Annotated in this window: 51 protein-coding genes, 3 tRNA genes and 1 pseudogene (1 of these 55 running past the window's edge); 19 read left to right on the top strand and 36 right to left on the bottom strand. The window is 70.5% G+C overall.

Annotated features, from left to right (window positions below):
• From CIK81_RS10360 to CIK81_RS10335, 6 genes and pseudogenes are all read left to right on the top strand, one after another.
• On the top strand, positions 1 to 599 hold the 3' portion of the coding sequence (locus CIK81_RS10360) for a cytochrome ubiquinol oxidase subunit I (protein WP_096165555.1). The gene continues 958 nt to the left of window position 1, outside the view; the window shows 599 of its 1,557 coding nt (coding positions 959–1,557); its start codon lies beyond the left edge, outside the window; it ends in the stop codon at positions 597 to 599.
• 28 nt (positions 600 to 627) lie between these two features.
• Positions 628 to 1,701 (top strand): cytochrome d ubiquinol oxidase subunit II, encoded by a 1,074-nt coding sequence (cydB, locus tag CIK81_RS10355; RefSeq protein WP_096165721.1) that lies wholly within the window; start codon positions 628 to 630, stop codon positions 1,699 to 1,701.
• Positions 1,702 to 1,706: 5 nt separating this feature from the next.
• Entirely contained in the window at positions 1,707 to 3,416 is a 1,710-nt protein-coding gene (gene cydD / locus CIK81_RS10350; RefSeq protein ID WP_114355676.1) for a thiol reductant ABC exporter subunit CydD, read from the top strand.
• A pseudogene (locus CIK81_RS10345) lies at positions 3,413 to 4,177 on the top strand (ABC transporter transmembrane domain-containing protein); the annotation flags it as partial. The gene cydD and the pseudogene CIK81_RS10345, both read left to right, overlap by 4 nt.
• 367 nt (positions 4,178 to 4,544) lie before the next feature.
• Entirely contained in the window at positions 4,545 to 5,207 is a 663-nt protein-coding gene (locus CIK81_RS10340; protein WP_241964116.1) for an ATP-binding cassette domain-containing protein, read from the top strand.
• Positions 5,207 to 6,367, top strand: coding sequence for a sensor histidine kinase (locus CIK81_RS10335; protein WP_096165562.1), 1,161 nt, complete (start codon positions 5,207 to 5,209; stop codon positions 6,365 to 6,367). Before CIK81_RS10340 ends, CIK81_RS10335 begins: the two co-directional genes overlap by 1 nt.
• Before the next feature lie 142 nt (positions 6,368 to 6,509).
• On the opposite strand, the gene CIK81_RS10330 is transcribed toward CIK81_RS10335, so the two are convergent.
• From CIK81_RS10330 to CIK81_RS10290, 9 genes are all read right to left on the bottom strand, one after another.
• The gene (locus CIK81_RS10330) at positions 6,510 to 7,097 is read right to left on the bottom strand and encodes a response regulator transcription factor (protein WP_096165722.1); all 588 of its coding nucleotides are present in this window, start codon (positions 7,095 to 7,097) and stop codon (positions 6,510 to 6,512) included.
• A gap of 41 nt (positions 7,098 to 7,138) precedes the next feature.
• Positions 7,139 to 8,113, bottom strand: a complete 975-nt coding sequence (mutM, locus tag CIK81_RS10325) for a bifunctional DNA-formamidopyrimidine glycosylase/DNA-(apurinic or apyrimidinic site) lyase (protein ID WP_096165563.1) — start codon at positions 8,111 to 8,113, stop codon at positions 7,139 to 7,141.
• Positions 8,114 to 8,116: 3 nt separating this feature from the next.
• Entirely contained in the window at positions 8,117 to 8,869 is a 753-nt protein-coding gene (gene rnc / locus CIK81_RS10320; protein ID WP_096165565.1) for a ribonuclease III, read from the bottom strand.
• Positions 8,869 to 9,486 carry a DUF177 domain-containing protein gene (locus CIK81_RS10315; RefSeq protein ID WP_096165568.1) on the bottom strand — a complete coding sequence of 206 codons (618 nt, stop codon included), beginning with the start codon at positions 9,484 to 9,486 and terminating at the stop codon, positions 8,869 to 8,871. The genes rnc and CIK81_RS10315 overlap by 1 nt, the downstream gene beginning before the upstream one ends.
• Positions 9,487 to 9,520: 34 nt before the next feature.
• Complete coding sequence (coaD, locus tag CIK81_RS10310) at positions 9,521 to 10,012, bottom strand: pantetheine-phosphate adenylyltransferase (protein WP_096165570.1); 492 nt, start codon at positions 10,010 to 10,012, stop codon at positions 9,521 to 9,523.
• A gap of 19 nt (positions 10,013 to 10,031) precedes the next feature.
• Positions 10,032 to 10,412 (bottom strand): DUF3224 domain-containing protein, encoded by a 381-nt coding sequence (locus CIK81_RS10305; RefSeq protein ID WP_096165572.1) that lies wholly within the window; start codon positions 10,410 to 10,412, stop codon positions 10,032 to 10,034.
• Between the two features lie 140 nt (positions 10,413 to 10,552).
• Positions 10,553 to 11,125, bottom strand: a complete 573-nt coding sequence (locus tag CIK81_RS10300) for a GNAT family N-acetyltransferase (RefSeq protein WP_096165574.1) — start codon at positions 11,123 to 11,125, stop codon at positions 10,553 to 10,555.
• A complete protein-coding gene (rsmD, locus tag CIK81_RS10295; protein WP_096165576.1) occupies positions 11,125 to 11,739 on the bottom strand; it encodes a 16S rRNA (guanine(966)-N(2))-methyltransferase RsmD in 615 nt (204 codons plus the stop codon). The genes CIK81_RS10300 and rsmD overlap by 1 nt, the downstream gene beginning before the upstream one ends.
• A 1-nt stretch (position 11,740) precedes the next feature.
• Positions 11,741 to 13,954 (bottom strand): ATP-dependent DNA helicase RecG, encoded by a 2,214-nt coding sequence (locus CIK81_RS10290; RefSeq protein WP_096165578.1) that lies wholly within the window; start codon positions 13,952 to 13,954, stop codon positions 11,741 to 11,743.
• A gap of 384 nt (positions 13,955 to 14,338) precedes the next feature.
• Here CIK81_RS10290 and rpmB point away from each other — a divergent pair, with 384 nt between their 5' ends.
• Positions 14,339 to 14,536 carry a 50S ribosomal protein L28 gene (rpmB, locus tag CIK81_RS10280; protein WP_096165582.1) on the top strand — a complete coding sequence of 66 codons (198 nt, stop codon included), beginning with the start codon at positions 14,339 to 14,341 and terminating at the stop codon, positions 14,534 to 14,536.
• A 196-nt stretch (positions 14,537 to 14,732) separates the two neighbouring features.
• Positions 14,733 to 15,479, top strand: coding sequence for a peptidase E (locus tag CIK81_RS10275; RefSeq protein WP_096165584.1), 747 nt, complete (start codon positions 14,733 to 14,735; stop codon positions 15,477 to 15,479).
• A gap of 80 nt (positions 15,480 to 15,559) precedes the next feature.
• Here CIK81_RS10275 and CIK81_RS10270 read toward each other — a convergent pair whose 3' ends face one another.
• Positions 15,560 to 16,636, bottom strand: a complete 1,077-nt coding sequence (locus tag CIK81_RS10270) for an NAD(P)-dependent alcohol dehydrogenase (protein ID WP_096165587.1) — start codon at positions 16,634 to 16,636, stop codon at positions 15,560 to 15,562.
• Between the two features lie 47 nt (positions 16,637 to 16,683).
• A complete protein-coding gene (gene thiL / locus CIK81_RS10265; RefSeq protein WP_114355674.1) occupies positions 16,684 to 17,682 on the bottom strand; it encodes a thiamine-phosphate kinase in 999 nt (332 codons plus the stop codon).
• Between the two features lie 63 nt (positions 17,683 to 17,745).
• On the opposite strand from thiL, the gene CIK81_RS10260 reads away from it, so the two are divergent.
• Positions 17,746 to 18,240 carry a DUF3515 domain-containing protein gene (locus CIK81_RS10260; RefSeq protein WP_096165591.1) on the top strand — a complete coding sequence of 165 codons (495 nt, stop codon included), beginning with the start codon at positions 17,746 to 17,748 and terminating at the stop codon, positions 18,238 to 18,240.
• Between the two features lie 9 nt (positions 18,241 to 18,249).
• Here CIK81_RS10260 and CIK81_RS10255 read toward each other — a convergent pair whose 3' ends face one another.
• The 7 genes from CIK81_RS10255 to leuC all read right to left on the bottom strand — a co-directional run bounded on the left by CIK81_RS10255 (position 18,250) and on the right by leuC (position 25,348).
• Complete coding sequence (locus tag CIK81_RS10255; RefSeq protein ID WP_096165593.1) at positions 18,250 to 19,365, bottom strand: D-alanine--D-alanine ligase family protein; 1,116 nt, start codon at positions 19,363 to 19,365, stop codon at positions 18,250 to 18,252.
• A gap of 13 nt (positions 19,366 to 19,378) precedes the next feature.
• Positions 19,379 to 20,368, bottom strand: a complete 990-nt coding sequence (locus tag CIK81_RS10250) for an NAD(P)H-dependent glycerol-3-phosphate dehydrogenase (protein WP_096165595.1) — start codon at positions 20,366 to 20,368, stop codon at positions 19,379 to 19,381.
• Positions 20,365 to 21,168 carry a 1-acyl-sn-glycerol-3-phosphate acyltransferase gene (locus CIK81_RS10245; RefSeq protein WP_241964115.1) on the bottom strand — a complete coding sequence of 268 codons (804 nt, stop codon included), beginning with the start codon at positions 21,166 to 21,168 and terminating at the stop codon, positions 20,365 to 20,367. The genes CIK81_RS10250 and CIK81_RS10245 overlap by 4 nt, the downstream gene beginning before the upstream one ends.
• Positions 21,165 to 21,755 (bottom strand): hypothetical protein, encoded by a 591-nt coding sequence (locus tag CIK81_RS10240; protein WP_241964114.1) that lies wholly within the window; start codon positions 21,753 to 21,755, stop codon positions 21,165 to 21,167. Before CIK81_RS10240 ends, CIK81_RS10245 begins: the two co-directional genes overlap by 4 nt.
• A 46-nt stretch (positions 21,756 to 21,801) precedes the next feature.
• Complete coding sequence (gene murA, locus CIK81_RS10235; protein ID WP_096165597.1) at positions 21,802 to 23,118, bottom strand: UDP-N-acetylglucosamine 1-carboxyvinyltransferase; 1,317 nt, start codon at positions 23,116 to 23,118, stop codon at positions 21,802 to 21,804.
• Between the two features lie 161 nt (positions 23,119 to 23,279).
• Entirely contained in the window at positions 23,280 to 23,894 is a 615-nt protein-coding gene (gene leuD / locus CIK81_RS10230) for a 3-isopropylmalate dehydratase small subunit (protein ID WP_096165599.1), read from the bottom strand.
• 14 nt (positions 23,895 to 23,908) lie between these two features.
• Positions 23,909 to 25,348, bottom strand: coding sequence for a 3-isopropylmalate dehydratase large subunit (gene leuC / locus CIK81_RS10225; RefSeq protein ID WP_096165601.1), 1,440 nt, complete (start codon positions 25,346 to 25,348; stop codon positions 23,909 to 23,911).
• A gap of 165 nt (positions 25,349 to 25,513) precedes the next feature.
• Between leuC and CIK81_RS10220 the strand changes: the two genes are divergently transcribed.
• Positions 25,514 to 26,248: an IclR family transcriptional regulator gene (locus CIK81_RS10220; RefSeq protein WP_096165603.1), complete on the top strand. Its 735-nt coding sequence runs from the start codon at positions 25,514 to 25,516 to the stop codon at positions 26,246 to 26,248.
• Between the two features lie 39 nt (positions 26,249 to 26,287).
• Here the strand turns inward: CIK81_RS10220 and CIK81_RS10215 are convergent, their stop codons facing one another.
• The 7 genes from CIK81_RS10215 to CIK81_RS10185 all read right to left on the bottom strand — a co-directional run bounded on the left by CIK81_RS10215 (position 26,288) and on the right by CIK81_RS10185 (position 30,840).
• Positions 26,288 to 27,142 carry a universal stress protein gene (locus CIK81_RS10215; protein ID WP_096165605.1) on the bottom strand — a complete coding sequence of 285 codons (855 nt, stop codon included), beginning with the start codon at positions 27,140 to 27,142 and terminating at the stop codon, positions 26,288 to 26,290.
• 159 nt (positions 27,143 to 27,301) lie between these two features.
• A tRNA-Glu gene (locus CIK81_RS10210) sits at positions 27,302 to 27,374 on the bottom strand.
• A gap of 28 nt (positions 27,375 to 27,402) precedes the next feature.
• Positions 27,403 to 27,475 (bottom strand) — tRNA-Glu (locus CIK81_RS10205).
• Between the two features lie 33 nt (positions 27,476 to 27,508).
• Positions 27,509 to 27,580, bottom strand: a tRNA-Gln gene (locus CIK81_RS10200).
• Between the two features lie 183 nt (positions 27,581 to 27,763).
• Positions 27,764 to 29,293, bottom strand: a complete 1,530-nt coding sequence (gltX, locus tag CIK81_RS10195; protein ID WP_096165607.1) for a glutamate--tRNA ligase — start codon at positions 29,291 to 29,293, stop codon at positions 27,764 to 27,766.
• 49 nt (positions 29,294 to 29,342) lie between these two features.
• Positions 29,343 to 30,119 (bottom strand): fumarylacetoacetate hydrolase family protein, encoded by a 777-nt coding sequence (locus CIK81_RS10190; protein WP_096165610.1) that lies wholly within the window; start codon positions 30,117 to 30,119, stop codon positions 29,343 to 29,345.
• A gap of 178 nt (positions 30,120 to 30,297) precedes the next feature.
• Positions 30,298 to 30,840 carry a DUF2199 domain-containing protein gene (locus CIK81_RS10185; RefSeq protein ID WP_096165612.1) on the bottom strand — a complete coding sequence of 181 codons (543 nt, stop codon included), beginning with the start codon at positions 30,838 to 30,840 and terminating at the stop codon, positions 30,298 to 30,300.
• 188 nt (positions 30,841 to 31,028) lie between these two features.
• On the opposite strand from CIK81_RS10185, the gene CIK81_RS10180 reads away from it, so the two are divergent.
• Both CIK81_RS10180 and CIK81_RS10175 read left to right on the top strand, forming a co-directional pair.
• Entirely contained in the window at positions 31,029 to 32,114 is a 1,086-nt protein-coding gene (locus CIK81_RS10180) for a 3-methyladenine DNA glycosylase (RefSeq protein WP_241964113.1), read from the top strand.
• 170 nt (positions 32,115 to 32,284) lie between these two features.
• Positions 32,285 to 34,843: an RNA helicase gene (locus CIK81_RS10175; RefSeq protein ID WP_096165614.1), complete on the top strand. Its 2,559-nt coding sequence runs from the start codon at positions 32,285 to 32,287 to the stop codon at positions 34,841 to 34,843.
• 214 nt (positions 34,844 to 35,057) lie between these two features.
• On the opposite strand, the gene CIK81_RS10170 is transcribed toward CIK81_RS10175, so the two are convergent.
• The 8 genes from CIK81_RS10170 to serA all read right to left on the bottom strand — a co-directional run bounded on the left by CIK81_RS10170 (position 35,058) and on the right by serA (position 43,074).
• The gene (locus CIK81_RS10170) at positions 35,058 to 35,276 is read right to left on the bottom strand and encodes a hypothetical protein (protein ID WP_096165616.1); all 219 of its coding nucleotides are present in this window, start codon (positions 35,274 to 35,276) and stop codon (positions 35,058 to 35,060) included.
• Between the two features lie 211 nt (positions 35,277 to 35,487).
• Positions 35,488 to 36,501, bottom strand: a complete 1,014-nt coding sequence (locus CIK81_RS10165; RefSeq protein WP_241964112.1) for a serine protease — start codon at positions 36,499 to 36,501, stop codon at positions 35,488 to 35,490.
• Positions 36,502 to 36,614: 113 nt separating this feature from the next.
• Complete coding sequence (locus CIK81_RS10160; RefSeq protein ID WP_096165617.1) at positions 36,615 to 36,884, bottom strand: hypothetical protein; 270 nt, start codon at positions 36,882 to 36,884, stop codon at positions 36,615 to 36,617.
• Positions 36,885 to 37,012: 128 nt separating this feature from the next.
• Complete coding sequence (locus CIK81_RS10155) at positions 37,013 to 37,537, bottom strand: glycine cleavage system protein R (protein WP_096165619.1); 525 nt, start codon at positions 37,535 to 37,537, stop codon at positions 37,013 to 37,015.
• A 59-nt stretch (positions 37,538 to 37,596) separates the two neighbouring features.
• Complete coding sequence (gene cimA / locus CIK81_RS10150; protein WP_096197269.1) at positions 37,597 to 39,219, bottom strand: citramalate synthase; 1,623 nt, start codon at positions 39,217 to 39,219, stop codon at positions 37,597 to 37,599.
• Positions 39,220 to 39,226: 7 nt separating this feature from the next.
• Complete coding sequence (locus CIK81_RS10145; protein WP_096165622.1) at positions 39,227 to 40,318, bottom strand: branched-chain amino acid aminotransferase; 1,092 nt, start codon at positions 40,316 to 40,318, stop codon at positions 39,227 to 39,229.
• A gap of 40 nt (positions 40,319 to 40,358) precedes the next feature.
• Positions 40,359 to 41,438, bottom strand: a complete 1,080-nt coding sequence (locus CIK81_RS10140) for a 3-isopropylmalate dehydrogenase (RefSeq protein WP_096165624.1) — start codon at positions 41,436 to 41,438, stop codon at positions 40,359 to 40,361.
• Between the two features lie 28 nt (positions 41,439 to 41,466).
• Positions 41,467 to 43,074: a phosphoglycerate dehydrogenase gene (gene serA / locus CIK81_RS10135; protein WP_096165626.1), complete on the bottom strand. Its 1,608-nt coding sequence runs from the start codon at positions 43,072 to 43,074 to the stop codon at positions 41,467 to 41,469.
• Between the two features lie 526 nt (positions 43,075 to 43,600).
• On the opposite strand from serA, the gene CIK81_RS10130 reads away from it, so the two are divergent.
• Complete coding sequence (locus CIK81_RS10130) at positions 43,601 to 45,079, top strand: stealth family protein (protein ID WP_158541986.1); 1,479 nt, start codon at positions 43,601 to 43,603, stop codon at positions 45,077 to 45,079.
• Between the two features lie 123 nt (positions 45,080 to 45,202).
• Here CIK81_RS10130 and ilvC read toward each other — a convergent pair whose 3' ends face one another.
• From ilvC to CIK81_RS10115, 3 genes are all read right to left on the bottom strand, one after another.
• Complete coding sequence (ilvC, locus tag CIK81_RS10125; protein ID WP_096165634.1) at positions 45,203 to 46,234, bottom strand: ketol-acid reductoisomerase; 1,032 nt, start codon at positions 46,232 to 46,234, stop codon at positions 45,203 to 45,205.
• 134 nt (positions 46,235 to 46,368) lie between these two features.
• Entirely contained in the window at positions 46,369 to 46,884 is a 516-nt protein-coding gene (gene ilvN / locus CIK81_RS10120; RefSeq protein WP_096165727.1) for an acetolactate synthase small subunit, read from the bottom strand.
• A gap of 56 nt (positions 46,885 to 46,940) precedes the next feature.
• Positions 46,941 to 48,698 (bottom strand): acetolactate synthase large subunit, encoded by a 1,758-nt coding sequence (locus CIK81_RS10115; RefSeq protein ID WP_096165636.1) that lies wholly within the window; start codon positions 48,696 to 48,698, stop codon positions 46,941 to 46,943.
• 487 nt (positions 48,699 to 49,185) lie between these two features.
• On the opposite strand from CIK81_RS10115, the gene CIK81_RS10110 reads away from it, so the two are divergent.
• The 6 genes from CIK81_RS10110 to cobA all read left to right on the top strand — a co-directional run.
• A complete protein-coding gene (locus CIK81_RS10110) occupies positions 49,186 to 50,985 on the top strand; it encodes a nitrite/sulfite reductase (RefSeq protein ID WP_114355672.1) in 1,800 nt (599 codons plus the stop codon).
• Complete coding sequence (locus CIK81_RS10105; RefSeq protein ID WP_241964111.1) at positions 50,982 to 51,884, top strand: phosphoadenylyl-sulfate reductase; 903 nt, start codon at positions 50,982 to 50,984, stop codon at positions 51,882 to 51,884. The genes CIK81_RS10110 and CIK81_RS10105 overlap by 4 nt, the downstream gene beginning before the upstream one ends.
• Positions 51,881 to 52,819 (top strand): sulfate adenylyltransferase subunit CysD, encoded by a 939-nt coding sequence (gene cysD / locus CIK81_RS10100; protein ID WP_114329279.1) that lies wholly within the window; start codon positions 51,881 to 51,883, stop codon positions 52,817 to 52,819. The genes CIK81_RS10105 and cysD overlap by 4 nt, the downstream gene beginning before the upstream one ends.
• On the top strand, positions 52,819 to 54,210 hold the full coding sequence (locus CIK81_RS10095; RefSeq protein ID WP_114355671.1) for a sulfate adenylyltransferase subunit 1: 1,392 nt from the start codon (positions 52,819 to 52,821) through the stop codon (positions 54,208 to 54,210). Before cysD ends, CIK81_RS10095 begins: the two co-directional genes overlap by 1 nt.
• A complete protein-coding gene (locus CIK81_RS10090; RefSeq protein WP_241964110.1) occupies positions 54,191 to 55,138 on the top strand; it encodes a sulfite exporter TauE/SafE family protein in 948 nt (315 codons plus the stop codon). The genes CIK81_RS10095 and CIK81_RS10090 overlap by 20 nt, the downstream gene beginning before the upstream one ends.
• 45 nt (positions 55,139 to 55,183) lie before the next feature.
• Positions 55,184 to 56,348 (top strand): uroporphyrinogen-III C-methyltransferase (cobA, locus tag CIK81_RS10085; RefSeq protein WP_241964109.1); only part of this gene is annotated, 1,165 nt, incomplete at its 3' end.

The following is a 56,348-nucleotide window of genomic DNA, read 5'->3' as shown; positions in this document are numbered from 1 at the left end:
ACGTGACCTCGTTCCTGGCCACCCACACCTTCGATGCGGAGCTGCAGGGCGTCAACGATCTCAGCGCCCAGTACCAGGAGCAGTTCGGCGAGACGGTCACCGATGTCCACGGCCAGGAGATCGCCGTCGACTACCGGCCCAACCTCTTCGTCACCTACTGGTCCTTCCGGCTCATGATGGGCCTGGCTGCCTTCAGCGGCATCCTCGCCTTCTGGGCGCTCTGGGTGACGCGGGGCAAGGGCGAGAACGCGCGCACCACCGGCTCGAAGCTGTTCCAGTGGTTCGCGGTGCTGTCGATCCCGATGCCGTTCTTCGCGAACTCCGCCGGCTGGGTGTTCACGGAGATGGGCCGACAGCCCTGGGTGGTCCATCCCAATCCGGACGATCCCACGATCCGGCTGATGACCACCCAGGCCGTCTCCGGCAATCCCGGCTGGATGGTCGCGACCAGCCTGATCGCCTTCACCCTCGTCTACGGGGTGCTCGCCGTGATCTGGTTCCAGATGATGCGCAAGGCCGCTCTGAAGGGCGTTCCGCTGCCGAAGCGCGATCCGGACAGCGACGAGCTCGACACCCCCACCCTCTCCTTCGAGTACTGAGAAGGGAACCGCACAGATCATGGACACCATGCTCGATCCGACGGTCCTGCAGACCCTCTGGTTCGCCCTCATCGGCTTCTTCTTCCTCGCCTACTTCGTGCTCGAGGGCTTCGACTTCGGGGTGCAGATGAACGTGGGCGCGTTCTGGCGCCGCGGAGATGCCGCCCGCGGCACGGTCCTGAAGACCGTCGGCCCCGTCTGGGACGGCAACGAGGTCTTCCTGATCACCGGCGGCGCGCTGCTGTTCGCGGCGTTCCCGGAGTGGTACGCCTCCCTGTTCTCCGGCTTCTACCTCGCGCTGCTGCTGCTCCTGCTGGTGCTCATCGTGCGGGTGTGCGCCTTCAAGTGGCGCGGCAAGGTGGACAGCGCACGCTGGCGCACCTCGTGGGACATCGTCCACGTCCTCGGCGGCTTCGCCCCCGCGCTGCTGTGGGGCGTGGCCTTCTCGAACATCGTCGCCGGGGTGGCGATCGACGAGAACCGGTGGGTGACCACCTCGCTGGTGGGCCTCCTGAACCCCTTCGCCCTGCTGGGCGGCGTGGTGTTCGTGCTCCTGTTCTGGCTGCACGGCACCCTGTACCTCACGCTCAAGGTCACCGGCGAGCTGCGCGCCGCCGCGAACCGGCTCGCCGGGATCCTGGTGTGGCCGACGATCCTCGCCGGCGCCGCATACCTGCTGTGGTACCAGCTGGCGCACTCCCACGCCGGCTGGACCTGGGTCCCGCTGTTGATCGCCGCCGTGGCACTGGTGGCCGTGGTGCCGTTGAACCGTCTGCGCAGGGAGGGGCTCGCCTTCACGGCCACCGTCGCCGCGATCAGCGCCTCCGTGGTCACACTGTTCGGCGGGCTGTTCCCCTACGTGCTGCCGGCGAGCAACACCCCGGCCCACTCGCTGACCGTCGCCAACGCCTCCTCCACCGAGCACACCCTCACCGTGATGCTCGTGGCGCTGTGCATCCTGCTGCCCCTGATCCTGGCCTACACGTTCTGGGCGTACCGAGTGTTCCGCCACCGCGTCACCGACGAGGAGTCGGACCTTCCCGGCTCGGCACTGCTGGAGAAGGCGAAGGCCGGCTACCGCGAGGCCTTCGAGCAGGAGTGACCCCGATGCCCCGTGAGCGTCGCGCCCGCCGCGCCCGTCGTGCACCGCTGGACCCCCGCCTGGTGCGGGAGGTCCGTGCGGCCCGGCACCACGTGATGCGCACGGTCGCCCTGGGCCTCGTGCAATCGCTGTGCGTGATCGTCACCGCGCTGAGCGTCGCCCGGCTCGGCGCCCAGCTGCTCACCGAGCAGCGTCTGCCCCAGGATGCCCCGCTGCTGCTGACCGCGCTGCTGGCGGCCCTGGCCGTCCGTGCGGGTGCGGTCCTCCTCGAACAGCGCACGGCGCACCACGCGGCGACCGCGGCGATCGGCGATCTGCGCGGGCGGCTGGTCGCGCACGCCGCGGCCCTCGGCCCCCGTCGCAGCGCTGGGCGCGGAGCGGACCTGACGTCGCTCGCGACCACCGGGGTCGAGAAGCTGCGCCCCTATCTGGTGGGCTACGTGCCCCAGCTGATGCTGTCGCTCACGGTGACCCCGCTGTGCCTGCTCACCATCGGGATCCTCGATCCGCTCAGCGCGGTCATCGCCCTGATCACCCTCCCGCTGGTGCCGCTGTTCATGATCCTGGTGGGCACCATGACCGTCGGCCGCTCCGAGGCGCTGCTGGCGGACATGCGCACGCTGTGGTCGCAGCTGCTGGACCTGGTCGACGGCCTGCCCACCCTGCGGGCCCTCGGCCGCGAGAAGGGCCCCGAGAAGATGGTCCGGGAGCTCGGCGACCGCCACCGCATCTCCGCGATGGGATCGCTGAAGTTCGCCTTCCTCTCCTCGATGGTGCTCGAGCTGCTCGCGACCCTATGCGTCGCCCTGGTCGCCGTGAGCATCGGGATGCGCCTGGTCTACGGGGAGATGGACCTCGCCCCGGCCCTCGCGGTGCTCGTCCTCGCACCCGAGATCTACCTGCCGCTGCGCAACGTCGGCTCCCAGTACCATTCCTCGACCGACGGGCTCGCCGCGGTCACCGCCGCGTTCGAGGTGCTCGACGAGCAGCCGCTGCCCGACGGCTCCGTCTCCTGCCCGGACCTCAGCACCGCGACCCTCGCCCTGCGCGGCGTCTCGGTGCGCTCGCGGGAAGGCCACGCCCCGCACGCGGCGGAGCTCGTGCTGCGTCCAGGCCGGGTGCTGGCGCTCGTCGGCCCCTCGGGCGCCGGCAAGACCACCGCCGTCCAGGTGCTGCTGGGACTGCTCGAGGCCGACGACGGGCGCGCCGAGGTGCGCGGCCCCGACGGCGTCGTCACGGACGTGCGCGAGCTCTCCCGGCGCAGCTACTGGGACCAGGTCGCCCTGCTCCCCCAGCGCCCCGTGCTCCCGCCCGGTTCGCTCCGCACGGTCCTCTCGGCGGTGCGGCCCGAGGCGACCCTTGAGGAGCTCGAGCAGGTCGCCGCCTCCACCGGCCTGGACGCCGTGATCGCCGCGCGCGGTTGGGACGCGGAGCTCGGGCGTGCGGGCCGAGGCCTCTCCCTGGGCGAACGGCAGCGCCTGTCGCTCGCGCGCGCTCTGCTCTCCCCCGCCCAGCTCGTCGTGCTCGACGAGCCGACCGCCCACCTCGACGGCGCGACCGAGACCATCGTGCTGGACCTCCTCCGCACCCTGCGCGCTCAGGGCCGCACCGTGCTCGTGATCGCCCATCGCTCGCGGCTGGTCGAGGTGGCCGACGACGTGGCCCGGGTCGACTCCCGGTCCCTGGTCGAGGACCGACCGGAGGTGCCCGCATGATCGCTGCGCTCGAGATCCCCCGCGGACGGCTGCTGGCCGCCGTGCTCGCCGCCTGCGCGACGCTCGGCTCCGCGTTCGCCCTCGCGGCCGTCTCCGCCTATCTGGTCACCCGCGCCTGGACCATGCCGCCGGTGCTGGACCTGACCGTCGCCGTGGTGATGGTCAGGGCGCTCGGCGTCTCCCGCGGCGTGTTCCGCTGGCTGGACCGGATGCTCACCCATGACGTCGCCTTCCGCGGCGTGGTCTCGCTGCGCACGAACCTGTTCACCGCGCTCGCCGCACGCCCGGACGACGCCGTGACCCGGCTGCGCCGCGGAGACCTGCTCGCCCGGCTCGGCGATGATGCCCAGGAGCTCGGCGACCACGTCATCAAGGCCGTGGTGCCCGCGCTCGTCGCCGGGGTGATGACAGTCGTGGTGCTGGTGACCTTCGCGCCGCTCTCGCTGCTCGCCACCGCGAGCATGCTGCTGTCCCTCGCGGTTGCGAGCGTGCTCGCTCCGCTGGCCGGTTACCGCGCCGCCCGCCTCGCCGAGCAGGCCGTGGTCTCCAGCCGCTCGACCGTGACCGCCCAGGCGCTCGAGGTGCTCGATGATGCGACCTCGCTGCGGGTCGACGGGCGGCTCGAGGTGGCGCTCGCGCAGCTCGATGCCCGCCAGCACGAGCACGACTCCGCGATCGATCGCGCCGCGCTCCCCTCTGCCGTGGCCTCCGCAGCGGTGCCACTGGCCTTGATCCTGGCGATGGCCGGCTCGCTGCTGGCCGCCGGCGCCGCCTGGACCACGGGCGGCGCCTCGGCCGGCCAGGTGGGCGTGCTCCTGCTGCTGCCGCTGTCCTCCTTCGAAGCGGCCACGGCCCTGCCGGCCGCCGCCTCGCAGTACGCACGCTCTCGCGCGCCCCCGCCGCGCTCGCGAGCTGGCCGGCCCGGCGGGGGCGCCCTCGCGCGAGCCCGTCCCCCACCCACCGGGCCGCGTCCGCGGCACCGCCGTCCCCCACCACCGGAACAGCGCGCGGGTGAGCTCCTCGCCCCCCGACCGCGCCGCGCCCAGCAGAATGTCCCCCGACGACCGATCCTCGACCGCGCATCGGTCCTCAGCGGACAAAACTCGACGCCTGGCACCGGACGGGGAGGTGCGGCTCCGAGCCACCGGTCTGAGCGCGGGGTGGGAGCCCGGCGCCGCCCGGGTGCGGGACCTGGACCTGGATCTGCCGGCGGGTTCGCGGCTCGCCGTCGTGGGCGGATCCGGCAGCGGCAAGACCACCCTGCTGGCCACCCTCGCCGGACTGCTGGAGCCGCTCGCCGGGACCGTCGAGCTGGAGGACGGCTCGCCGCTGCATCCGAACGTCGTGCTGTTCGCCGAGGACGCCCACGTCTTCGCCACCACGCTGCGGGAGAACCTGCGGGTGGTGCGCAGGGATCTCGAGGACGACACCGCCCTCGCGGCGCTCGAGGCCGTCGACCTCATGGACTGGGTGCGGACCCTCCCGCACGGCCTGGACACCATGCTCGGCCCGGACGGCACCACCGTCTCCGGCGGCGAGCGCCGACGCCTGCTGCTGGCCCGAGCGGTGATCCGGAGGGGCCCGGTGCTGCTGCTGGATGAGCCCACCGAGCATCTGGACACCGCCCGCGGCGACGCCCTCCTGCGCGCTCTGCTCGACCCCGCCGATGAGACCCTCGTCCCCGCCACCAGCACGGTCGTCGTGGTCACCCATCGGCCCGAGGCACTCCCCGAGGGCACGCCGATCCTGCGGATCGGGGAGAATGACGGGACCCGCACCCAGGAGAGCTGATGACCTCGATCGCCCCACCGCCCCGGCCCGACCGCCCTCGGGTGCAGGATCTCGCCGGCGCCGTGCTCGCCGGCGGAGACACCGAGGATCTGCTGGACCTGCTGGTGCACTCCGCCCGCACCGACCTCGGCGCGCGCAGCGCCGCCCTGGTGCTTCCCCTGGCCCCTGGGACCTGGACCTTCGAACTCGTCGACGGCCCGGACGCCGCCGATCTGCTGGGCCGCACGCTCACACCGCGATCTCCTGCCGGCGCCGCGCTCGAGGAGACGGATTCCGAGGCGCTCGAACGCATCGGCACCCTCCTCGTCGGGGAGCAGGACATTCCCGCGCTGCTCGCTGTGGTCGACGGCGCGGAGCACGGCTCCGGCTTTCTCGCCGTGCTGCGGGATCGCCCGGACGGTGCAGGCCCGGACGGTGCAGCCGATCCTGCCTTCACCCGGGCGGACCGCGAACGCCTCGATGCGCTGGCAGCCCTCGTGCTGCTCACCCTGCGGGTCCCCGCCCCGGGCGTCTCGGACGAGCTGGACGACGAGCGCAGCCGCATCGCGCGCGATCTGCACGATCTCGCGATCCAGGAGCTGTTCGCCGTCGGCATGGAGCTGGAAGCGCTCACCGATGCGCTGGCCGCTCCCGGTCAGCCGCCGTCCAACACCCGCATCCGCTCCTCCGTCGCCTCCTCGGTGCAGGGGCTGGAGAACGCGGTCGCCCAGATCCGGCAGATCGTGCAGTCCCTGCGGCGTGAGCGGCTCGAGGCGACGCTCACCGAGCAGCTGCGCCACGAGGTGGGCCTCGCCGCCGCCGGGCTCGGCTTCGTGCCGACCCTGCGACTTCCCCCGCATCCTGCAGCGATGGAGGCCGAGCTGCCCTCGGAGATCGCCGACGACGTGGTCGCCGTGGTGCGCGAGTGCCTGGCCAATGCGGCACGCCATGCGCATGCCAGCGCGGTCGCCGTCTCGGTGAGCCTGTTCTCCGAGGGCGTCGACCGCGTGGTGCAGGTGAACGTCTCGGACAACGGGCGCGGCATCGATCCGACGGTGCAGCGCCGCAGCGGCCTGGCGAACATGTCCAGCCGGGCTCGACGCCACTCCGGGTGGGTCGATGCGCTCTCCCTGGAACCCGGGACGATGATCTCCTGGCGGGTGACCCTGCCGGCGGCGTAAGAGTCGACGGCGTGAGAGTCGACCGGGTGACTGCCGACGGAGTATGAGCCGGCTGGTTGAGAGCCGACGGAGTGAGAGCCGTCCGGGTGAGAGTCGACCGGGTGAGTGCCGTGAGTGCCGTGAGTGCCGGCCGTGCGGCGGGCTACTTCCAGCCGGCGCGTCGTCGGGCCGCGACCATCGCGGCGACCTGGGTGCGTCGCTGCATGCCGAGCGACTGCAGGATGACCGTCACCCGGTTCTTCACGGTCTTCTCCGCGATGCCGAGCTCCTCGGCGATCTCGCGGTTGGAGTGCCCGTCGCCGATGAGGTCGACGATGCGCTGGTCGGAGACCGACAGTTCGTTCTGCTCCGGGGCGCGGTCTGCGGGCCACACGTGCTTGCCCTCCTGCACCGCACGGATCGCGGCGACGATCTCCTGCGAGCGCACCGATTTCAGGATGAGTCCTGCGGCCCCGGCGGAGCGGGACTCCTGCAGCGCGGAGTCGTCGTCGAAGCTGGTGAGCACGAGCATCGTCTGCTCGGGGTCGATCTCACGGGCCGCCCGCATCACGTCGATACCGGTGCCGTCGGGCAGCTGCAGGTCCACCACCAGCACGTCGGGGCGGATCGCCGGCAGGCGACGGTTCGCCTCCGCCACGGACGAGGCCTCCCCCGCCACGCTCAGATCGTTCTGCGCGTCGATCACTGTGACGATCCCGCGGCGCACCACTTCGTGGTCGTCGACCAGCATCACCCGGATCGTCGATCCCGGGGAGGGCTCCTGTCTCGTGGTCACCGGGCATCCCTCCTGGGTCGTGGCGCAGGGCGCTGGCAGCGGGGGCAGTAGTGACTGCTCCGTCCCTGGTGGAGCGCGCGTCTGAGCAGATTACCGCACCGCGGGCACGGCTCCCCCTCACGGCCGTAGACGGCCAGCGAGCGGGCGAAGTAGCCGCTGCGGCCGTCCACGTTGACGTACAGCGCGTCGAAGCTGGTGCCGCCCACCGCGAGCGCCCGCTCCATGACCTCGCCCGCCGCGCGGAGGATCGACAGGGCACGACGCTGGGAGAGCTCGGTGCCGGGAGTGTCGTAGCGGGTGCGGGCGGCCCACAGGGCCTCGTCCGCATAGATGTTGCCGATCCCGCTGACGATGCTCTGCGAGAGCAGCAGGGACTTCACGCCGGCGCGCCGGGTGCGCAGGGTGCGGGCGATCGAGGGAAGATCCGCCGCCGGGTCCAGCAGGTCGCGCGCGATGCCGGAGGCAGCTTCCGGGAGCAGGGTGTCCGGGCTGCCCAGCCCGGCGAGGCGGCCGTCGGCCGAGGGTTCGAGCGGGCTCGTCCACAGGCCGCCGAAGAGGCGCTGGTCGATGAGATCGATCGCCGTGCCGTCGTCGAGATGGAGGGTGAGGCGACGGTGGCGCAGCGGATCCGAGGCCGGGCCCTCCGAGTCGAGGGGCGGGGACATCGGGCCGGGGGTGCGCACGCGCAGCTGGCCGCTCATGCCGAGGTGGCCCATGAGGGCCTCGCCGGTGTCCGCACCGGCCCCCTCCGCCGCGTCGGGCCCGTCGGCCAGGCGCCACCACAGGAACTTGCCGCGACGCACCACCGCGGTCATCCGGGTGCCGACCAGTGCGCCCCGCAAGCGGTCCACGCCGCCCACCTGGCGGCGGATGATCCGCGAATCCAGCACCTCGACGGCCTCGATGGTGCGGCCGACGGTGCGCGGCGCGAGGCCGCGACGGACCACCTCGACCTCGGGGAGCTCGGGCATGTCTCAGCCCCTCGGGATGAGCGTCTCGCCGCGCTCGGCGAGCACGGCGCGCACCGCGCTCTGGGCGGCGGCGAGCTCCGCCTCCTTCTTGGAGGGTCCCTCACCGGTGGCGGTGACGACGCTGTCGATGGTGACCGTCGCGGAGAAGACCTTCTCGTGCTCCAGGCCCGTCTCGGTGATCCGGTAGGTGGGGCTGGTGCCGGCGGCGGCCGCGATCTCCTGCAGGCGCGACTTGAAGTCGTAGCTGGTCTCGAGGAACTCGTCGGAGTCCAGCAGGGGCCGCATCAGGTCCAGCACGAAGCGCCGGGAGACGTCCTGGCCGAGCGCGAGGTGCACCGATCCGATGACGGCCTCGGTGGTGTCCGCGAGGATCGAGGGCTTCGCACGGCCGCCGGTGAGGTCCTCACCACGGCCGAGCTTCACGTAGGCGCCCAGGTCGAGCTGTGAGGCGATCACGGCGAGCGCACGCGTGCTCACGGTCGCCGCCCGTCGACGTGCCAGGTCCCCCTCGGGAAGCGTGGGATGCGTGGTGTAGAGCTGCTCGGTCACGGCCAGCTGCAGCACCGCGTCGCCGAGGAACTCGAGCCGCTCGTTGTGCGGGATCTCGTCGTGCTCGTACGAGTAGGAGCGGTGGGTCAGGGCGAGATCGAGCAGGCCGGAACCGCGCAGGTCCGCCGCCTGGGCGCCGTCCAGCGGGAGGGCGTCGAGCAGAGCCTGGGGGTCCGCCGCCTCGACGGCGCGCCGCTTGCGAGCCATCAGCGGCCCTCCCCCTCGGCCTCCGTCGCGTCCTCGGAGCCCTCGGCGTCGGTCTCCGTGTCGGCAGAGTCCTCGAACAGGCCCTGCAGCGCGGCGAAGCGATCATCGATCACATCGTGGTGGTGGTCGGGGTCGTCCTCCATGCGGAAGCCGCACTGGCTGCACAGGCCCGGGCAGTCCTCGCGGCACAGCGGCCGGTCCTCGGCCTCCATCGCGAGGGAGTCGCGCACGAGCCCTCCGAGGTGCACGGAGTCGCCCTCGAGCATCGTGGTGTCCTCGCGCTCGTCGGCCTTGACCTTCTCGGGGTACATGAACAGCTCGTCGACGCGCGTGGCGACGTCCTGCTCCACGGGATCCAGGCAGCGCGAGCACTCGCCCTCGAGGTGGGCGCTGATGGTGCCGTGCACGTAGATGCCCTCGACGACGGACTCGAACTCGAGGTCCAGGGCGATGTCCTCGCCCTCGGGGGCCTGCATCGCCGCGCCGCCGACCTCACGGGCCGGAGCGGCGAAGGTGTGCTCGACGCGCCGGTGCGAGCCGGTGTGGCCGACGAGGTCGACGGCGTCGAAGATCAGGCCCTTGTCGAGGGGCGAGGCGGGAACGGTGTCGGAAGACATGGTGAAAGGGTCCTGTTCGGATCGAGGGGGCTGTTCAGGATACGTGCGAGGCGGCGCGCAGGGCATCCAGCGAGGCGTCCGGGAGCATGTCGGAGACGTCACCCCCGAGGGCGTGGACCTCCCGCACCAGGGAGGAGGAGATGTGGGCGAACGCGGTGTCGGTGAGCAGGAAGACGGTGTCTGTGCTCGCGAGATGGTGGTTCATGCGGGCCATCGGCTCCTCGTAGGCGAGGTCGAGCTGGGAGCGCAGTCCGCGGATGACGGCGCTCGCGCCGATCTCGCGGCAGAAGTCGACCAGCAGTCCCTTCGGGAGGGTGCGCACCTCGGTGTCGCCGCTCAGGCCCTCGGCCTCCAGGCTCGCGGTGATCGCGGCCTTGCGGGTCTCCAGATCCAGCAGACCCTGCTTGGACGGGTTGTGGGAGACGGCGATCACCACGTGATGCCCGAGGGCGACGGCCCGACGGGTGAGGTCGAGGTGCCCCAGGGTGAACGGGTCGAACGAGCCGGGCAGGACGACGGTGCTCATGGCGCCACTGTAGTGCCGATCAGGCCAGGTCGAGAGTCACGTGATGGGTGCCGTCGTCGTCGATCCCGGCGATGGTGAGCGTGCCGGTCACGCCTGCCAGCTCCTCGGTGCCCGAGCCCGGGGCGATCACGTACTCCAGGGTGGGGTCACCGCCGGCCATCGTGCCGAGCTGCTGCAGGGTGAGCGTGCCGCGTCGGCCGTCGAGCACACCGTGGAACTGCTCCATGGCGATGTAGCCGGCGTCCCCGCTCGCCGGGTCACCCGCGGTGAGCATGACGCCGGTGCTCGTGCCCTCGAGCTGCCCGGTCCAGGTCTTGGACAGGTCGAAGCGGCCGCCGGCGGCGGGCAGCTGCTGACCCGGCCGCAGGTCGACGGTGAACGTGGCCTCGAGAATCGTCATGGCCCGAGTATCCCAGCATCGAACGGGGGCTGGCCAGGCAGTGCCCGGATCGCTCGGCAGCCGGCGGCTCGGCGAGCCTCAGCTCCGTCGGGCGCGGCACGCGCGGTACTCAGCCCCGTCGGGCGCGGCACGCGCGGTACTCAGCCCCGTCGGGCGCGGTACTCGCGGGCGAGGAGCGCGAACGTCATCCCGTCCAGCCAGCGTCCGCTGCGGTGCAGGGACTCCTCGATGAAGACGCCCTCGCAGCGCATGCCGATCTTCTCCATCACGCGGCGTGAGGCGAGGTTCTCGGCGAAGCATTCGGCCTCGACCCGGCGCACCCCGAGACCCTCGATCGCGAGGCGCAGCAGAGCGGCGGCGAACTCGGTGCCCAGACCCTGGCCCTGGGCCTCCGGGTCGAGCACCCAGCCCAGCTCGGCCTGCTGTCCGCGGGCCTGCGCGGCCATGTCGGCCTGGGACCAGGCATCCTGCACCGTGACGGCCCCGGTCGCGACGATCCGTCCCTCGCGCAGGCCGACGACCGTGGTCGCCAGCCGAGAGCTCCACCAGGCCTGATGGGCCTCGAGGGTGGGACTGAGCGTGGTGGTCCACTCCTGCACCTCGGGCCTGCGGTACCAGGGCCAGATCGCCGCAGCGTCCTCGGGCCGTCCGAGGCGCAGCTCGAGACGGTCGGTGCGGACGGGCCAGTCGAGCTCGTGCAGGCCGGGGGTCATCAGCGCTCCTCCCCGGTGTCGTCGACGGCGTCTTCCGCAGCGTCGTCCGTGGCGTCGTCCGTGGCGGGCCCGCCGAACTGGAGCACCGTCTCGCCGTAGGTCTTGGTGCCGTCGTCGGCCCAGCCCTCGGGCCAATCGAGCGCGCGCGAGCGGCTCGAGCGCTCGATCACCACGAGGGCCTCGTCGTCCAGGGCCGGGCGCAGGGTGAGCAGGAGCGCCTCGAGGGCGTCGGTGGTGACGTCATAGGGCGGGTCGAGGAACACCAGGGTGAACGGCTCCCCGCTGAGCTGGCCGGCCACGGTCTCGGCTTTGCCGGCGCGGATCTCGCAGTGCTCGGCGAGGCCCAGCTCGCTCGCGGTGCGTCGCAGCTGCTTGGCGGTGGGGCCATGCAGCTCGACCAGCTGCGCGCTGCGCGCTCCGCGCGAGAGGGACTCGAAGGCGAGGCCGCCGGTGCCGGCGTAGAGGTCCAGCACCCGAGCTCCGGCGAGGGCGTCCCAGCCCTCGAGGCGGGAGAACAGCGCCTCCCGCACCCTGTCGGACGTGGGCCGGGTGCCCTTGCCGGGAGGGCCGGGGATGGTGCGGCCGCCGAGGGCGCCCGCGATGATCCGGGGCATGTCAGCTCCTCTCCACGTCGGGATCGGCGTCCCGCAGGCGGTTCGCGATAGCGCCGGCGAGATCGGGGTGGTCGGTGAGATCGGGGTCCGCGGCGAGGACCGCGAAGGCGTCCTGTCGGGCCTGGTCGATGATCGGGGCGTCACGGATCACGTCGAGGTGCTTCAGCGTGCGCTGGAGGCCGGACTGCTCCTCCCCCACGAGGTCGCCCGCACCGCGCACCTGCAGGTCCAGGTCCGCGAGCGCGAAGCCGTCGGCCGCACCGGCGATCCCCTCGAGCCGTGCGAAGGCCGGATGCTCCGGCGTGGTGCGGGTGTCGAGGAAGGCGATGCCGGGGTGCTCGCCACGCCCCACCCGGCCGCGCAGCTGGTGGAGCTGGGAGACGCCGAAGCGCTCCGCGTCCAGCACGATCATCACCGAGGCGTTGGGGACGTCGACTCCGACCTCGATCACCGTGGTGGCGACCAGCAGGTCGATCTCGCCGGCGACCACACGATCCATGGTCTGCTGCTTCTGCTCCGACGTCAGGCGGCCGTGGAGCACGCCGATCCGGGCCCCGGCCAGCTCGGGTCGGGTCGCGAGGCGCTCCGCCGTCGCGGTGACACCGCGCGCTTCCTCGAGCCGGGTCTCGGAGATCTCACCGTTCTCGTCGAGGATGGTGGCGGGCGGCGGGGAGTCGTCGGTCTCGTCGATGCGGGCGCAGACCACGAACACCTGACGCTGCGCGGCGATCTCCTCGGCCGCGCGGGCCCACATGCGGTTCTCCCACTTGGGCAGCTGTTCGGGGACCACGAAGCTCTCCACGCCCGCGCGCATGCCCGGGCTCTCGCGGAGCGTGAGCACATCGAGGTCGCCCACGGTCGCGAGCGCCGCCGTGCGCGGGATGGGGGTCGCCGTCATCACCACGACGTGCGGTGTCATGCCGCCGGGCCCCTTGCTGCGCAGGCGTCTTCGATGGTCGACACCGAAGCGGTGCTGCTCGTCGATCACGACGAGCCCGAGGGAGGCGAACTCGACGGACTCCGTCAGCAGGGCGTGGGTGCCCACGACGATGCCCGCCTGGCCGGAGGTGACGTCGAGCAGGGTCTCGCGGCGCGCGGAGGTCTTCTGCGATCCGGTGAGCAGCCGCACTCTGGTGGCGTCGAGATGGCCGTCGAGCTGCCCGGCCCGGGCCAGGTCCCCCAGCAGCCCGAGGATCGTGCGGTGATGCTGCTCGGCGAGCACTTCGGTCGGTGCGAGCAGCGCCGCCTGGTGGCCGGAGTCCACGGCGCGCAGCATCGCGCGCAGAGCGATCACCGTCTTGCCGGAGCCGACGTCGCCCTGCAGCAGCATGCTGGTGGGATGGTCGCGGCCGACGCGCTCGATGATCTCCTCGCCGATCTCCTTCTGCCCCGCGGTGAGCTCGAAGGGCAGGCGCTCGTCGAAGGCTGTCTGGAGCGGACCCTCCGCCCGCAGCGCGGGCGCGGGCGAACGTTCGTCCAGGGTGCGACGCTGGGCGAAGATCGCCTGCAGCACGAACGCCTCCTCGTAAACCAGGTGCGCCACGCCGGAGAGGGTGTCCTGCTCGGTGCGCGGAGTGTGCACGGCGGCCACCGCCTCGGGCAGTGGGAGCAGGCCGCGCGCCTCCACGATCCGCGCGGGCACCGGGCGGGCGAGGTACTCGGCGAACTCCAGGCCCTTCTCGGTGGCCGCTCGCATGGTGCGCTGGGCGATGTTCTTGCGCAGCGGGTACACGGGCCGCGGGCGCTGGGCATGGGCCAGCCCCTCCTCGGAGTCCTCGAACTCCTCGTAGTCGGGGTGGGTGATCTGCGGGTTCCCGGTCATCTTGTTGCGGCCCACAGTGCCCCGCACCAGCACGCGGCGGCCGACGGCCAGACGCTTGGTGTGCCAGTCCACGAGATGCTGCTTGGCCAGGAAGAAGGTCAGGGTGATGTTCTCGATCCCGTCAGTGACCACCACCTCGAGGATGGAGCCGTGCCTGCTGCGCATGCTCCGCGAGGACACCCGTTCCACGGTGACGATCGCGCTGACCTCCTCGCCCTCATGGGTGTCGTGGAGGGAGCGCAGCGGGGCGGGGACGGTGTAGCGGCGCGGGGCGAAGCGCATCATCGTGTCGAGATCGCGCACGCCGAACGACGCCATCGCGAGCTTCTCCTTGCGCTCGAGGAGCTCCGACAGCGGCATCGAGCCGCGTGCGGACTCCAGCCTCCTGGCCATGCGGTGCCTCCTCGTCGTGCTCGTCGTGCTCGTCGTCCCGGTCGTGCTCGTGGTCCTGATCCGTCCCGGCTCGTGCGGGCTGGATCGCCGTTCCTCGCGAGCCGCCCCTGAGGAGACGCCCGCGCCGATCACGGCGCCACGTGCGATGATGCACGGGCACGCCACGGAGACAATGGTGCCACTCGGGACCGACGCTGTGTCGGAGTCCACAGCCCCTCCACACCGGGCTCCCTTCATGCGGAGCGCCGCGTGGGATATGCTTCCGTGGTTGCCCTGACCTCCGGGGGCCGGCGCCCCCGCGCTCACCCATGGTCACCGACTCCGACTTGACGTCGTGGGACCGGGCGGGCACCCGAACAGAATTCGACTTTTCAGGAGACGACAGTGGCTTCTTCCACGTGTGACATCTGCGCCAAGCACCCGAGCTTCGGCAAGAGCGTTTCCCACTCGCACCGCCGTACCTCGCGTCGTTGGAACCCGAACATCCAGTCCGTGCGCACTGTGATCAACGGGACCAGCAAGCGCGTGAACGTGTGCACCTCCTGCCTCAAGGCGGGCAAGGTCAGCACGCTCGGCGCCTGAGCGGGAACGACCGACAGACCAGGACCGTCAGGTCCTTCCGTATGAGCCCTCACCCTTCGGGGTGGGGCTCATACGCTTCTCCGGATGCGCATCGCCGGACGACGATGATCGGGTGCGCATGACCGGATCCGCGTGATCGGTTGCGCATGACCGGGCCGGGATATCCTCGCTTCCACGCTGCCCCCGAGGAGATCCCATGCCTGCATCCGCCCCCACCATCCTCGCCACCAGCGCGGGGTACCTCCCCCACCCGCGTCTGCGGTTCCGCTTCGGGCCGATGATGGCCTTCGCCGGGCAGCTCAGCCGTGAAGCGCCCGAGAGCGACCGCGACGGTGCGATCAGGATCTGCCACCTCGGCACGGCCTCCGGGGACGATCGCAGCTTCCAGCGGGACATGGAGGAAGCGGCTCGGGAGGCCGGGTACGCGCTGCATCACCTCAGCCTGTTCTCGATGCCGAACGTGGAGGATGTCGAGGCCTATCTGCGCAGCTTCGACATCATCTGGGTCAACGGCGGCTCGGTGGTGAACCTGCTGGCCGTGTGGCGCGCCCACGGGCTCCCCGAGATCCTGCACCGGCTCTGGCAGGAGGGCGTGGTGCTCGCCGGCGTCTCCGCCGGCTCGATCTGCTGGTTCGAGGGCGGGGTCACCGATTCCTTCGGCCCGCAGCTGGCCCCGGTCACGAACGGCCTCGGCTTCCTGCCTGGCGCCAACGGGGTGCACATGGACTCCGAGGCACGCCGACGGCCGTTGATCCGGGAGCTGGTGGCGGACGGCACGCTCGGCGCGACCGTGTGCACGGACGACGGCGCCGGGCTGCTCTACCGCGGCACCGAGCTGATCGAGGCGGTCTCCGAGCGGGACGGCGCCGGAGCGTCATGGATCGAACCCGACGGATCCGGCGGCGTCCTCGAGCGCGACCTGACGGTGCGGCGTCTGGGATGACGATGCCCGCGACGCCTCGAAGGGCGACGCGGGCATCTCACGTCACGTCACGTCACGTCAGATCAGCGTGAGCACGAGGCTCAGGCGACCTCGGCGTCCTCGAACGTGGCGGTGTCGACGACGGCGCGGAAGAACACCTCGCCGGCGACCACCCGGTCGTAGGTGGCGTCGGCCTCGTCGATCCCGATCGTCTCGATCTGGGCGGCGATGCTGTGCTCGGCGCAGAAGTCGAGCATCTCCTGGGTCTCGGCGATGCCGCCGATGTTGGAACCGGCGAGCACCTTGCCGCCGCCGATCAGGGAGCCGAAGCCGAGGGACTGGGCCTCGGGCGGAAGGCCGACCACAGCCATCACGCCGCGCGGCTTCAGCAGGCCCAGGTACTTGTCGACCGGGATGTCGGCGCTGATCGTGTTGAGGATCAGGTCGAACTCCCCGCGGTGATCGGCGTAGAAGCCGTCCTCCGTGGTGGCGAGCATCTGCCTCGCCCCCAGATCGATGGCGAGCTGCTCCTTCTTGCGTGAACGCGAGAGCACGGTGACGTCGGCGCCCATGGCGGCGGCGATCTGCACACCCATGTGGCCGAGGCCGCCCAGGCCCAGCACGGCGACCTTCTTGGGGGCGCCGTCCTTGGTCTCCGCGGCGCCCCAACGGGCGAGCGGCGAGTAGGTGGTGATGCCCGCGCACAGCAGCGGTGCGGCGAGGTCGAAGTCGAGGCCGTCCGGGATGCGGCACACGAAGCGCTCGTTGACGACGACCTTCTCGGAATAGCCGCCCTGGGTGATCGAGCCGTCGACGTCCGTGGCGTTGTAGGTGCCCACGTTGCCCTCGAGGCAGTTCTGCTCGTCGCCCTGGCGGCACTGCTCGCAGCGGCCGCACGAGTCGACCATGCAACCCACGCCCACGCGGTCGCCGATCTTCCAATCCGTCACGCTGTCGCCGACGGCGGAGACCACGCCGGCGATCTCGTGGCCCACGGTGAGCGGGAAGTGCGCCTCGCCCCACTCGTTGCGGATGGTGTGGATGTCGCTGTGGCAGATGCCGGCGGCCTTGATGTCGATGACGACGTCATCGGCGCGCGGGTCCCGGCGCTCGATGGTGGCGACCTGGAAGGGCTGATCGGGGCCGGTCTTCTGCAGTGCCTTGACGGTGAACGGCATGGATTCTCCTTCGGTTCGGGGGCTGCCCGTGAGGGGCTGACCTCAGATTAGGCCTTGCCCTCGAAGTGGTCGAAGCCCGTCCCAGGGATCTTGGCACCATCGAGCAGGACGCCGTGATCGGTCTCTCCTGCGGCGTCCCGCACCTGTCCGATGGCACGGAAGCCCTCGGGCACCGCCTCGGGCGGGAAGGTCGCGAGCATCGCATGTTCCTCTCCCCCGTGCAGCACCCATTGCCAGGGGTCCTCGCCGAGCAGCTCGGCGAGGGGCATGAGGGAGGAGGCGTCGGAGGAGAGGACTGCGCGGTCCAGGTCCAGGACCACTCCCGAGGCGCGAGCGATCCGGGTGCCGTCCCGCACCAGCCCGTCGGAGAGATCCATCATCGACGTCGCCCCGCGGCCGGCGCCCCAGCCGAGCGCGAGGTCCGGTTCCGGGGCATCGTGCCAGGCGACGAGGTCCGCATGGTCGCCCGCACCCTCGATGCGTCCCTCGTGCACGTGGATGCGGCCGGACAGCACGAGCGCGAGCCCGGCGGCCGAGCGGCCCAGCTGCGGCGAGCCGATCGTGAGCACGTCCCCGGCCCGGGCGCCGGAGCGCAGCACGGGCTCCTGGTCCTCCGGCAGCGCTCCCAGAGCGGTGACCGTGAGCGTGAGCTGCTCGGCACTGCCCAGGTCTCCCCCGACCACCCGGGCCCCGTCGGCCTCGGCGCGACGGGCGATGCCGATCGTGATCTCCTCGAAGACGGAGGCCTCGGTGCGGTGGGGCGCGGACAGCGCGACCACCAGAGCGACCGGTCGGGCACCCATCGCCGCGACGTCGGCGAGGTTCTGCACGGCGGCCTTGTGACCGATCCAGCGCGGCATCGTGGTGCGGAACAGGAAGTCGTGGCCCTGGACGAGGGTGTCGGTGGTGACCACCATCCTCGGCGAGGGCAGGCGCACCACCGCGGCGTCGTCCCCGGGACCCACCTCCACGCGGGGATCGGTGGACAGGTGCGGGAGCATGCGGGCCAGGAGCCCGGCCTCCCCGAGATGCGTGTCGCCGGTCATGCTCCCAGTGTGCCCGACCGCTGGTCCCGGCCCGGACGCAGGCACGGCAGGTAGCCTTCCCCCGTGCTCCGCTCCCGCCTTCCCGCTCTCGCCGCCACCGGGCTGATGACCGTGACCCTCGCCTCGTGCGGCACCGTCGAGGTCCCCGCCGGCCCCTCCGCGACGGATCCCGTCTGCGCGGACATCCTGCTCGCCGCCCCGGAGCAGGTGCTGGGCATGGACCGGGTGGAGACGTCGAGCCAGGGCACCGCGGCCTGGGGCCACGGCGAGGACGCGGTCGTGATGCGCTGCGGGGTGACCCCTCCGGGTCCGACCACCGATCTGTGCACCACGCTCGAGGACGCCAACGGGGTGCAGGTGGACTGGGTGGTCCGCGAGCTCGAGGACGATGTCTTCCTGTACACGACCTTCGGACGCGACCCCGCGATCGACGTCTCGGTGCCGCGGTCCGCCGCACCGGATCAGCCCTCGGGCGCAGCGCTGGACCTCGCCCAGGTGGTCAGCCGGAACATCGAGGCGACCGACTACTGCGTGGGCCCCGGCGACGAGGAGGAGTAGCCCGCGAGGTCAGCGGGCGCCGAGACGCCTGCCACGGGCCTGCTCGATGAGCCCGGCGAGCAGGTCGGCGTAGGAGAGCCCCATGTTCTCCCAGAGCACCGGGAACATCGAGTAGGGCGTGAAGCCGGGCATCGTGTTGACCTCGTTGACGAGCACGCGCTGATCCTCGGTGACGAACACGTCCACCCGCGCCAGCCCCTCCAGGCCGAGCACCGTGAACGCGCGCGAGGCCACCTCGCGCACCTCCTCGAGGACGGCGTCCGGCAGGCCGGCGGGGACGTCGATGCACACGGTCCCCTTGCCGAAGTACTTCGCCTCGTAGTCGTAGAAGTCGAGATCCTCACCGATGCGCACCTCGCCGGGCACGGTGGTGCGCACCTCGTACGTGTCCACGCCCTGCAGCACGCCGCACTCGACCTCGCGGCCGGCGACCATCTCCTCGATGAGCACCTTGGGATCCTCGGCGAAGGCCCCCTTCATCGCGTGCTCGAGCTGGGCCGGATCGTCGACGCGGCTCACCCCGAGGCTCGAGCCGGCGCGGGCAGGCTTCACGAACCAGGGCAGCGGGTGGTGTCGCTCCAGGTGGGCCATGACCTCGTCGGCGCCCTCGGCCCACCGGTCCTCGTGGACCACGATCCCGGGGGCGGAGGCGATGTCGGCCGCGCCCAGGAGCTGCTTGGCGGCGGCCTTGTCCATGCAGCCCGCCGAGGCGAGCACGCCGGAGCCCACGTAGGGGATGTCGAGCATCTCGAGCATGCCCTGCACGGTGCCGTCCTCGCCGTAGGCGCCGTGCAGCAGCGGGAAGACCACGTCGATCTCGGCGAGCGGGGAGACGACCCCGTCGACCACCTGGCGCAGCATGCTGCGGGTCCCGGGCCGGTGCCTCGTGGCCGGCAGGAGCACCTCGGGCCCTTCCGGGGCGACCTCAGGGGCACGCCCGTCCACGAGGGTCCAGTCCGACGGATCGTCGGAGACATGCACCCAGCCGCCCTCGCGGGTGATGCCGATAGCGACCACGTCGAAACGGTCTCGGTCGATCGCGGACAGGATGCCGCCCGCGGTGACGCACGAGATGCCGTGCTCGCCGCTGCGGCCGCCGAACAGGAGGGCGACGGTGGTTCTCATACCTGCAGGATATTCATTCCGGGCGCACGCCGCGCGCCAGCAGGGCCGTGGTGACCTCGTCGATGCGGGCATCGTGATCGACGACATCGACGACGGCCGACGCGATGGGCATGTCCACACCGAGCCGTGCCGCGAGATCGGAGACGGCGCGGGCGGTCGCGACCCCCTCGGCGGTCTGCCCCACCTCGGCGGCGGCGGCCCGCACGTCCAGGCCGCGGCCGAGGGCCAGGCCCAGGCGGTGGTTCCGGCTGAGCGGCGAGGAGCAGGTCGCGACCAGGTCGCCCAGACCGGCCAGGCCCGCGAAGGTCTCGCGGCGCCCGCCGAGGGCGACGCCCAGACGAGTGATCTCCGCGAGGCCGCGGGTGATCAGGCTCGCCGTGGTGTTGTGCCCGTGGCCGAGCCCGGTCGCGGCGCCCACGGCGATCGCGATCACGTTCTTCACGGCGCCGGCGATCTCGACCCCGACCACGTCGGTCGAGGTGTAGGCGCGCAGGTACGGGGCCTCGCACCAGGTCGCGAGCACCGAGGCCAGCTCCTCGGAGTCCGCGGCGACCACGCTCGCGCAGGGGCGGCGCTGGGCGATCTCGCCGGAGAGGTTCGGGCCGGAGAGGACGCCGATCCGCTCGAGCTCCGCCTGCCCGGCGTCGGCGATGACCTCGGTGATGCGACGGTCGGTGCCGTGCTCGATCCCCTTCGTGAGCGAGAGGACGGGCACCGGCGGGAGCACCGGCCACCCGGCGAGGGTGGAGCGCATCGACTGGGCGGGGATCGCGAGCACGATCCCGTCGGCGCCCTCGAGTGCGTCCTTCACGGACGAGGTGGCGTCGATGCCGGCGGGCAGCTCGTGGTCGCCGAGATAGGCGCTGTTGCGGTGCTCCTCACGGACCTCCCGGGCGACCTCCTCACGGCGGGCCCACAGGGTCACGTCGGCGCCGCCGTCGGCGAGCACCTGGGCGAAGGTGGTCCCCCAGCTTCCGGCGCCGAGCACTGTCAGTCGTGTCATCTCTGCCTCACGGGTCGATAGCCGGGCTGCGGCCTGCCCACTTCGGGGCGATGGGTGTCGGTGCGGCCGTCGTGCGGGACGGCCGGGGGCTGCTCGTCGCGGATCTCGCCGAGCAGGGTGGTGATGCGTGCCATGAGCTCCTCGGTGCTGCGGATCGCGGCCTGCTGGGTGCTCTCGCCCTCGAGGTGGGAGACCGTGAACGGCTCCCCCACGCGCACCTGGAGGCGGCGGCCCGGGCGGGGACGCGGGAGCGGTGAGCCGACGGGCCACAGCGCCCGCCCGCCCCAGCTCGCGATGGGCAGCAGGGGTGCACCGGTCTCCAGCGCGAGGCGTGCCGCGCCGTAGCGGGCGCGCATCGGCCACAGGTCCGGATCCCGCGTGTAGGTGCCCTCGGGGAACACCATGAGCAGCTCGCCGCGGCCGAGGGCGGCCCGTGCGGCGTCCAGGGCACCGCCTCCCCGGGAGGTGCCGCGCAGAACGGGAATCTGGCGGGCGTGGCGCAGCAGCAGGCCGAGCCCCGGCACGCGGAACATCGCCTCCTTGGCCAGGAAGCGCGGAGCGATGCCCGAGGCCTGGAGCAGATGGCCGTACGAGAGGGCGTCGAGCGGGCCCAGATGGTTCCCGCACGCGATGATCCCGCCGTTCTCGGGAAGATTCTCCCGGCCCTCCCAGGAGGGCCGGGTCAGCAGGCGCAGGAGCGGGCGCAGCGGGATCTGGGCGAGACCGATGACGAGCCCGGCCCGGCGTGCGGGCGGACGAGCGGTGCCCACATCCCAGCTGCGCCGCAGGGAGATGCTCACCGTGGTGAGGAGGAGGAACGGCCCAGCGCCTTGCGAGTGGCCTGCCCCGTCACGGCCCGCATCGCGGATCCGCCCTCCATCGTGCGTCGCCGCAGAGTGGTGGGGGCCCGACGGGCGAGCGTGTTCACAGCGGCCGCATGCATCAGTCTGCGCGGGGCGAAGGCGAGCCGGCCCCGCACCGAGCGGAACTTCACCGCGGTGGTGATCTGGAGCAGCTCGCCGCCCGGCAGCAGCGCCACTCCGATGCGGACGCTCATCTTGTCGTCGTCATCCACGATCAGCGCCTCGGCGCCCACCACCTCGTCGGCCACGAACTCCTTCTGCGGCGGCGGCACCATGTCGAACAGGCGGATCGCCTCATCGCGCAGGGCGCGCGCCCCGCGCGTGGACAGCGGAGTGTTCTCGTGGGAGAAGATCGCGTCGGCCCAGGCCCGAGGATCGGGCTCGTCGACTCCGGCGGTGGGGACGATGACGACGTCGCAGTAGTCCGGGATCGGGATGTCGCGCAGCGCGAGCGACCTCCCGGCCGTGGCGGCCGAGCCCGTGTGCGGTGCGGATCCCGTCGGGCGATCGATCTCTGCGCTCATGATCTGCTCCCTCAGCTCGCGATGGGTGGTCGGCCTGCCGGCACCGTCAGTTCTCCCAGAACTCGGCGCCGAGCGCCGTGAGCTTCTCCCGGAAGGATTCGTAGCCGCGGTCGATCAGATCGATCCCGCGGATGGTGGATTCTCCCTCGGCCCCCAGGGCGGCGACCAGGTAGGAGAAGCCGCCTCGCAGGTCCGGGACGGTGATGTCCGCGGCGTGGAGCGGCTTCGGGCCGGAGACCACGGCGGAGTGGTTGTAGTTGCTGCGGCCGAAACGGCAGCTCGAACCGCCCAGGCATTCGCGATAGACCTGGATGTGGGCACCCATCTCGTTCAGTGCCGAGGTGAAGCCGAGCCGGTTCTCGTAGACCGTCTCGTGGACGATCGAGATGCCGTCGGCCTGGGTCAGCGCGACTACGAGGGGCTGCTGCCAGTCGGTCATGAGGCCGGGATGCACGTCCGTCTCCACCGCGATCGCCCGCAGCGGGCTGCCGGGGTGGAAGAAGCGGATGCCCTCCTCGGTGATGTCCAGCCCGCCGCCCACCTTGCGGAAGATGTTCAAGAACGTGGCCATCGGCTTCTGCTCGGCGCCGCGCACGAACACGGAGCCCTTGGTGACCAGGGCGGCGCATGCCCAGGAGGCGGCCTCGATGCGGTCGGGCAGGGCCACGTGCTGGTAGCCGCCCAGGCTCTCCACGCCCTCGATCGTGATGGTGCGGTCGGTCTGCAGGGAGATCAGCGCGCCCATCTTCTGGAGCACGGCGATGAGATCCTCGATCTCGGGCTCCACCGCGGCGTTGGTCAGCTCGGTGATCCCCTGGGCGCGCACCGCCGTCAGCAGCACCTGCTCGGTGGCGCCGACGCTGGGGTACTCGAGGTGGATCTTGGTTCCGTGCAGGCCATGGGGCGCCGTGATGTAGATGCCCAGCTCGCGCTTGTCCACGACGGCGCCGAAGTTCCGCAGCACGTCGAGGTGGTAGTTGATCGGACGGTCGCCGATCCGGCAGCCGCCGAGGTCAGGGATGATCGCTTCGCCCAGACGATGCAGCAGCGGGCCGCAGAAGAGGATCGGGATCCGGGAGCTGCCGGCATGGGCGTCGATGTCGACCACATGGGCCCGCTCGACGTTCGAGGGATCCATATGGATCGTGCCGGCGGCGACGTCGCGCTCGACCTTCACCCCGTGGATCGAGAGCAGCTCGGAGACGATCTGCACGTCACGGATGTCCGGGACGGACTGCAGGACGCTCGGCCCCTCCCCCAGCAGCGCTGCCACCATGGCCTTCGAGACCAGGTTCTTCGCCCCGCGGACGGTGATCTCGCCGTCGAGGGGACGACCTCCGCGCACATGGAATGTCGAGCTCATAGTGTCCTAGCTTTGCTGAACAGGCGTCAGGGACGCCCGGTGTTCTGACCGGGTCACCATACCGGAGCGTGCTGAAGGGGCATCGCATCCCGGATCACAGGTCGCGATGCCCCTTCAGCGCGGGCGGATGCCGGAGGATCTCAGGCGGTTCCGGCGTGGGCTCAGGCGGTCTCGGCGTTGCGCGCCGGGAGGGTCTTGGGCATCCAGGCGGGACGCTTGGCCTCGAAGTCCGTGATGTCCTGCTCGTAGCGCAGGGTGAGGCCGATGTCGTCCAGCCCCTCCATGAGGCGCCAGCGGGTGTAGTCGTCGACCTCGAAGCGGAAGGTGGCCTCGCCGGCGTGGGCCTGACGGTTCTCGAGGTCGACGGTCACCTCGGTGCCCGGCTCCTGCTCGAGGATCTTCCACAGCTGCTCGAGATCGTCCTCGGACAGGATGCCGGCGACGAGGCCCTGCTTGCCGGCGTTGCCCCGGAAGATGTCTGCGAAGCGGCTGGAGAGCACGGCCTTGAAGCCGTAGTCGCGCAGCGCCCACACGGCGTGCTCACGGGAGGAGCCGGTGCCGAAGTCGGGACCGGCGACCAGCACGGAGCCGTTCTTGTAGGCGGGGCGGTTGAGCACGAAGTCCGGGTCGTTCGTGCGCCAGGCGTTGAACAGACCGTCGTCGAATCCGGTCTTCGTCACTCGCTTGAGGTAGACGGCCGGGATGATCTGGTCGGTGTCGACGTTGCTGCGGCGCAGCGGGACGCCGATGCCGGTATGGGTGGTGAAGGCTTCCATGACGGTGCTCCTGATCAGGCGACGGGCTGGAGGTCGGACGGCGCGGTCGGGACGCCCAGATCCGACGGGGAGGACAGCGTGCCGCGCACCGCGGTGGCGGCGGCGACGACCGGGGACACCAGGTGGGTGCGCCCGCCCTTGCCCTGGCGGCCCTCGAAGTTGCGGTTCGAGGTGGACGCCGCACGCTCCCCCGGCGCGAGCTGGTCGGGGTTCATGCCCAGGCACATCGAGCAGCCGGCCTGGCGCCACTCGGCACCGAAGTCGAGGAAGATCTGGTCCAGGCCCTCCTGCTCGGCCTGCACGCGCACGCGAGCGGAGCCGGGCACGACCAGCACCCGCACATCAGGATTCTTCTCGCGCCCCTCGAGCACGGAGGCGAAGGCGCGCAGGTCCTCGATGCGACCGTTCGTGCACGAGCCCATGAAGACGGTGTCGACCTTGATCTCCTTCAGCGGAGTGCCGGGCACGAGATCCATGTACTCCAGGGCGTTCTCGGCGGCGGTGCGCGCATTGTCGTCGGTGAAGTCCTCGGGCGCGGGGACGGAGGCCGACAGCGGCAGGCCCTGACCGGGATTGGTGCCCCAGGTGACGAAGGGCTCGAGGTCGTCGGCGTCGATGTGCACCTCGGCGTCGAAGGTCGCGTCATCCTCGGAGCGCAGGGTCCGCCAGTACTCCACGGCCTCGTCCCAGTCCGCGCCGCGGGGTGCGTGCGGGCGCCCCTGGACGTACTCGAAGGTGGTCTCGTCCGGCGCGATCATGCCGGCGCGGGCGCCCGCCTCGATCGACATGTTGCAGATCGTCATGCGGCCCTCCATGGAGAGCTTCCGGATCGCCTCGCCGCGATACTCGAGCACGTAGCCCGCGCCGCCACCGGTGCCGATCTTCGCGATCACCGCGAGGATGATGTCCTTCGCGGTGACTCCGGGCTTCAGCGTGCCGTCGACGGTGATGGCCATCGTCTTGAACGGGGTCAGCGGCAGCGTCTGGGTCGCGAGCACGTGCTCGACCTCGCTGGTGCCGATGCCGAAGGCGAGCGCTCCGAAAGCGCCGTGGGTCGAGGTGTGCGAGTCGCCGCACACGACGGTGATGCCCGGCATGGTCAGTCCCAGCTGCGGGCCCACGACGTGCACGATGCCCTGGTCGAGATCCCCGAGGCTGTGGATGCGGACGCCGAACTCCTCGGCGTTGCGACGCAGGGTGTCGATCTGGGTGCGCGAGGTGATGTCCGCGATCGGCTTGTCGATGTCGATCGTCGGGGTGTTGTGGTCCTCGGTCGCGAGCTGCTGATCGAGGCGGCGAGGCGCGCGCCCCTCCTGCCGGAGACCGTCGAAGGCCTGCGGGCTGGTCACCTCGTGCAGGAGCTGGAGGTCGATGTACAGCAGGTCAGGTTCGCCGTTCTCTCCGCGACGGACCACGTGATCCGCCCAGACCTTCTCCGCGAGGGTCCCCGCCATGTCGATCCTTCCCTGCGCCCACCATCGGGACGCGTACCGTCGGCGCCCCGGTTCGGGGCGACTGCAAGCTGTGAGGCGCTCGGGGTGCGAGCACAGCAGCCATCGTGCGCGGGTCCACGACCCGACGCACTTGCGTCTCACCAAATAAGACGGCAGTATCGGAGCATGGACAACACTTCGGAGGAGAACGGCAGCGGTGTCGGCGTGCTCGACAAGGCCGCGGTCGTCCTCGGCGCCCTGGAAGCAGGCCCTGCGACGCTCGCCCAGCTCGTGCAGTCGACCGGACTGGCCCGACCGACGGCCCATCGCCTCGCGGTGGCCCTCGAGTTCCATCATCTGGTCTCCCGCGACATGCAGGGACGGTTCATCCTGGGCCCGCGCCTGGGGGAGCTCGCGGCCGCGGCGGGCGAGGACCGCCTGCTCGCCGCCGCCGGCCCGGTGCTCGCCGCCCTCCGAGACCACACCAGCGAGTCCGCACAGCTCTACCGCCGCCAGGGCGATCACCGCATCTGCGTGGCCGCGGCCGAGCGCCCGATCGGCCTGCGGGACTCGGTGCCGCTGGGCTCCGCCCTGACCATGAAGGCCGGTTCCGCGGCGCAGATCCTCCTCGCCTGGGAGGAGCCGGACCGCCTGCATCGCGGACTGCTCGGCGCCCGCTTCACCGCCACCCAGCTCTCGGCCGTGCGTCGTCGCGGATGGGCGCAGTCCATCGGGGAGCGCGAACCCGGCGTGGGCTCGGTCTCGGCGCCCGTGCGCGGCCCGAACGGACGGGTCGTCGCGGCCCTCAGCATCTCCGGCCCCATCGAGCGCATCACGCGCCAGCCCGGGCGCCTGCATGCAGCGTCGGTGATGAGCTCCGCGAATCACCTCACCGAACTGCTGCGCCGCGCAGGATCCTGACGGACCTCCGCCCGTTCGGCCGCGCCCGCCCGGTCGCGGTCAGTCGCGTTCGATCCACACCGGTGTGTTCGCGAAGCGCAGCACCGTGACCAGCTGTCGCGGGGCAGAGACCGGCCTGTCCGGCCCGTGCATGCGCTCCCCTGCGACCACCATCATGCTCGCGCCCTCGCTGGCGCGCACGAGTTCTCTGGCGCTCGCCCCACCGGCCACCGTGACGTCCTGCACGTAGACGCCCGGATGGGACAACGAGATGCGTTCGCTCGTCGCCGCGAGGATCTCCTGCGCCTGTTCGGTCGCGGTCTCGGCCCGCACCACGAGGTGGATATCGCGCTCGTAGGCCTCGGCGAGGTCTGCGGCCCGGGCGAGGACGTCGTCATTGCTGCTGTGGTGCACGAGCCCGATCGGGCCGTCGCTGTCGATCTGCCCGCGCACGACCACGACGGGGCAGCGTGAGCGCGCGGCCAGCGCAAGGCTCTTGGAGCCGACGATCAGTGTCAGCAGCCGGCCCAGGCCGCGGCCCCCGACGACGATCACCTCGGACTCCTCGCTCGCCGCGACGAGCACGGGGACCGCGTTGCCGTCCACGATCTCCGAGGTGATCGGCAGGGAGGGCTGTTCCTTCCGGGCGATGGCCAGGGCATCGTCGATGAGCCCGTGGGCGGCGTTGCGGATCCCCGAGCCGGTCATCCCCGGGATCGGGTCGGTGTTCACGTCGAGCTCGGTCCACACGAACGCGTGGAGGAGATGGAGGACGCCACCGATGCGGGCTGCGTGCCGGGCCGCCCAGCGCACAGCGAGATCGGATTCATCGGCGTCGAAGACGCCCACGGTCACCCTCGGCGGAGAGTTCGACGGCGAACTCGACGAGGGTCCAATTGGCGTGACGTGCGTCATGCACCGACAGTACTCCGCAGTGCAGCAGGATTCCAGGGAACCGAGGAACCGGAGAGGCGGAGAACCGAGGAACCGGAAAGCCGGAGCACCTGAGCTCGACGATGGGACAGACGGAAACAGAAAAGGAGCCAATGTCCGAAGACATCGACTCCTGGTCCGTACCCCGTACCGGATTTGAACCGGTGTTACCGCCGTGAGAGGGCGGCGTCCTAGGCCGCTAGACGAACGGGGCCTGCGCATGATCCGTGGATCCTGCGTCGTACCCCGTACCGGATTTGAACCGGTGTTACCGCCGTGAGAGGGCGACGTCCTAGGCCGCTAGACGAACGGGGCGCGGACTGCACGACTCCGAAGAGCCGCGTAGCGCTGGGGTACCAGGACTCGAACCTAGAACGACGGTACCAGAAACCGCTGTGTTGCCAATTACACCATACCCCATGGTCAAAGCACGTTTTTGAAGTCTACCGGAGATTCTCCGCGGTGGTTTCCGCGGCCTTTCCGGGCTGTACTCGCTTGCCGTACCGAGGTAAGACTCTACCGGGTCTTCTGCGACAAGACAAAGCGAGAGGGCCCCTGGGCGCTGTGAGCCTGAGCACGCGGACTCACAGCGCCCAGAACCGCTCAGGCCGCGGCGGCGAGCCGGTCGCGCAGAGCGCGCAGGCGCGCCAGGGAGGACGCCTTGCCCAGCAGCTCCATCGACTCGAACAGGGGCGGCGAGATGCGCCGCCCGGAGATGGCGCTGCGCAGCGGGCCGAAGGCCAGGCGCGGCTTGATGCCCATCTCCTCCACGATGGCCTCACGCAGGGCCGGCTCGAGCGCTGCCGCGGTGAACGAGCCCTCGGGGACGGCGTCCGCCTCCTGGATCGCCCGGTCGAGCACGCCGACGGGATCATCGCCGAGCTTCTTCAGCGCGTCGTCCTGGACCACCAGGTCCTCGTCGGCGGTGAAGAGGAAGCCCAGCAGATCGGACGCCTCCCCCAGCAGGTTCATGCGGGTCTGGACGAGCGGGGTGGCCGCGGCGACCAGGGCGCGCTGTTCCTCGGTGACCGACTCGCCCAGCACGCCGCCGGACTGCAGGTACGGGATCAGACGCTCGGCGAGATCCTCCTCGGGCAGCAGCCGGATGTGATCGGCGTTGATGGCGGTGGCCTTCTTGATGTCCACGCGCGCCGGGTTCGGATTCACGTCGGAGGCGTCGAAGCGCTCCACCAGCTGCTCACGGCTGAAGATGTCCTCGTCCGCGCTGTAGCCCCAGCCCAGCAGGGCGAGGTAGTTGACCATGCCCTCGGGGGTGAAGCCCTGCTCGCGGTACAGGAACAGATTGGAAGCGGGGTCCCGCTTCGAGAGCTTCTTGTTGCCGTCGCCCATGACATAGGGAAGATGCCCGAACTCGGGCACGCGCTCGGCGACGCCGATCTCGATCAGCGCCCGGTACAGGGCGATCTGACGCGGGGTGGAGGACAGGATGTCCTCGCCGCGCAGCACGTGGGTGATCCGCATGAGCGCATCGTCGATGGGGTTCACCAGCGTGTACAGGGGCTGCCCGTTTGCGCGCACCACCACGAAGTCGGGCGTGGAGCCCGCACGGAAGGTGATCTCCCCGCGCACCATGTCCTGGAAGGTGAGGTCCGTATCGGGCATGCGCAGGCGCCAGGTGGGCTCGCGGCCCTCCGCACGGAAGGCCGCCTTCTGCTCGTCGGTGAGGTCGCGGTCGTAGCCGTCGTACCCGAGCTGCGGGTCGCGTCCCGCCGCGCGATGACGCTCCACGATCTCCTCAGCCGTGGAATAGGACTCGTAGATGTGCCCGGAGTCCTTCAGCTTCGCGATGACGTCCTGATAGATGTCCGCTCGCTCGGACTGACGATAGGGGCCGTGGGGCCCGCCGACCTCCACGCCCTCGTCCCAGTCGATGCCGAGCCAGCGCATGGCGTCGAGCAGCTGGTGGTAGGACTCCTCGCTGTCGCGCGCGGCGTCGGTGTCCTCGATGCGGAAGATCAGCTTGCCGCCGTGATGGCGGGCGTGCGCCCAGTTGAACAGGGCGGTGCGCACCATGCCCACGTGCGGGGTGCCGGTGGGGCTGGGGCAGAACCGCACCCGTACCTCGTCGGTGGTGGCGGTCGATGCAGAGGCCTGGGCCGGAGTGGTGGTCACGCGGAATGCTCCTGGGGGTGGGGAGGGCTGAGTGGTGCGGGTGGCCGGGTCAGCGGCGCACGACGGGATTGGTCAGGGTGCCGATCCCTTCGATGGTGATGTCGATGCTCGAGCCGGAGTCGACGGTGCGCACTCCCGCCGGGGTGCCGGTGAGGACGATGTCTCCGGGCAGCAGGGTCACCACGGTGGAGATCTCGGCGATGAGGTCCGCGACCGAACGGATCATGTCGGCGGTGGTCCCGTCCTGGGCGACCTCCCCGTCCACGCTCGAGGAGATCGCGAGGCTCGCGGGGTCGAGGTCGGTCTCGATCCAGGGTCCGATCGGGCAGGACGTGTCGAACGCCTTGGCGCGGAACCACTGGTCCTCGGCGCGCTGGGAGTCCCGAGCGGTGAGGTCGTTCGCGCAGGTGTAACCCAGGATCACGTCTGCGGCGTCGTCAGCGGCGACGTCCTTGGCCATGGTCTTGATGACCACGGCGAGCTCGGCCTCGAGGCTGAGCTCCTGGCTGTAGGACGGGATCGTCACGGGATCGCCGGGGCCGACGACCGTGGTGTTGGGCTTGAGGAAGAACAGGGCCTGGTCAGGCACTTCGTTGCCGAGCTCGGCGGCGTGGGCGGCGTAGTTGCGACCCACGCACACGACCTTCGAGCGGGGGATGACAGGGGCGAGCAGGCGCACGTCGTCGAGCGGGACGATCGTGCCGTTGGGGCGGATCTCGGTGTACAGGGGGTCCCCGGTGATCCCGTAGACCATGTCCTGGCCGTCCTTCTCCTGGACGATGCCGTACATGGGGTCGTCACCGGTGGTGAATCGTGCAATGCGCATGTCGTCAAGTCTAGGCGCAGTCGATCCTGACGCCTTCGGCCCGGTGACCTTCGGGCTGGAGACGCCTTCGGCGACGTGACCGTCGACGCCGAGGGCGCTCCCGTCCCGCTTCCGAGGGATCTCCCGCTCCCGCCACCCAGGTGTTCCGGAATGTGGTCGCCCAGGGAGAACTCGCCGATCAGGTGCTGGCCGCGGGCAGGAGCATCGAGCGGATCCGCAGCTCGGCCTCGGTGCGCGTGATCCCGTCGTAGAAGTCCCGCACCAGTGGATGACCGAAGGTCGAATCCGGGACCAGCAGCGGACGCATCTCACCGCGTGTGATCACCTGCACCGGCACGGACAGCGGGTTCGCGTAGCCGGGGAGGGCGGTGGCCAGCTGCCCCGCGTAGTCCTGGGCGTGATGCGGGTCGTCGTAGTGCTCGACGTAGTCCAAGTAGCTTCCCACTCCGATCTGCACCCACGGTCCGTACTCCAGAGAGATCGTCTCGCCGATGATCGGCAGGGGCAGGATGGCGCGTACGAAGCAGTCGGACCGGGTGCCGCGCTCGATCACGCACAGATCATCGGTGGCCTGAGCGCTCATGCGACGAGAGCGGGTGTCCAGGTCGAGGTAGGGGTCGGGCCGGCGGAACCCGAGCGCAGGCCAGGGATCCGCCTGGCTCCCGTCGGTGCCCTGATGGTGCTCCCCGCAGTACGCGCAGTCGTAGTCGATTCCGGTCATCTCTGGCTCCTCGCCGTGGTCCTGCTGGTCCGGTGCCCACCGTAGGAAGCGCTCGGCGGCGTATCCCGGCCCCGGAGCGCAGTGTGGATGACCACCCTCTGGGGAGGAGAGGCACGACCGTCCGCGTCGCCCGCTCGTACGACTCGTACGATGGGCTCATCCGCCGTCACCTCGGGAAGGAGCAGGCCATGAGCTCGTCCACGCAGGCCATGAGTTCGTCCACGCTCGAATCCCCCGCGCGCGTGCTCTCCGCCGAGGAGGCCTCCCGAGCCCGCCTCGAGCACGAGGAGCGCGCCGATGCCCTGACCGCCGCACATCGGGAGCGGCGTCTGCGCGGGCAGAAGCACCCGGTCGAGGACTTCCTGTTCACCTACTACCCCTTCTCCCCCGCGAAGCTGCGCCGATGGCATCCGGGGTGGGACGTCGCCTATCCCGTCACGGCGGACATCGACTCGCGCGGCGCAGCGCTTATCACGGATGTCGACGACGCCGCGCATCGCTCCTGGTACCTCGACTACCTCGATGCCCCGCCCGCGGACCGTCCCGGCGCCGGCAGCAGGGACACCGCCGAGGGCACTGGCAGCACCGCCGGCCATGACGGCCGCCTGCCGCGCCAGGACGCCGATGTGCTGCCGCGTCAGAAGGCCGATGTGCTGCTGCGCCGGGCCGACGTCGAGAGATATCGCCGTGACCGCGCCTCGGCGCTGAGCTTCATGAGGCGCCTGCTCTCCGCGTCTTCGCTGAGCAGCCGTCGGCCGCAGTTCGGCTGTTTCGGGCTGCACGAGTGGGCGATGGTGCACCGCGTGCAGGAGGGCGAGCAGCGCCACGAAGATCTGCCTCTGCGGCTGAGCCAGGCCGAGACAGACCAGGTCGTCGAACGGGAGAATCTGGTGTGCTCCCATATCGACGCCTTCCGCTTCTTCACCCCGTCGGCCGCTCCGCGCAACGCGATGCAGCCCACGCGTGAGACCCAGGTGGAGCTCGACAACCCCGCCTGCCTGCATGTGGGGATGGACCTCTACAAGTGGGCCATGAAGCTGACGCCGCTGATCCCCTCGGGCCTGGTGCTGGACTGCTTCGAGCACGCCCGGGAGACCCGCGTGCTGGACATGGAGGCGAGTCCTTACGACGTGCGGCCGCTCGGCTACGGGGTGGTGCCGATCGAGACCGCCTCCGGAAAGGCCGAGTACGTGCGCCGCCAGCGCGGGCTCGCGGAACGGGCCGATGCGCTGCGCAGCAGGATCCTGGACCATCTGCCTCCGGCCATCGACTGACCCCTCGACCCCACCGGCGGCCATGCCAGCGACCGTGCCCTCGACCCCGCCCTCCACCGGACCAGCGACCGTTCCGTGACCCTGTCGTCCACCGAGCCATCTGCCGAGCGAGCGGCGATGCGGCCGATCGGCGGGAGCGCGCCGTCGGAGGACCCTGGCAGACTGGACCCATGCCTCTCCTGACGCCGTTCCTGCCCGAGCACACCTCACACACCGCTCAGGACACGATCGTCGACGGATTCATCGAGTCCCAGGAGGCCGTGGGGCGCGAGCTGTATCCGCACCAGGAGGAAGCGCTGCTGGCGATCGCGGCGGGCGACCATGTGATCGCCGCGACGCCCACCGGATCGGGCAAGACCACGATCGCGTTCTCCGCGATCTTCGCCGCGATGGCCCGCGGGGAGCGCTCCTACTACACCGCCCCCATCAAGGCGCTGGTCAGTGAGAAGTTCTTCGATCTGGTGAGCCAGTTCGGCGCGGAGAACGTGGGCATGATGACGGGCGATTCGTCGGTGAACCACGACGCCCCGATCATCGTGTGCACGGCGGAGATCTTCGCGAACCATGCCCTGCGCGAAGGCGCCGGGAGCGACGTGCGCCTCGCGGTGATGGACGAGTTCCACTACTACGGGGACTCCCAGCGCGGCTGGGCCTGGCAGGTGCCGCTGGTGGAGCTTCCGGACTGCCAGTTCGTGCTCATGAGTGCGACGCTCGGCGATGTCACCACCTTCGCTGACGATCTCGAGGAGCGCACCGATCGTGACGTGACGGTCATCGACGACGCCCCCCGGCCGGTGCCCCTGGACTTCCGCTGGTCGCTCGAACCGCTGCCGGACACCATCTCGACGATCCTGCAGGACCGCGACGCCCCGGTCTACATCGTCCACTTCACCCAGAAGGATGCGCTGGAGCAGGCACAGGCCCTACTCGGCCAGAAGATCCTCTCGGGCGAGGAGAAGGAGCGGATCCGCGAGATCATCGGCGACTTCCGCTTCTCCAAGGGCTTCGGGCAGATCCTCTCCAAGCTCGTGCGCGAGGGCATCGGCGTGCACCACGCCGGCATGCTGCCGAAGTACCGCCGACTGGTCGAGAAACTCGCGCAGTCCGGCCTGCTGAAGATCATCTGCGGCACCGACACGCTCGGCGTGGGCATCAACGTGCCGATCCGCACCGTGCTGCTGACGGGGCTGGCGAAGTTCGACGGGAAGCGCACACGCCTGCTCAACGCCCGGGAGTTCCACCAGATCGCCGGCCGGGCGGGCCGTGCGGGGTACGACACCGTGGGCCACGTGGTCGTCCAGGCGCCGTCGTGGACCATCGACTTCGAGCGGGAGCTGGCCAAGCAGCGCGCCCGGGAGGAGTCCGGGAAGACCTCCAACAATGCGAAGAAGCGCAAGAAGGAGCCCAAGCCGCGCATCCCCGATGGCGCAGTGTCGTGGTCCGAGGCGAACATGACCAAGCTGGTCGAGAACGCCCCGGAGCCGCTGCGTCCGCATCTGAAGATCACGGCAGGCATGGTCCTCGCGCTGATCTCGCGTCCCGGCGACGCCATCGCCTCAGGACGGCACCTGATCATGACCAGCCACCAGACCCGCACCCAGAAGCTCAAGCTGGTCAAGGACGCGGTGGAGATCTTCCGCGGCCTGCAGGACGCCGAGATCATCGAGGTGCTCGAACAGCCGGATCATCTGGGCCGACGGATCGCGCTGGTCGAGGACCTGCAGCTGGACTTCACGATGAACCAGCCGCTGGCCCCCTTCGCCATCGCGATGATCGACACCCTCGACGAGGAGTCCGAGAGCCTCACGATGGACACCGTCTCGATCATCGAGGCGATCCTCGAGGACCCCCGGCAGATCCTGCTGGCCCAGCAGAACGCCGCCAAGGGCGAGCTGCTCGCCGAGCTCAAGGCCGACGGCGTCGAGTACACCGAGCGCATGGCGCAGTTGGACGAGGTCACGTGGCCCAAGCCCCTCGAGGAGGATCTCGAGGCGGCGCTGGAGATCTATGCGAAGAACCGTCCGTGGGTGCGCGTCGAGGACCTCTCCCCCAAGTCCGTGGTGCGCGAGATCCACCAGACCGGCCAGACGTTCAGCGAGTTCGTGCAGCGCTACGGGCTGCAGCGCTCCGAGGGCATCGTGCTGCGCTACCTCTCCGACGCGTACCAGGCGATGCGTCGCACCATCCCGCAGGAGCTGCGCACCGAGGACCTCGACGACCTCATCGAATGGCTCGGTGTGCTGGTGCGCGGCATCGACTCCTCGCTGCTGGACGAATGGGAGGCGCTCTCGCACCCGGAGGAGGCCGAGGGTGATGCCGCCAGCGACCTGCGGCCCACCTCTCCGCGCGGGCTCTCCGCCCAGACCAAGGTGCTGCGCACGATGATCCGGGCCGCCATGTGGCAGCGCGTCGAGCATTTCGCCTTCGAGCGTGAGGCACGGCTGGCCGAGCTCGACGGCGCCTCCGGCTGGGATCGTGCCCGGTGGGCCGAGGCGATGGACGAGTACTACGACACCTATGACGACGTCGGCATCGACGGCCCGGCGCGCTCGCCGCAGCTGCTGCAGATCACCGAGGAATCCAAGCTCTGGCGCATCCGCCAGGTGCTCTCGGATCCTGACGGCAACCACGACTGGGCGATCGAGGCCGAGCTGGATCTCGAGGCCACCGATGAGGCCGGCGAGCCCGTCCTGGCGATCACCCACGTGGGGGACATCGCGGACCGGTGAGCGGTGACCGGTGAGCGGTGAGCGGTGAGCCTGAGCGGTAGGAAGTGCCCTAGGAAGTGCGCAGCGAGCAGTACGGGGTTCGTTGACCACGACGCGGGTCGTTGGACAGCACGCGGGGCGTTGGACAGCACGCGGGGCGTTGGACAGCACGAGGCCGGCGCCCCCGAGAGGGGACGCCGGCCTCGGTCATCGTGGGGAAGCGGTCAGTGCCCGATCACCAGGGATTGACCTCGATGCTCTTCCAGGGGTTCACCTCGATGTGCTTCCAAGGATTCACCTCGACCTGCGGGTTGACCTCCACGGCAGAGGCGAGACCGGCGCCGCCCATCGTCAGCGCAGCGGCGAGCGCCGCACCGCCGGCCAGACGGGCTCCTAGGCGCAGCCTGGCCCTGCGGGGAGTACGGGGGAACTGCGCTTCTCTCGTCAGACTCATGATCCGCACCTTTCGCGTACCGGGACCGGATCCCAGCACTATGTGCTCCGAAGAGTACTGACAGTTGTCCACATCACACAAGGGCGATCCGCGGATGCGCTCATCAGCGCGGCGTGCTGCGGACGCCTGCGGTGAGCGGCAGCGGCAGCGGACGAGCGGACGGCCGGCGCCTTCACAGACACCGGCCGCCCGACGAAGAGGTCCGCGCGGATCAGGCCGCAGCGGCCTCGTCGTAGACCTGCTGGGCGACGTCACCGAGGTACGGGCCGTACATGACGTTCGGCTGCGAGTTGTAGCCGAAGCTGTTCACGGAGATCTGGTAGCCGGAGGGGCCGTCGCCCACGAACCAGGGGCCACCGGAGGAGCCACCGGTCATGTCGCAGTCGATGCCCTGGTCATCGGATCCGCCGAGGGTGTCATCGGAGCCGGTGTCCTGGCACTGCTCGAGGCTCTCGCCGTCGAACGGGCTGGCGGCCGGGTAGCCGAAGGACGTGTAGAGCGCACCGCGCTCGGTGTTGAACTCGATCCCGGAGGCGCCGACGGTGTCCGCGAGCGAGGCGCTGCCGCTCTCGGGCTCGACGACCGCGAAGGCGACGTCGTAGTCGAGATCCTCGGAGCTGATCCACTGCTCGGTCGAGAACAGGTCCGAGGCGCTCCACAGGCCGTACGGGGTCTCGCCCTGGTCGTAGCCGGGAGCGAACACCCAGTTGCTGGCCCAGGCGCCTGCCTCGTTCGTGCAGTGCCCCGCGGTCGAGACGGTCGAGCCGTTGTCGGAGGCGACGGAGTTGCCCGAGCACACGTAGTCGGTGCCGTTCACGGTGAAGAAGACCTTGCCGATGTGGTCGGTGTCTGCCGCGGCGGCGGGCTGGGCCTCGGCGCTGCGGGCGGTCTCGGCCTGCGGGGAGGCCTCGGCGGCCGGGATCCGTGCGGTCTCGGAGCTCTCGACCTGACCGTCCGGGGCATCGGCCTCGTCGACGAGGTCGTCGGCAGGGGTGGCGGCCTGCATGCGCTCCTCGGTCCAGTACCCCACGGCCGCATCCTGCTCAGCAGTCGAGAGGGTCGTGGTCTCCAGAGCGCTGTCGCCGGTCGGATCGGCGGTGGCGAGCCCGGCCCCTCCCAGGCTCAGGGCGGCGGCGAAGGCGAGTCCCCCTGCCGTCCTGATGCCACGGCGAAAGCGTGCCGGGCGGTGTCTGCTGTCGTCCTGATCATCCGGGGAGAAACTCATCGCGGGGTCCTTTCGGAGGGGAACGGGAACGGTCTGAGGAGGACCGCGCGACCACGCTAGACGGTGTGATCCCCTTCACGCCACTGCTGTGAGAGCGCTTAGTGACCGTCCGGTCACTCCTGCTGCGGCGAGTCCTCACCAGTCGCTGCATATCCGTTCTCGCAGGTGGGCTCGGGCTTCTCCGAATCGAGCGCCCGCTCCTCGCTCGCGGCGACACGTCTCTCAGGATCTTCCTGACCGCTCGGTAGGGTTGTGGGGTGCGGGGCCTTGCGAAGGGCGGGAATCGCGTTCCGACGGCGCTGCGGGGTCCAGTGCTCGGCGGCCGAGGAGATGCCCTCGTCGTGCTCGCGCGCGGTCGGATCCTGGGATCGTCGGGCGGTCATACGGCTGCTCCGGAGGCCTCGTTCGAGAGGCTCACAGAGGTGCGCGGGCCTGGGCAGAGCTGGAGTGTGTGTTCCATGCCCGTGAACCTACCAATCGCCCGTGTGGTCACCCTCACGGCCGCTCCCGATCACTCGAGGGAGTCGAGCTCCAGGTCGACCATGAGCTCCGCGGCGATCTGCTCGAGGGCATCGCGGATGCCGTCCTCGTCGGCGCCCCCGGCGAGGCGCACCTCGGCCTCCGCCTCGAAGAGCATGCCGCCGCCCTCGGGCGCTTCGCGGGTCCAGCTGCGCAGCCCGTCGATGGTCGCGCCCTGGGAGGTGAGCGCGGTGGTCACCTCGCGCACCATCCCGGTGCGGTCCTGGCCCAGCAGGTGCAGCTGCAGCGAGCGGCCCGTGGCCTCGTCGTCACCGCCGGCCCCGGCGCTGGCCACGACGTCGAGGCCGACCTGCTCGGAGAGGGTGGGGAGGGCGTCGAGGAAGGAGGGGGCGTGCTCGTCCGGCAGCTCCACCTGGACGATGCCGGCGAACTTCCCGGCGAGCAGGGCGAGCTGGCTGTCGACCCAGCTGCCTCCGTGCTCGTCCACGGCGGCGGCGAGGGCTGCGACGAGGCCGGGGCGGTCGTCTCCGATGGCGGTCAGCACGTAGGTCGTCATGGGCTCAGGCTAGCCCCTCCCCTGCGCGCCGGCAGGGCCTCTGCGGGATCATTGCGGGATCAGATACCGGACTTGTAGAGCCCGTAGGTGTACGCGTCGAAGACGGCCTCCCACGAGGCTTCGATGACGTTGGGGCCGACGCCGACTGTCTGGAACTCGAGCCCGCGCCCGGAGGTGCGCACGAGCACCCGGGTGGTGGCGTCGGTGCCGTGCTGCGCATCGAGGATGCGCACCTTGAAGTCCTGCAGCTCGAACTCGTCGATCATCGGGAAGCGGTCGCGCAGAGCGGCCCGCAGGGCCAGGTCCAGGGCGTTGACCGGGCCGTTGCCCTCGGCGATCGCGACCTTGCGCTCCGGCTCCCCTGCGCCCGTGGCCACGAGCTTCACGGTGGCCTCGCTCTCGAGGGTGCCGTCGCGGCCCAGCTGGGACGTGGCCCGCCAGGACTCGACGTCGACGTACTGCGGCACCTCGCCGAGCTGATCCAGCAGGAGCAGCTCGAAGGAGGCGTCGGCCGCCTCGTAGGAGTAGCCGGCCGCCTCGCGCTGCTTGATCGTGGCCGCCAGGCGCGAGAGCAGGTCCTGGTTGCCGGCGAGGTCGAAGCCCAGCTCGCGGCCCTTGAGCTCGATCGAGGCCCGGCCGGCCATGTCGGAGATGATCATGCGCATGTCGTTGCCGACGTCACGGGGATCGATGTGCTGGTAGAGATCCGGGTCCACGCGGATCGCACTGGCATGCAGACCGGCCTTGTGGGCGAAGGCGCTCGCCCCGACGTACGGGGCGCGGTGGCCGACGGGCATGTTCACGATCTCGCCGATGGCCTGCGCGATGCGGGTCATCTCGGAGAGCACGTCGGGGTCGACGAGCTCCATCCCCATCTTCAGCTGGAGGTCCGCGACCAGGGTGAGCAGGTCGGCGTTGCCGGTGCGCTCCCCGTAGCCGTTCACGCACCCCTGGACGTGGGTGATGCCCGCGCGGACCGCCGTCAGTGCGTTGGCGACGGCGCAACCGGAGTCGTTGTGGGTGTGCACGCCCAGCCGCGCGTTGCCGTGGCCCACGGCCGCGAGGCGACCGCGCAGGTCCTCGATGATCTCGGTGACCCGGTGCGGGAGCATCCCGCCGTTGGTGTCGCACAGCACGACCACCTCAGCGCCGGCGTCGAAGGCGGCGGCCACGACGGAGGTCGTGTAGTCGCCGTCGTGCTCGAACCCGTCGAAGAAGTGCTCGGCGTCGACGAAGACCTCGCGTCCCAGGCCCGTGAGGTGCTCGACGGTGTCGCGCACCATCGCGAGGTTCTCCTCACCGGTGGTGCGCAGTGCCCCGCGCACGTGACGGATATCGGACTTCGCGACCAGGGTGATGGTCGGCGCCTGGGAGTCGACGAGCGCCGCCACCTGCGTGTCCTCCGCGACCGCGACACCGGCCTTGCGCGTTGCTCCGAAGGCGGCCAGACGTGCGGTGCGCAGCTCGAGCTCGGTCGCCGCCCGGGCGAAGAACTCGGTGTCGCGCGGCACCGCCCCGGGCCATCCGCCCTCGAGGTAGGTCACCCCGAGTTCGTCGAGGAGCCGAGCGACGGCGAGCTTGTCCGCCACCGAGAGGGTCAGGCCCTCCTGCTGGGAGCCGTCCCGCAGGGTGGTGTCGTAGATGTGGAAGGCGGCCAGCGGAGCAGTGCGCGGTGCGTTCATCGTCGCCTCAGACCAATCGGGTGAGCCAGCCATGACGGTCGGGGATCCGGCCGTACTGGATATCGGTGAGCTCCTGGCGCAGCGAGAGGGTGATCTCCCCGGAGCCGCCGTCGCCGACGCTCCAGGTGCCGCCGTGGGCGCGGAACTCGCCGATCGGATTGATCACGGCGGCGGTGCCGCACGCGAACATCTCGGTGATCTCCCCGGAGCCGAGCTGCTCGAGCAGCTCGCTCATGACCAGCTTCTGCTCGACGACCTCGAGCCCGCGGTCCTCGGCCAGGCGCAGGATCGACTCGCGGGTCACGCCCTCCAGGATCGATCCGGTCAGGGACGGGGTGAGGAGACGGCCGTCGCGGGTGATCGCGAAGACGTTCATCCCGGAGAGCTCGTCGATGCTGGTGTGCGTCTCGGAGTCCAGGAAGAGGACCTCGTCGGCCCCGTGCTCGGCGGCCTCGTCCTTGCCCAGCAGCGAGGAGGCGTAGTTGCCGCCGCACTTGGCGGCGCCGGTGCCCCCGGCGCCGGCACGCGCGTACTCATCGGTGATCCACACGACGAGCGGCTGCACCCCGCGGGGGAAGTACGGGCCCGCCGGGGAAGCGATCACGTAATAGTCCACTGCGTGGGAGGTCCGCACCCCGAGGAACTCCTCGGAGGCGAACATGAACGGGCGCAGGTACAGCGACTCCTCGCTGGTGGCCTCGGGCACCCAGGGCTCGTCGGCCGCGACGACGGCCTTCAACGACTCCAGGAAGTCCTCGACGGACAGCTCGGGCAGGGCGAGACGACGGGCGGAGCGCTGCAGACGCTCGGCGTTGCGCTCCGGCCGGAAGGTCCACACGGAGCCGTCGGCGTGCCGGAACGCCTTGAGCCCCTCGAAGATCTCCTGCCCGTAGTGCAGCACCGCGGTCGCGGGCGAGAGCGAGAGCGGCCCGAAGGGGATGACCTCGGATCCTCCCCAGCCGTTCTCCCGGGTCCACGAGGCGTGGGCCATGAAGTCGGTGTAGTACCTGCCGAAACCGGGGTCGGCGAGGATCTGGGCGCGCTCGACATCGCCGATGCGGCGGGTCCGGTCGGTCTGGGTGAACTGCAGCGCGCTCATGGGGGCTCTCCTCGAAGTCGAGTCGGTCAGGTGGATGGTGTCAGCGGCCGGAGATCGCGGCGACCAGGGCGTCGCCGATCTGCGTGGTGCCGCGGCGGGCGAGCTCCTCGGAGTCCGTCCGGGCGGCGAGGTCCGACTCGACGGCGGCGCGCACGGCGGCGGCCGGCTCGACGTGACCGAGGTGGTCCAGCAGCAGGGCGACCGACAGCACCGTCGCGGTGGGGTCGGCCAGGTTCTGCCCGGCGATGTCCGGGGCGGAGCCGTGGACCGGTTCGAACATCGAGGGGTAGGCGCCGGAGGGGTTGAGGTTGCCGCTCGCGGCCAGCCCGATTCCGCCGCCGACGGCTGCGGCCAGATCGGTGACGATGTCGCCGAAGAGGTTGTCGGTGACGATCACGTCGAAGCGTCCCGGGTCGGTCGCGAGGTAGATCATGGCGGCGTCGACGTGGGCGTAGTCCACGGCGACGTCCGGGTGCTCGGCGCCGACCTCCTCGACGATGCGGCGCCACAGGTGGCCGGCGTGGACCAGCACGTTGTGCTTGTGCACCAGGGTGAGCTTCTTGCGGCGCGCCTCGGCCTGCTCGAAGGCGTAGCGCACCACGCGCTCGACGCCCACGGCGGTGTTCAGCGAGACCTCGGTGGCGACCTCGAGATCGGTGCCGGTGCGCATGGACCCGCCGTTGCCGACGTAGGGGCCCTCGGTGCCCTCGCGCACCACCAGGAAGTCCATGTCGCCCGGATCCTTCAGCGGGGAGGCCACGCCCGGCATCAGCTTGGTGGGGCGCAGGTTCACGTAGTGATCGAAGCCGAAGCGGAGCTTGAGCAGCAGGCCGCGCTCGAGGACGCCCGAGGGCACCTCGGGGTCGCCGACCGCGCCGAGCAGGATCGCGTCGTGCTCGGCCAGGCGCTCCATGTCCTCATCGGTGAGCGTCTCACCGGTGCGGTGCCAGCGGCCCGCCCCGAGGTCGAAGTCCGTGGTCTCGACGGTGACGCCGATCGGCTCGAGGGCGGCGCGCAGGGCGCGCAGTCCCTGGGGCACGACCTCCTTGCCGATGCCGTCACCTTCGATGACGGCGAGCTTGAGGACGGGCGACGAGGCGGGGGCGCTGGTGGTGCTCATGGCGTGGGCTCCGATTCTGCGGGGGATGTCAGTACACGAGGTCGACGGCGTGGATCGAGTGCGCGCCGATGCTCGCACCCAGCTCCTCGGCGAACTCCCGGTCGATGGACTCGTCCAGATCCAGGACCACGAGGGCCTCGGAGCCCTGGACGTCGCCCGCCCGGGAGACCTGCATGCCGGCGATGTTCACGCCGGCCTCGCCGAGGCGGAGGCCGTACTGGCCGATCAGGCCGGGGCCGTCCTCGTAGCGGATGATCAGCAGGTGGTCGCTGAGGGGGACGTCGAGGGCATGGCCGACGACCTCGGTGAGCTTGTGCTCCTGGTCCACGCCGCTCAGCGTGCCGGATACCGAGACGACCTCGCCGCTGCGCAGCGTGCCGCGCACGGTGACCACGTTGCGGAAGCGCTCGGTGTGCTCATCGGTGACGAGCTGCACGGTGATGCCGCGCTCCTCGGCCAGCACGGGAGCGTTGACATAGCTGACCTGCTCGGTGACGACGTTGCGGAAGAGGCCGCGCAGCGCGGAGAGCTTCAGGGCCGTCACATCGCGGGTGGCGAGCTCGCCGTGCACCTCGATGTCGAGCAGCTCGGGGGCCTCCCCCGCCAGCACGGTGAACAGCTGGCCGAGTCGGTCGGCGAGGGCCACGCCCGGGCGCACCAGGTCGTCGATCGCGCCACCGGCGACGTTCACGGCGTCCGGCACGAGCTCGCCGGCCAGGGCGAGCCGCACGGACTTGGCGACGGCCACGCCGGCCTTCTCCTGCGCCTCGGCGGTGGAGGCACCGAGGTGCGGGGTCAGGGTGATGTTGTCGAGCTCGAGCAGGCGCTTGGCGCTCTCGGAGCTGGCGGGCGGCTCCGAGGAGTAGACGTCCAGGCCCGCGCCGGCGATACGGCCGCTGCTGAGCGCCTCGTAGAGCGCCTCCTCGTCGATCAGGCCGCCGCGAGCAGCGTTGACGATGTGCAGGTTCGGCTTCGCGAGCGCGAACTGCTCGGCGCCGATGAGCCCGGTGGTCTCGGGCGTCTTGGGCATGTGCACGGTGACGATGTCCGCCTCGCGCATCAGCTCGTCGAGCTCGACCACCCGGGCGCCGAGCTCGGCGGCGCGTGCGTGGTTCACGTAGGGGTCATAGGCCAGGAGGGTCACGCCGAAGGGACGCAGGCGCTCGGCGACCAGCTGGCCGATGCGGCCGAAGCCCACCACGCCGACGGTCTTCTCCAGCAGCTCGACACCGGTCAGCTGCTTCCGCTCCCAGCGGCCTGCCTTCACGGAGGAGTCCGCGCGGCCGAGGTTGCGCAGCGAGGAGAGGATCAGCGTGATCGCGAGCTCGGCGGCGGAGACGATGTTGGAGGTCGGCGCGTTGATGACCATGACGCCGGCGTTGGTCGCACCGGGCACGTCCACGTTGTCCAGGCCCACGCCCGCACGGGCGACGACCTTCAGGTGGTCGGCTGCGGCATAGACCTCGGCATCGACCTGGGTGGCAGAGCGCACCAGGAGTGCGTCCGCATCCTTGACAGCGGCCAGCAGCGCGGCACGGTCGGTGCCGTCCACGTTCTTGACCTCGACCTCTGACCCCAGGACCTCGACGGTCGCGGGCGACAGCTCTTCTGCAATGAGCACGACGGGACGCGTCACGGAAACTCCTCCAGTACGGATGGTTGTCGTCGCACGCATCCTCGAGGGCGACGGGTACCGGGACAGCTTAGACCGCTGTCCGCCATACGGTCACGGAGGTCACGGGATGAGACGGGATCCTGGACCAGTGGACCGGTGAACCGTCGAGGCTGGGGCGTGCTCCTCGGTGCGCCTCCATCCGTCACTTGGCCGGAGGCCCGTGGCAGGAATCCTTCTCCCCCCTGGTAACATCGCCGGGCCTTGAGCCGCGAGCGGTCGTTCGCCCTCGAGGATCTCCCGCCCTTCGGATGCGAGGTTGAGCGGAGCCCACGGAGAAGTACACCTCAGGAGGAACCGCATGGCGCGGATGGTCCGACGGATCGGACATGCCCGAAAGATCGTGGAGAGAACTGTGCGGCGCGATCTCCGCCGACGGAAAGTCCGCCAGTCCGACGCTTCGCTCCGCCTTTTCTCCGCACGGACTCGGCACGCGTTCGACGCACTCGCGCCGCACTTCGAGCGCGAGCTGCCCGCAGTCGATGTGCCCATGAAGTCGCCCGAAGCTTTCCGTAGTGATCTGCGCGCAGAGGTGGCGAAGCTGTTCGAGCTGCGAAATATCCCCTTCCTGCCCCATCGGTCACTGTCCGTCTCCGACATCGTCTTCGGCGTGCGCGAGGACGACTGGGAAACGATGTTGACTGCCCTGCGGCACAGCGGACTCGAGATGCTCTACGGCGGCAGTTCACGACGCTCACACCCTTCTCGTCCCCTGTATGTGGACTCGATGGACATCGAGGCCTTCCGGACCTCACGAGTCTTGTACCTGCTGCGTCCTGCCGTCGCGCGCCACGACGGCATCGCGGTGAAGCGGTTCGGTTTCGACTGCGCAGTGCGGATCGAGCGATGGAGCACTGGGAAGCCAGGAACTCCGAACGAGGACGCCGTCGTGCCGCGCCTGGGATCCCCGCGTACGGGATACATCGCCACGTCAGCCTTCAGCCCGCTGATCGATCCGCCCCAGCACGTGCTCGATGCCCGCGAGCCGCTGCTCGCAGATAACCTCATGGAGATCACCTTCCCGATCGATGTGGTCTACACCTGGGTAGACGGCACCGATCCGGCCTGGATCGCCCGTAAGCGCTCGGTCCTCGATGCGCTCCACGGTGAGGAGATGTCCGACGACGCCGCATCGGATCTGCGCTTCATCGCCCATGACGAGCTGCGGTATTCGCTGCGAGCTCTCGAGATGTACGCCCCCTGGGTGCGACACGTCTATCTCGTCACCGATCAGCAGCGCCCGCCGTGGTTGCGGGAGGATGATCCCTGGATCACCGTCGTCGACCACACGGAGATCGCTCCCGAGGGCACCGCGCTGCCGACTTTCAACTCTCAGGCGATCGAGGCGAACCTCCACCGCATCGACGGTCTCAGCGAGCACTTCCTGTACTTCAACGACGACGTATTCCTCTCCTCGCCCGTCGTCCCCGAGCTGTTCTTCGGGCCTAACGGAATCGCCTCGATGTATCTCTCGAAGGCCCAGGTGGCTGGCGGCGCGCCGGTGCTCGGCGAACCCGCGTCGGACTCCGCAGGGAAGAACGCTCGCACTCTAGTGCAGGAGGTCTCGGGACGCCGGGTGAGCCGCAAGCTCTTCCACACCCCGTTCCCCCTGCGTCGTTCGATCTCCAACGAGATCGAGAAACGCTGGCCCGAGGTGGTCCGGCAGACCCGCCTGTCGCAATTCCGTCGGCTCGAGGACGTCACCCTCTCCGGCGCTCTGCATATGAACTACGCCTATGCCACATCCCGAGCGGTCACTCGGAGCATTCGCTACCGGTACGTGAACATCGGAGCCGCGAACGCTCCGCAGAAGCTCGAGTCCCTGATGACGGACCGGCATGAGCTCCAGACGTTCTGCCTCAACGAGGCCTCGCAGGACCTCTCCCCCGCACGCGTCGATGCGCTGGTCCGAAGCTTCCTGCGGCGACGGTTCCCCGACATGGGCTCGTTCGAGATCCCGGGACGCTGAAGAGCGGCCCGACAACGTAACAGCATCAGGTCACCCCGACCGGCGACCGGGAAGCACGATGCACGGACAACAACGGCGGGTGCACCTCGAAGGTGCACCCGCCGTCGCGGTCAGGGGGGTCGATCAGCGCGCTGCGCTGCCCTCGGTGTAGTCCTCGTCAACGGCCTGAGCGCTCCAGGAGAACATCTTGCGCAGGTCGCGGCCGACGGTCTCGATCTGGTGCTTGGCCTCCTCCTCGCGCAGCTCCGTGAACTCGGGCGCGCCGGCGTCCTGGTCCTCGATAAAGCGCTTGGCGAAGGCACCGCTCTGGATGTCGCCGAGGATGTCCTTCATGGCCTTCTTGGTCTCGTCGGTCACGACGCGCGGGCCGGAGACGTAGTCGCCGTACTCCGCGGTGTCCGAGATCGACCAGCGCTGCTTGGCGATGCCGCCCTCGTGCATGAGGTCGACGATCAGCTTGAGCTCGTGGAGCACCTCGAAGTAGGCGATCTCGGGCTGGTAGCCCGCCTCGGCGAGGGTCTCGAAGCCGGCCTGGACGAGGTGGCTCATGCCGCCGCACAGCACGGCCTGCTCGCCGAAGAGATCGGTCTCGGTCTCCTCGGTGAAGGTGGTCTTGATGACGCCGGCGCGGGTGCCGCCGATGCCCTTGGCGTAGGAGAACGCGAGGTCCCAGGCGGAGCCGGTGGCGTCCTGCTCGACGGCGACGATGTCCGGGATGCCGCGGCCGGCGACGAACTCGCGGCGCACGGTGTGGCCGGGGGCCTTGGGGGCGATCAGCAGCACGTCGACGCCCGCGGGGACCTCGATGTAGCCGAAGCGGATGTTGAAGCCGTGCGCGAAGGCGAGCGCCTTGCCCTCGGAGAGGTGCGGCTGGATGGACTCGGCGTAGACCTTCCGCTGGTCCTGATCCGGGGTGAGGATCATGATCAGGTCGGCCCACTCGGAGACCTCGGCGACGGAGCCGGTGCCCAGGCCCTGCTCCTCGGCCTTGGCGCGGGACTTCGAGCCCTCGCGCAGGCCGACGCGGACCTCGACGCCGCTGTCGCGCAGGTTCAGCGCGTGGGCGTGGCCCTGGGAGCCGAAGCCGACGATGGCGACCTTCTTGCCCTGGATGATGGACAGATCGGCGTTGTCGTCGTAGTAGATCTCAGCCACGATGTGCTCCTTCGTGTTGGTGTGTGCGGGCGCCGCGCTCAGGGCGGCGCGCCGGGCGACGGGACGATCCTATCGCCGGTTGTCTTGAAGAGTGAGAGGTCGTCTCTGGATTCGGGACGATCCGCTCGTGCTGGTCAGCCCAGCAGGCTGCGATCGGTGATCGCCCGCCCGCCGCGGCCGATGGCGACCTCGCCGGACTTCACGATCTCGCGGACGCCGAAGGACTCGAGCATCCCCAGCAGCGCGGAGAGTTTGTCCTGCGTGCCGGTCGCCTCGATGGTCACGGAATCGGCGGCCGCGTCGACCACCTTCGCCCGGAACATCTGGACGATCTCCAGCACCGAGGTGCGGCTGGAGTTGTCCGCCGTCACCTTGATGAGGATCAGCTCGCGCTGGACGGTCTGCCGTGCGTCGAGCTGGACGATCTTGAGGACGTTCACCAGCTTGTTGAGCTGCTTCGTGATCTGCTCGAGCCGACGCTGATCCACGTCGACGACCACGGTGATCCGGGAGATCTCCGGGTGCTCCGTCGGGCCGACGGCGAGCGAGGAGATGTTGTAGGCCCGCCTCGAGAACAGGGCGGTGACGCGGGTGAGCACACCGGGCTTGTTCTCGACGAGCACCGAGAGGGTCTGGCTCTGCGGCGTCATCACGTAGTCCGTGGTGCTCGCCGGGGTGTTCTGGGTGGACTGGTTGGCGCTCATGTTCAGATGTCCCTCTCCCACTCGGGGCTCATGCCCTGGGCGATCTGGATCTCGTCGTTGGAGACCCCGGCCGGCACCATGGGCCACACCATCGCGTCGGCGCTCACGGTGAAGTCGACGATCACCGGGCGATCGTTGATCTCCATCGCCTGGGCGATGGTGGCGTCGATGTCCTCGTCGCGCTCGCAGCGCAGCCCGACCGCGCCATAGGCGTCGGCGAGCTTGACGAAGTCGGGGATGCGGCGGGTGCCGTGCCCGGTGTTCAGGTCGGTATTGGAGTAGCGCTGGTCGTAGAACAGGTTCTGCCACTGGCGCACCATGCCGAGGCTGGAGTTGTTGATGATCGCGACCTTGATCGGGATGTCGTTGATGACGCAGGTGGCGAGCTCCTGGTTGGTCATCTGGAAGCATCCGTCGCCGTCGATGGACCACACGACCTTGTCGGGCTGGCCCACCTTCGCACCCATCGCCGCGGGCACCGAGTAGCCCATGGTCCCGAGGCCACCGGAGTTGATCCAGGTGCAGGGGTGCTCGTACTTGATGAACTGGCTGGACCACATCTGGTGCTGGCCCACGCCCGCCACGAAGATCGAGTCCGGGCCGGAGATCGCGCCGATGCGGGAGATGACCTTCTGCGGGGCGGTGAAGCCGTCCTCGGTCTCGGTCCAGCCCAGCGGGTAGTTGTCCCGCAGCATCGACATGGTGTTCCACCATGCCTCGTAGTCCCGCGGGTCGTCCTCGGCGAGGCGCTCGCGCAGCTCGGCGGTCATCGCACGGGCCACCTCCGCTGCCTGGCCGACGATCGGCACCTGAGCCTCGCGGTTCTTGGAGATCTCCGCAGGGTCGATGTCCGCATGGACCACCTTCGCCCCCGGGGCGAACGACTCCAGGACACCGGTCACGCGGTCATCGAAGCGCGCTCCGATGTTCACGATCAGATCCGAACGCTGCAGCGCGGAGACCGCGGAGACGGCGCCGTGCATCCCGGGCATGCCGAGGTGGTTGGGATGGGAGTCGGGCAGCGCGCCGCGCGCCATCAGCGTGGTCACGAACGGCGCACCGGAGACGTCGATCAGCTCGCCGACCTCTTCGCTGGCCCGACCGCGCAGCACGCCGCCGCCGAGCAGGAACACGGGGCGCTTGGCCTCGAGCAGGAGCGAGACGGCCTCGCGGATCTGCTTGCTGTGCGGACGCGGGTCCGGGCGGTAGCCGGGCAGGTCCAGCCCCTCGGGCCAGACAAACTGCGTCATCCCCTGCTGGGCGTCCTTCGTGACGTCCACGAGGACGGCGCCCGGGCGGCCGGTCGAGGCGATGTGGAAGGCCTGCTTGATGACCTTGGGGATCTCGTCGGCGTCCGAGACCAGGAAGTTGTGCTTGGTCACCGGCATCGTCATGCCGACGATGTCCGCTTCCTGGAAGGCGTCGGTGCCGATGAACTGGGAGCCGACCTGACCGGTGATCGCGACCAACGGGATGGAGTCCATCTGGGCGTCGGCGATCGCGGTGATGAGGTTGGTGGCGCCGGGACCGGAGGTGGCGAGGCACACGCCGACCTTGCCGGTGGCGTGGGCGTAGCCGCTCGCGGCGTGTCCCGCGCCCTGCTCATGGCGCACCAGGATGTGCCGAATGTCCTCGGCATCCATCAGGGGGTCGTAGGTGGGCAGGATGCAACCGCCGGGAAGGCCGAAGACGACCTCTGCCCCGGCGTGCTTGAGGGACTCGACCAGCGCCTGAGCGCCGGTCATCTGCTGTCCGTTCATCGGAACTCCTTCGTCGTCTCGGACGGTGGGCAAGGCGGTGAACTGCTCATGCGGACTGCGGTCCCTCCCGGATCGCTCCGCGCCCAGGAACGAGGACACGAAAAAGCCCCTCCGCCTGGGGCTAGGGAGGGGCGCGGTTGACGTCTCGATGAAACGAACGGGGTCAGCCGCGCTCGGTAACTACGAGAATGATCGTCTGCATGCCACACACAGTAGAGCCTTCCCAGTGGCACAGGCCATCCGTCCGGATCGCGAGACGATTCGTCCACCGCTGACCGTCGGCCCGTTCGTCGACCCGTCATCGACCCGTTCGTCAACCCGCTCGTCGACCCGTCGTCGACCCGCTCATCGACTCCTCGCCAACTCGCTCGGGCCGCGCCGTGCCGCCTCGTCGTCGTCGGGCCGTGCCAACAGCGCCTCTCATGACGCGGCGTCACATTGGGCCAAAGTAGTCGTAATGACCCACATAAGCCGACATGATCACCGTATGCCCCGAGTCGATAACGCCGAGACCACTGTGACCGCTGAGCCGACCGCGACCGCCACGACCACTGCGACCACTGCGACCGAACCTGCCGCCTCCTCAGCGCAGACCGCCCCTGCTCGGGCGCGCCCGTCCCGCTCGGGCAAGCCGCAGGGGCAGTGGAAGGTCGACGGCACCGCACCGCTGAACGCCAACGAGGAGCTCAAGGCCGCTGACAACGGGCTCAACGTGCGTGAGCGCATCGAGCGGATCTACGCTCCCGGCGGTTTCGACTCGATCCCCGATGACGACCTCCACGGTCGCTTCCGCTGGTGGGGCCTGTACACCCAGCGCAAGCCGGGCATCGATGGAGGGCGCACCGCACAGCTGGAGCCCCATGAGCTCGAGGACCGCTACTTCATGATGCGGGTGCGCACCGATGGCGCCGCGCTCAGCCCGCAGGCGCTGCGAGTGCTGGGCACCATCTCCACCGAGTTCGCCCGCGGCTCGGCGGACATCTCGGACCGGCAGAACATCCAGTACCACTGGGTCGGGATCGAGGACGTCCCCGAGATCTGGCGACGTCTGGCCACGGTGGACCTCGAATCCACGACCGCCTGCGGCGACACCCCGAGGGGCTTCCTCGGCAGCCCGGTGGCAGGGATCGCCGCCGACGAGATCATCGATCCCACCCCGGTGATCACCGAGATCAAGCGGCGGTACCTCGGCGACCCCGACCTGGCGAACCTGCCCCGCAAGTTCAAGACCGCGGTCACCGGCCACCCCAGCCAGGACGTGGTCCACGAGATCAACGACATCTCCCTGGTCGGCGTGGTCCACCCCGAGCTGGGCCCGGGGTACGACCTGTGGGTGGGCGGCGCGCTGTCCACCACTCCTCGACTGGCCGAACGGCTCGGCGCCTTCGTGCGCGAGGACCAGGCGGCCGACGTCTGGCACGGCGTGGTGAGGATCTTCCGCGACTACGGCTACCGCCGGCTGCGGAACAAGGCCCGGCTGAAGTTCCTCCTGGCCGCCTGGGGCCCCGAGAAGTTCCGCGAGGTGCTGGAGAGCGAGTACCTCGGATACTCGCTGGCCGACGGGCCCGCCGCCGGTGCGCCCGTCGGCCCTGCCGACCACGTCGGCGTCCACCCCCAGAAGGACGGCCGCGTGTATGTCGGCGCGACCACCACGGTGGGCCGCGTCGGAGGCGGCCTGCTGAGCACCCTGGCGGACCTGGTCGAGACGGTGGGTGCGGAGGCGGTCCGGCTGACGCCGTTCCAGAGCGTCGTGGTGCTCGGTGTCCCCACCGACGGGGTCGATGAGCTGCTGACAGGGCTCGATCAGCTCGGACTCAGCACCCGTCCCAGCCCGTTCCGGCGCTCCACCATGGCGTGCACCGGGCTCGAGTTCTGCAAGCTCGCGATCGTCGACACCAAGGACACCGCCGCACACACCATCTCGGTGCTGGAGGACCGGCTCCGCGATATCACGCCGCAGCTCGAGGACTCCATCAGCCTGCACGTGAACGGCTGCCCGAACTCCTGCGCCCGGATCCAGACGGCGGACATCGGGCTGAAGGGCCAGATCGTCACCACCGAGGAGGGGGAGCAGCTGCCCGGGTTCCAGGTGCACCTGGGCGGCTCTCTGGCCGCCCCCGGGCTCGAGCAGCCCCAGCTCGGCCGCACCCTGCGCCAGCACAAGGTCGCCGCCCGCGATCTCCCCGACTACGTCGAACGCGTCGTGCGGCGCTTCGTCGTATCCCGAGCCCCCGGCGAGTCCTTCGCCGTCTGGGCCCACCGCGCCGAGGACGAGGAGCTGCGATGACCCGCCGGAGCACCACCCATGTCCAGACCACCAGCGCCGACGAGCCCGCCCGGCCCGCCGCCGCCCGGACCAGCGATGCGACCACCGCCGCCGCTGATGCCCGGGCAGACCCCGCCGCGCGCACGGCCGCTCTGCGGGCGCTCGCCGAGGAGGCCTCGGCGCGCTTCGCCGCTCTCGAGGAGACTCTGGCTCCCGATGAGCTCGCCGCCGCCGTCAGCGCCTGGGCAGCGCACACCTTCGGTGCCGACCTCGCCGTCGCCTGCAGCATGGCCGATGCCGTGCTCCCCCACGTCGTCTCCCAGCATCGCCCCGGCGTGGACGTGCTCTTCCTCGAGACCGGATACCACTTCCCCGAGACCCTCCGGACTCGCGACCGCGTGGCGCGTGAGCTCGACGTGACGGTGGTCGACGTGCTCCCCGAGCGCACGGTGCCCCAGCAGGACGCCGACCTCGGCGCCCGGCTCCACGACCGCGATCCTGCCGCCTGCTGCGCACTGCGCAAGGTGGACCCGCTGCGCCGGGCCCTGTCCGGCTACGACGCCTGGGTCACCGGGGTGCGCCGGGAGGAAGGCCCCACCCGTGCCGACACTCCCCTGGTCACCTATGACGAGGCCTTCGACCTGGTGAAGATCAACCCCTTGGTCACCTGGTCGTTCGGACAGCTCATGGGGTACTCCCACGACCACGGCCTGCCGGAGAACCCACTGCTGGAGCAGGGCTACCCGAGCATCGGCTGCGCGCCGTGCACTCGCGCCGTCGCCCCGGGCGAGGACCCCCGCGCCGGCCGCTGGGCCGACTCCGACAAGACCGAATGCGGCCTCCATCCGGCCGGTGACTCCCCCTCCACCATCGCCCCTCTGTCCCTGCTCACCGTCGACACCACCCAGGAGCCCACATGACGACTCCGGTCCAGGACCCGCACGCCGTGGACACCGCCCGCCGGCACCCCGACCTGCTCGATGCGCTCGAGAGCGAGGCCCTCCACATCATCCGCGAGGTGGTCGGCGAGCTCGAACGCCCCGTGATGCTGTTCTCCGGAGGCAAGGACTCCGTGGTGATGCTGCACCTCGCCGCGAAGGCGCTCTGGCCGGCGCCGGTCCCCTTCCCGGTGCTCCACGTGGACACCGGGCACAACTTCCCCGAGGTGCTGCAGTTCCGCGACGCCGCCGTGGAGCACTACGGCGTCCAGCTCCACGTCGCCTCCGTTCAGGACTACCTCGACGACGGCCGGCTGCAGGAGCGCAGCGACGGCACCCGCAACCCCCTGCAGACCCTGCCGCTGCTCGACGCGATCGAGGAGCACCGTTTCGACGCCGTCTTCGGCGGCGGCCGGCGGGACGAGGACAAGGCCCGTGCCAAGGAGCGCATCGTGAGCCTGCGCAACTCCTTCGGGCACTGGGATCCCAAGAACCAGCGTCCGGAGCTCTGGGACCTGTACAACACCCGGCGTCGGCCCGGCGAGCACGTGCGCGTCTTCCCGCTGTCGAACTGGACCGAGCTGGACGTGTGGCGCTACATCGCCCGCGAGGGCATCGCCCTGCCGACGCTGTACTACGCCCATGAACGGGAGGTCGTCGAACGCGACGGGATGCTCCTGTCCCCCGGAGACTGGGTGCACCTCGGCAAGGGCGAGGAGTCCAATGTGCGCACCGTGCGCTACCGGACCGTGGGCGACATGTCCTGCACCGGCGCTGTGGCCTCCACCGCCCGCGACGTCGAGGCGGTGATCGCCGAGGTCGCGGCGACCACGGTCACCGAACGCGGCGCCACCCGCGCCGACGACCGCCTCTCCGAGGCCGCCATGGAGGATCGCAAGAAGGAGGGCTACTTCTGATGAGCACGACGACGATGAGCACCGAGCAGACCGGCGCCGGCACGGCCAGCACCACCGGGCCCGCGAGGACCGGGCCGACGACAGGCACGGCGCCGGACGGCACGGCAGCGGGCCCGGTGACGCCGACCCTGCTGCGCCTGGCGACCGCCGGCAGCGTGGATGACGGCAAGTCGACCCTGATCGGTCGGCTGCTGCACGACACGAAGTCCGTGCTGGCCGACCAGCTGGCGGCTGTCGAGGACGCGAGCCGACGCCGCGGCTGGACCGGTGAACTGGCGGACCTCGCGCTGTTGACCGATGGTCTGCGGGCGGAGCGGGAGCAGGGCATCACGATCGATGTCGCCTACCGCTACTTCGCGACCGCCGAGAGGTCCTACGTGCTGGCGGACACCCCGGGCCACGTCCAGTACACGCGCAACACCGTCACCGGCGCCTCCACGGCCGACGTGGTCGTGGTGCTGGTCGATGCCCGCAACGGGGTGGTCGAGCAGACCCGCCGCCATCTCGCGGTGGCGGCGCTGCTGCGGGTCCCCCACGTGGTCGTGGCCCTGAACAAGATCGACCTGGTCGAGGATCCTCAGCGGGTCCACGAGCAGGTCGCCGCCGATCTGGCCGACGTGGCCAGGGCGCTCTCCGGCTCCGTGCCCCCGGTGGTCCCCCTCTCGGCGCTGCGTGGAGACAACGTCGTCCATGCCTCCGAGGAGACCCCCTGGTATGCGGGGCCGACGCTGCTGGCGCTGCTGGAGTCCCTGCCGCCGGCCCGCGACCTCCAGCACGACGGGTTCCGGATGCCGGTCCAGCTGGTGATCCGTCCCCAGCACGGTGCCCGGGACGCCGCGCACGTCGAATACCGCGGCTACGCGGGGCTCATCACCTCAGGGACGGTCGAGGTCGGTGACCGGGTGACCATTGCCGGATCCGGCCGCGCCACCACGGTGGCCGGGATCGATCTGGACCGCTCCGGCGTGCAGCGCGCCGAAGCAGGCCTGTCCGTCACCCTACGGCTGAGCGAGGAGGTCGACGTCTCCCGCGGGGATCTGCTCGCCGCCGGGGACGTGCCCTCCCCCAGCGACAGCTTCTCCGCCGTGCTGTGCTGGTTGTCCGAGCGTCCGCTGCGAGCAGGCTCCCGCGTGCTGATCAAGCACGGGACCCGCACGGTGCAGGCCCGTGTCAGTGCGGTCCGGGATCGCCTGGACATCTCCACCCTCGAGCACGAACCGGCCGACCAGGCCGAGCTCAACGACCTCGTCCGCGTGGATCTGGACCTCGCCCAGGCCCTCCCCGTGGAGGCATACTCGACCTCCCGGACGGGCGGCGCCTTCATCGTGATCGACCCTCAGGACGCCACCACTCTCGCCGCCGGGATGGTCGATGATCCCGAGCGGACCTGAGGCGGCCGTCGTGCTCCTGGAGCTGCTGCCCGCCGGGATCGCCGGCTTCCTCGCGCAGATGATCGACGGCGCCCTCGGGATGGGCTACGGGGTCACGTCGGCCTCGCTGCTGCTCGCGACGGGAATGGCTCCTGCCGTGGTCGCCGCGACCGTGAAGTTCGCCCAGCTGGGCACGACGCTCGCCTCCGGCGCCAGCCATTGGCAGGCCCGGAACGTCGACGGACGGATCGTGGCGAGGCTTGCGCTCCCCGGCGGGCTTGGCGCCCTGGCCGGTGCGACCGTGCTGTCCTCCCTGTCCCTCCAGGCCGCGGCGCCGGTGATGTCCGCTCTGCTGCTGATCCTCGGGATCCTGGTGATGATCCGCTTCGTCACCCGGCGCAGCCGGCCGGTCACGACGGACGGTGCGAGCCCGCGGCGAGGGCTGCTGGTCCCGCTCGGCCTGGTCGGCGGTCTCGTCGACTCGACCGGGGGCGGAGGCTGGGGGCCGGTGGTGACCTCGACCCTGCTGACCTCCTCCCGCACGGCGCCGCGGACCGTGATCGGCTCCGTGGCCACTGCGGAGTTCGTGGTCACCGTCTGCGCGAGCATCGGGTTTCTGCTAGGGCTCGGTCTCGACCGGGTCTCGCTCGGGCTGACCCTCGCGCTGATGATCGGCGGCGTGCTCGCCGCGCCCCTCGCGGCACGGCTCGCCGGGCGACTGCCCGCCGGCATCCTCGGAGTGCTCGTGGGGAGCCTGATCATCACCCTGAACCTCGGGCCGACGCTCAGCGGTCTCGCCGTGCCGGCGCCGGCGCGGCTCGCGGTGCAGAGCGGAGCGGCGCTGGCGTGTCTCCTGCTCCTCGCCGCGGCGCTGCGCCGCCACCGGGCCTCACGCGCCCTGCCCGCAGGGGCTGACGAGGCTGTCCCCTCCTTGCCGGTTCCTTCCTGATCGAGCTTCCCGTCCCGTCCTGATCGAGAGACCTCCATGCCCTCCATGCCCTCCACCGACCTCGCCCACGGCGACGCCCTGCCCACCGCCATGCTCGACCGAGGAGCCGTGGCCCTGATCGGGGGCGGACCGGGCGCGCTGGACCTCATCACCGTCCGCGGACTGTCGCTGCTGCGCCAGGCCGACGTGGTGATCGTGGACCGGCTGGGCCCCGTCGGCCTCACCGCGCTGCTCGGCCCCGAGGTCGAGGTGATCGACGTGGGCAAACGGCCGGGCGCCCACACGGTGCGTCAGGACGGGATCGAGGAGCTGCTGGTGCGCAAGGCCCACGCCGGTCACCGGGTCGCCCGACTCAAGGGCGGCGACCCCTTCGTGCTCGGCCGCGGCGGCGAGGAGGTGCTCGCCTGCCGCGCCGCCGGTGTGCCGGTCCAGGTGGTGCCCGGGGTGACCTCGGCGATCGCCGGTCCCACCGCCGGGGACGTCCCGGTGACCCATCGCGGCGCTGCGGTGGCGCTCCACATCGTCAACGCCCATGGAGATCTGGGGCCGGCGGATCTCGCGGCACTGCGGGACCCGGGCACCACGACCGTGCTCATGATGGGCGTGGAATGGCTGCCCCGGCTGGTCGAGCAATCCGTGCTGAACGGCGTCGACCCCTCCACCCCCGTGGCGATCGTGCAGAGCGCGACGCTCACGGACCAGCGGGTCGTGCACGGCACCCTGGCCACCATCGAACGGGTGGCCGCTGACGCCGAGATCTCCCATCCCGCGGTGATCACCGTCGGCCGGACCGCTGCCGCAGGCTTCCTGGACCCGTCCGCCTCCGGCACCGCGCTCCGGGGGCCCGGCCGAGAAGCCCCCGCCCCCGCCGTCGAGAGTGCGCGCCCGGCACCGATCGGGGCGTCGGCCCCGGTCCTGATCGGCTGCGCGCACGGCACCCGGTCCCGGGAGGGACGCGACGTGGTGCGGGCGATCCTGCGACGCATCGGCGAACTCGTCCCCGGGATCCCCGTGCGCGAGGCCTATGTCGATGTGCAGTCGCCCGACGTGGCCGACGCGGTCGCCGACCTCTCCGTGCCCGCGCCCGACGTGCGCACCCGCGAGGACGACGCCGCGCCGGCGGCCGTCGTCGTCCCGCTGCTGCTGTCCACCGGATTCCATGTCAACCAGGACATCGCCGCCGCGGTCACGGGCCGGGACGCGGCCGCCG

The organism is Brachybacterium sp. JB7 (genome assembly GCF_003335205.1).
In the GTDB taxonomy this organism is placed as follows: domain Bacteria; phylum Actinomycetota; class Actinomycetes; order Actinomycetales; family Dermabacteraceae; genus Brachybacterium; species Brachybacterium alimentarium.
The sequence above is the reverse complement of the archived record's forward strand: the minus strand, read 5'-3'. Positions and strand labels throughout refer to the sequence as shown.

Coding starts and splice junctions, on each gene's coding strand:
- CIK81_RS10155 (WP_096165619.1), bottom strand. CDS start 37,537: ATGACGACCTACGTGCTGACCGCCATCGGAGACGACCGCCCCGGCCTC.
- cimA (WP_096197269.1), bottom strand. CDS start 39,219: ATGAACGCACCGCGCACTGCTCCGCTGGCCGCCTTCCACATCTACGAC.
- CIK81_RS10110 (WP_114355672.1), top strand. CDS start 49,186: ATGCCCCGAGTCGATAACGCCGAGACCACTGTGACCGCTGAGCCGACC.
- CIK81_RS10215 (WP_096165605.1), bottom strand. CDS start 27,142: ATGACGCACGTCACGCCAATTGGACCCTCGTCGAGTTCGCCGTCGAAC.
- rsmD (WP_096165576.1), bottom strand. CDS start 11,739: ATGCCCCGGATCATCGCGGGCGCCCTCGGCGGCCGCACCATCCCCGGC.
- CIK81_RS10300 (WP_096165574.1), bottom strand. CDS start 11,125: ATGACCCCCGGCCTGCACGAGCTCGACTGGCCCGTCCGCACCGACCGT.
- CIK81_RS10115 (WP_096165636.1), bottom strand. CDS start 48,698: ATGAACGGACAGCAGATGACCGGCGCTCAGGCGCTGGTCGAGTCCCTC.
- CIK81_RS10220 (WP_096165603.1), top strand. CDS start 25,514: ATGGACAACACTTCGGAGGAGAACGGCAGCGGTGTCGGCGTGCTCGAC.
- ilvN (WP_096165727.1), bottom strand. CDS start 46,884: ATGACGCCGCAGAGCCAGACCCTCTCGGTGCTCGTCGAGAACAAGCCC.
- leuC (WP_096165601.1), bottom strand. CDS start 25,348: ATGGCGGGGACCCTCGCGGAGAAGGTCTGGGCGGATCACGTGGTCCGT.
- CIK81_RS10270 (WP_096165587.1), bottom strand. CDS start 16,636: ATGCCGTTCACCGTCAAGGCACTGCAGAAGACCGGCCCCGATCAGCCC.
- mutM (WP_096165563.1), bottom strand. CDS start 8,113: ATGCCCGAGCTCCCCGAGGTCGAGGTGGTCCGTCGCGGCCTCGCGCCG.
- CIK81_RS10090 (WP_241964110.1), top strand. CDS start 54,191: ATGATCCCGAGCGGACCTGAGGCGGCCGTCGTGCTCCTGGAGCTGCTG.
- leuD (WP_096165599.1), bottom strand. CDS start 23,894: ATGGAAGCCTTCACCACCCATACCGGCATCGGCGTCCCGCTGCGCCGC.
- cydD (WP_114355676.1), top strand. CDS start 1,707: ATGCCCCGTGAGCGTCGCGCCCGCCGCGCCCGTCGTGCACCGCTGGAC.
- CIK81_RS10305 (WP_096165572.1), bottom strand. CDS start 10,412: ATGACGATTCTCGAGGCCACGTTCACCGTCGACCTGCGGCCGGGTCAG.
- CIK81_RS10190 (WP_096165610.1), bottom strand. CDS start 30,119: ATGCGCATTGCACGATTCACCACCGGTGACGACCCCATGTACGGCATC.
- CIK81_RS10240 (WP_241964114.1), bottom strand. CDS start 21,755: ATGAGCGCAGAGATCGATCGCCCGACGGGATCCGCACCGCACACGGGC.
- CIK81_RS10335 (WP_096165562.1), top strand. CDS start 5,207: ATGACCTCGATCGCCCCACCGCCCCGGCCCGACCGCCCTCGGGTGCAG.
- thiL (WP_114355674.1), bottom strand. CDS start 17,682: ATGACCGGCGACACGCATCTCGGGGAGGCCGGGCTCCTGGCCCGCATG.
- cysD (WP_114329279.1), top strand. CDS start 51,881: ATGACGACTCCGGTCCAGGACCCGCACGCCGTGGACACCGCCCGCCGG.
- CIK81_RS10165 (WP_241964112.1), bottom strand. CDS start 36,501: ATGAGTTTCTCCCCGGATGATCAGGACGACAGCAGACACCGCCCGGCA.
- CIK81_RS10185 (WP_096165612.1), bottom strand. CDS start 30,840: ATGACCGGAATCGACTACGACTGCGCGTACTGCGGGGAGCACCATCAG.
- CIK81_RS10170 (WP_096165616.1), bottom strand. CDS start 35,276: ATGAGTCTGACGAGAGAAGCGCAGTTCCCCCGTACTCCCCGCAGGGCC.
- murA (WP_096165597.1), bottom strand. CDS start 23,118: ATGAGCTCGACATTCCATGTGCGCGGAGGTCGTCCCCTCGACGGCGAG.
- CIK81_RS10290 (WP_096165578.1), bottom strand. CDS start 13,954: ATGGCCAGGAGGCTGGAGTCCGCACGCGGCTCGATGCCGCTGTCGGAG.
- CIK81_RS10255 (WP_096165593.1), bottom strand. CDS start 19,365: ATGAGAACCACCGTCGCCCTCCTGTTCGGCGGCCGCAGCGGCGAGCAC.
- CIK81_RS10140 (WP_096165624.1), bottom strand. CDS start 41,438: ATGAGCACCACCAGCGCCCCCGCCTCGTCGCCCGTCCTCAAGCTCGCC.
- CIK81_RS10105 (WP_241964111.1), top strand. CDS start 50,982: ATGACCCGCCGGAGCACCACCCATGTCCAGACCACCAGCGCCGACGAG.
- CIK81_RS10160 (WP_096165617.1), bottom strand. CDS start 36,884: ATGACCGCCCGACGATCCCAGGATCCGACCGCGCGCGAGCACGACGAG.
- CIK81_RS10130 (WP_158541986.1), top strand. CDS start 43,601: ATGAAGTCGCCCGAAGCTTTCCGTAGTGATCTGCGCGCAGAGGTGGCG.
- CIK81_RS10175 (WP_096165614.1), top strand. CDS start 32,285: ATGCCTCTCCTGACGCCGTTCCTGCCCGAGCACACCTCACACACCGCT.
- CIK81_RS10145 (WP_096165622.1), bottom strand. CDS start 40,318: ATGAGCGCGCTGCAGTTCACCCAGACCGACCGGACCCGCCGCATCGGC.
- CIK81_RS10275 (WP_096165584.1), top strand. CDS start 14,733: ATGCCTGCATCCGCCCCCACCATCCTCGCCACCAGCGCGGGGTACCTC.
- CIK81_RS10330 (WP_096165722.1), bottom strand. CDS start 7,097: ATGCTGGTCGACGACCACGAAGTGGTGCGCCGCGGGATCGTCACAGTG.
- CIK81_RS10250 (WP_096165595.1), bottom strand. CDS start 20,368: ATGACACGACTGACAGTGCTCGGCGCCGGAAGCTGGGGGACCACCTTC.
- coaD (WP_096165570.1), bottom strand. CDS start 10,012: ATGAGCACCGTCGTCCTGCCCGGCTCGTTCGACCCGTTCACCCTGGGG.
- CIK81_RS10095 (WP_114355671.1), top strand. CDS start 52,819: ATGAGCACGACGACGATGAGCACCGAGCAGACCGGCGCCGGCACGGCC.
- CIK81_RS10315 (WP_096165568.1), bottom strand. CDS start 9,486: ATGTCTTCCGACACCGTTCCCGCCTCGCCCCTCGACAAGGGCCTGATC.
- rnc (WP_096165565.1), bottom strand. CDS start 8,869: ATGGCTCGCAAGCGGCGCGCCGTCGAGGCGGCGGACCCCCAGGCTCTG.
- CIK81_RS10180 (WP_241964113.1), top strand. CDS start 31,029: ATGAGCTCGTCCACGCAGGCCATGAGTTCGTCCACGCTCGAATCCCCC.
- cydB (WP_096165721.1), top strand. CDS start 628: ATGCTCGATCCGACGGTCCTGCAGACCCTCTGGTTCGCCCTCATCGGC.